Consider the following 57,671-nt stretch of genomic DNA (forward strand, 5'->3'; position numbering starts at 1 on the left):
AAAATGCAGCGATTCGGAAACCGCGTTTTCGAATCGCGTGCTGATTTTTGGCCAGGATGGCCAATAAATCAGCGTCTACATAGGGAAAAGAATATGGGCGAGCCGGCAGCGCACAAGGACACCAAACCGTCATCCGCCCCGGCTTGTGACCGCCCCGCGGACTCGGGTAGTCTGGCGTGTATCGCACAGCCGCCGCGGACCGACACCCCGTCCATTGGATAACGCACTCGCCAATGCCGACCACCTCGCCGCGGGGCTGTGGTCGCAGCTGCCGGCCTGGCCGGCCCACTGGCTGTCGGACCTGACGAGCTATCTCGCCTTCGACCCCGCCCTGCTGGCCACGCCGGACATGCTGGCCCGACTGTTGCTGCAATTCCTGCTGCTGCTGGGGTCTGCCTTCTTCTCCGGTTCCGAGACGGCCCTGTTCTCGCTGTCGCGGCTGGACCTGCAGCAACTGCGCCGGCGCCAGCACCGGCACATCGACACCCTGCAGGCACTGCTGGACCAGCCGCGACGCCTGATCATCTCGGTGCTGTGCGGCAACCAGCTGATCAACATCGCGGCGGTGGCCAACATGACCGGCATCCTGGTGATGCTCTACGGCGAGGAGCGGGCCGGCGTCATCAACGTGCTGGTCATGGTGCCGCTGCTGTTGCTGCTGGGCGAGGTCACGCCCAAGACCGTGGCCATCGCCAATCCGGTACGCGTCAGCGCCGACCTGGTGGCCGCCCCTATGGCTCACTGGGCACGCCTGGTCACGCCATTGCGGGTGCTGCTCAGGCTGGTGTCAGACCGGGTCACCACCTGGATCGTCGGCCATGAGAAGGCGCCGGAAAACATCCTGCAGATCGACGAGTTCCGCACCCTGGTGGACGAGGTGGCCAACGAGGGCCATCTGCAGGCCACCGAGCGCGCACTGATCTATCATCTGCTCGACGCTGGGGCCACCGAGATCGTCGAGATCATGACACCGCGCACACGCATGGCCTTCATCAGCGCCGACAGCGACCTGCCGCAGGCGCTGGAGCGCTTCCGCAGCCTGCGCCATTCGCGCGTGCCGGTCTACCGCGGCCATCGCGACAACCTGGTGGGCTTCCTGCACCTGGAAGACGTGCTGCCGCTGGTGCTCGACCAGCACGATCTCACGGACAAACGCCTGGACGACCTGCTGCGACCGCTGGTGGTGGCGCCGCCGACCAAACGCGTGGACGAAATGTTCGACTTCTTCCAGGGCAACCAGACCCGGGCAGCGCTGGTCATCGACGAGTTCGGCGGGGTTGCCGGCATCGTCACCATCCGCGACGTCCTGACCTTCATCTTCGGCCACCTGTCCGGCGAGGCCAAGGGCCAGGCGCACTACCACGAGCGTGACGAGAACGTGTATCAGGTGCCGGGCGACATGAAACTGACCGATTTCAACGACCTGACCAATTTCGGCATCTGGGACCCGCGCATGACCACCATCGGTGGCGTCGCCTTCCGCCACCTGGATCGCCTGCCGCGGATCGGCGACCGCGTCACCGTGGAAGACTGCGTGCTCGAGGTGCTGGAACTCGACGGCCTGCGCATCGCCACCGTCCGCGCCTCCCGCGGTCCCACGGCCACCGAACCACCGACCCCGGAAACGTCTCCGGAAACGCCCCCGAAGACGTCGCCGGAATCATCCCCCGAGCCACCCGCAGACCAGGATCAGCCCCCCGAGTCGGAACCGGAACCGGAACCGCAGCCGGAGCCAGATACCGAATCCGACACCAACCCCGAGCGACATCCCGGCTCCGGCCCCTGATCACAGCCCCCGAACACCGCCAGCCCCCAACGCCACCCGCCTTCAAACCTCAAACCTCAAACCTCAAACCTCAAACCTCAAACCTCAAACCTCAAACCTCAAACTTCAAACTTCAAACTTCAAAGAATGGACCCCACCCTGGCCATCCTGATCATGCTCCTGTTGCTGCTGCTGGAGGGCTTCTTCTCCGGCAGCGAGATCGCGCTGGTGCACGCAGACAAGTTGCGCCTGCGGGCCCGCGCCGGCAAGGGCGATCGCGGCGCCCAGGTGGCCCTGCGGCTGTTCGAGCGCCCGGAGGTGCTGCTGACCACGACCCTGGTGGGCACCAACATCGCCGTGGTCACCCTGACCACCCTCGGTACCCTGTTGCTGATCGATCGCTTCGGCCCGCTGGGGGAGCTGTACGCCTTTCTGCTGCTGACGCCGATCCTGCTGGTATTCGGTGAGATCGTGCCAAAGAGCGTCTATCAGCAGAAGGCCGATGCCCTGGCCCCCGTTGTGGTCTACCCCCTGCGCGCATTCTCGCTGGTACTGTATCCGGTGGTCTGGCTGTTCTCGCTGGTGGCACGAGCGGCCGCCCGCATCGCCGGCGGGCCGCGCTCGGCGAGCAGCCTGTTCATCACCCGCCAGCAGGTCGCCACCCTGGTAGACATGGCGGACCGGGGCGCCGACGTGGACGTCTTCGACCGCAAGCGCATCGAGCGCGCGATCCGGTTCGGCAGCACCACCGTGGGCGAGGCCATGGTACCGTTGGCGGAGATCACCGCGCTGAACCACCTGCGCAGCACCCGCGACGCGGCGGAGCTGGTGCGCCAGTCGGGGTTCAACCGACTGCCGGTCTACGAAGGCAACATCGGCAATGTCATCGGCATCGTCACCCTGACGGTGTGGGACCTGATGGACGAGAGCGTCCGCGCGCAGCCGCTGGGCGAGCTGCTGCGCCCGGCGCTGTATTGCTCGCCGCTGCAGCCCATCGACGATCTGCTGCCGCTGCTGCGCGAGCGCGATGACCACATGGCCGTGGTGGTGGACGAGTTCGGCTCGGCCATCGGCATGATCACCATGGAAGACATCCTGGAGGAGGTGGTCGGCGAGATCGAGGTGGGCTACGACTTCGACGTCTACCGCCCCAAGCGCAAGCGCCATTTCCAGCGCATGGACGACGGGCTGTACGTGTTCGACTCCCGCGTGCCCATCTCGGAACTCAACGCGCTGCTCGGCATCGACCTGCCGGCGACCGAGTTCCACACCGCCGGCGGCTTCATCGAGACCCGGCTGCGGCGGATCCCGCGGGTCGGCGACGGCGTGTCCGAGGCCGGCTGGCGCTTCACCGTCATCGAGGCGGATGAGCGCGCCGTGATCAAGCTGCGCATCGAGCGCGGCTGACCGCAACGACCATGGAACTGCTGTCCGCCGCCATCCTGCTGGCGATCATCATGGACCCTGTGGGCAACATCCCGTTGTTCCATGCCCTGCTCGGGCGCTATCCACGCCGGCGGCGCCTGGTCATCATCGCCCGGGAACTGGTCGTGGCCTATCTGGTGCTGCTGACCTTCCTGGTGGGCGGCAAGGCTATCCTGCAATGGCTGGGGCTGGAGCAGCCGGCGCTCAGCGTGGCCGGCGGCGTGGTGCTGTTCATCATCGCGCTGCGCATGGTGTTCCCTGAGGAGGCGCACCCGACGGTCGCCACGCCACAGGCGCCAGCCACGACCGGTCAGGAGGTCGTTCCGAACAGGCACGCACTCAATCCGAACAATGAGGAACCGCTGATCGTGCCCCTGGCGGTTCCGATGCTCGCCGGACCATCCGCGGTATCCGCCCTGCTGTTGCTGGTCAGCCGCGACCCGCAACTGCTGCCGACCTGGATCGGCGCCCTGACCCTGGCCTGGGGCTTCAGCGCGCTGATCCTGCTGGGCTCGGGACTGCTGATGGACATGCTCGGCGCCCGCACCCTGCGCGCCATCGTCCGCCTGAGCGGCATGCTGCTGATCATGATGGCCATACAGATGTTCCTCGACGGCATCACCGCCTACCTGGCTGCATTGCCTGCGCGCTGAGCCGACGCCCCGTTTTCCGGGCTTCGACAGATCTAGCCGCGCTGCAACAACACCCGCAGGTCGAGCACCGCGGCATTGGCACGGGCGATGTAGGAGGCCAACACCAGCGAGTGGTTGGCCAGCACGCCGAAGCCGTTGCCGTTGAGCACCACCGGGCTCCATTTGCGCATGCTGGCCTGCTCCAGGTCGCGGATGATCTGCTGCATGGACACCTCGGCGTTCTTGTCCTCAAGCACCTTGCGGAAGTCGACCGAGAGGGCCTTCATCATGTGCAGCAGGGCCCAGGTGTAGCCCCGCGCCTCGAAGAAGACATCATCCACCGCGTTCCAGGCGGTGCGCTCCAGCACCTGTGCCCCGGCCGCCGGTTCGAACCCGGCGCCGGTCAGTGCCCCGGTCAGTTCGGCATCGCCGACACTGGCCGTCAGCCGCTGGCCGTAGCTGCCGAGCCGTTTTTCCACCACCGCCAGATAGGCGCCTAGGTTGTCTGCCCGGGCATGGAAGCGGGCGGTGGAGTCGCGCCCCGAGACCAGCGCCTGCAGGTAACTGCGCAGGGCCGCGGTGCCCTGGCGGTACTCGTCCTCCGCCGATGGCAGGAACCAGGCATTCGGGTCAAAGCTCAGTTCGGCATCGGCGTTCTTCAGCGCCTCATGCTCGATGGACTGGGTCTGGGAGCGGCTGAAGTCATTGCGCATGGCGCGCACCGAGTCCCGCAGTTCCGTCAGGGCGCCGTATTCCCACGCCGGCATGTTATCCATCAAGACGCCGGGGGGCAGCCGGTCGTTGTGCAGCCAGCCACCCGGCTTGCGCAGCAGCGTCTCCGCCACCTGCACCGCCGCGGCCACAGTGGTCGCCCCCTGCACCGTATCGGCACGCTCCGCGCCGAGCATGGACTCGGCATTGGCCACCACATCGAACTTCGCCGGCTGCAGCGACCACCAGCCCCCCAGCGCAAACAGCAACGCCACCGGCAACAGCAGCGCCGCCGCGATCAGGCTGTACCGACTGGTCAGACCCCGGCCCAGCCGGGGCAACCAGTCAGCGCCGGCGGACGACCGCCGCTCGGCAGGCCCACCCGCCGCCGGCGACGGCACCGGCAACGGCGCTGATCCCGGCGTTGATCCGGCCGGCGACGCCGACGGTGCCCTTGGCACCCCGCGCCTGGGAAGCGGATTGGGATTTCTCAGCGTATTGCTCATTTCTGCCCCATCGATCGGTAGAGACTGCCCGGTCCACATCGCCGTGCGGCGAAAGACCGGATTTACGAATGGAGATGGGGATTGGCCGAGGAAATATCAGCGATGCGACCGCAGCACGCCGAACCCGGCGGTTTCTGAGCAACCTGATCCCCGACAGCCCGCCCCTGTGAGGGCGGGCGCTGGGGAAGAACGGCCGTCAGCCGACGATGTGATGCTTACCGACGCGATGCACGCTGGAGGCCTGGGGGCCTTCGGCACCGGCCTCCTCGGCAAAGCGGATCTCGGCGCCTGCTTCGAGCTGATCGAAGTCTGCGTCGACCAGGCTGTTGCGGTGGAAGTAGACCAGCCGGCCGTCCGGGGTCTCGATGCGGCCGTAGTCCATGGCGGGCACCAGTTCCACCACCCGACCGTGGCTCGGCGGACTGTGGGTCTTCACATTGCCGCGCAGTTTGCGCGCGTAGTTTTCCAGCTGGCGCCGAGCGGCGGCGAAGGCGTCGCGGATGGCCACATAGGCGTCTTCATGCGCCTGGTGATCCTTCGGGTCCCGGCTGACCACCAGTTCCTGCCCCGGCACGGTCAGATCGACGCGCACATGGTACAGATTGCCCTTGTGATGATGCTTGTGGTTGGCCTCGACCGTGACCCGGGCGCTCATGATGTCGGGGAAGAAGCGGTCGAGCTTCTCCAGCTTCTCCTGGATGTCGGCCTCGAGGGCGTCGGTGGCAGACATGCCGCGGAACGTGATTTCCGGTGCGATTTTCATACGTTTTCGAGCCTCCCACCTACAATCTAGACCCTCCACGGCCTTTCCGCCACTCGCCAGCTCCGTCAGTTGCCCGTCTGCACCGCGAAGACACGGAGAACGCGGAGAAAAACCAGGTCTTTCAAGCGACTATCTGCGTGTTCTTGGCGTCGTCTGCGATCAACTGATCGGAGCGGCTGGCGGCTGATCGCTGGCGCCTGGTGCCAGGCGGCTGGTGCCTGGTGCCTGGTGCCTGGTGCCTGGTGCCTGGTGCTTGGCGGCTCAGTCTGCTCCGGCTGCGGCCAGACTCTTGCGCAGTTCCGCCTCCATCTGCGACAGCTCCGCGGCGGCGGCGGCGCGGGCGCATCGGCCCTCTTCGGCGATACGCAGGCTCTCCTCGATGGTCTCGATCAGGGCCTGGTTGGCCTGCTTGACGGTCTCGATGTCGAACACGCCACGTTCGATCTGCTTGCGCGCCTCGAGATTGGCGGTCTTCAGGTTCTCGGCATTGGCCTGCAGCAGTTCGTTGGTGAGGTCGGTGGCGGCCTTGACCGTCTCGGCGGTGCGGCCGGAGCGATAGATGGTGATGGCCTGGGCCAGCTGCTGGCGCCACAGCGGCACGGTGTTGACCAGGGTGGAGTTGATCTTGTTGATCAGGCCCTTGTCGTTCTCCTGCACCAGCCGGATGCTGGGCAGGGCCTGCATGGCCACCTGCCGCGTCAGGCGCAGGTCGTGCACGCGCCGCTCCAGGTCGTCGCGGGCGCCGCGCAGGTCGCGCAGGTTCTGCGCCTGCACCATGTCCTGCTCCTGCTCCACCCTGGCCGCCAGTGCCGGAATGGTCTCGTCGTCGAGTTCGGCCAGCCGGGCGTCGCCGGCGGCGATGTAGTGCTCCAGTTCGCGGAAATAGGCCAGATTGGCATCATACAGACGGTCCAGCGCAGTCACGTCGGTGAGCAGCCGGGTCTTGTGCCGCTCAAGGTCGAGGGTGATGCGATCGATGTGATCGCGCACCAGCTCATACTGCTGCAGGAAACGCACAATGGGCTTGCCGCTGCCGAACAGGCGCGACAGCAGGCCACGCCGGGCATTGGGGTCCAGGCCCTCGACGTCGAAACCGCGCAGGGTGGTGACCATCAGGCTCAGGGAGTCGCCGGCGGAGCCGGAGTCCTTGCTGCGCACACCCTCGAGCATCTGGTCCGAGACCACGGTGAGCTGCTGCTGCGCCCGGGCGCCGAAGTGCATGATGGCGTTGCTGTCGGTCAGATCCAGCTCCGCCAGCAGGGCCTTGATCTCGGTCTGCTCCGCCGGCGGTGCCTCGGCCAGGGCAACGACCGGGGTGCCGACCGGAGCGAGGCTGTCGCCCGCGGACGCCTCCGGGCTCCGGCGCTGTGACTCGGTGTCTGCGGCTTGGGTGGTCATCGGATGCCCTCTTGCTCCAGTTGCTTCTTCAGGACCTCGATCTGCACATCCAGGTCCAGTACATCGGCCTCGCGCAAGCGCGCGCGCTGGCGGATGAGCTGATCCTCGATGCTGATCAGCACGGTGCGGAAATTCTGCTCCAGCTCGTCGGAGCCGGCGTGATGATGCGAGCGCACATAGCCGTCGGACACCTGCTCGGCCCCCTCCAGAAAGACGGTGAGGAAGCGTCGTGCCCGGCGCAGGTCCGACGGCCGCTCGGCGATCTGCTCCAGCATGCCGCGGCCCTCGTGGGCGATGCGGCTCAAACGCAGCCGCAGCTCCGGATTGCTCAGCGCGCCGGCGGCACGCTCCAGGTTGATGAGCCGCTTCTCGGCCTCGGCCAGGGCCTCCGCCACCTGGCGCGACAGCATGTCATCGCCGCCCAGGCGCGCCCCTGCCACCACCGGCTCCAGCCCATAGGCCAGGTGATACCCCAACACCGCCAGCGCGCCGAAGGCAATGCCGATGCCGAGACCGTGCCCGACGCCGAACAGGGCGACGGTCAGGGTGCCAAGGCCCAGGGCCACCGCGGCCAGATTGCGCAGGGGCAAGCGCCAGCGGCGCGAGAAGCGTCGCTCACGGCCGGACGCGGCATCGGCAAAACCGAGCCGGGTGAGCACGGCGGCCATCGCCACCAGCGCCCAGCCCAGGGCATCGCCCAGAAAGCCCTGCAGGTGCCCGCTGCCGAGGGCGAACACCGCCGCCGGAACCAACGGCGCCGACAGCACCCACAACAGCACCGGCCGGTAGCCCTTGCGCTGGTGCGCCGTCTGCCAGGGTGGCGGAACCAGCTGCCCGATCTGACCTTGGGGCCCGTTCGGGGCCGGATTGGCAGGCGCGTGCGGGTGCGCGTTTGGGGAAGCGTCCGGGGAGGTGTCCGGGGGCAGATCCAGCTTCAGGTCCATGCCGCGCACGCGCGCGAGCAGGGCCTGCAGGTTGGGCCGCCGGACGCCGGATGTACCGGGACGCTGGTCGTTCATCGGAAGAACAGCGACTGGCAGGAGACCAGCCCCAGGCTGAAGGTCAGGAACAGCCCGCCCAGAAAGCGTCCGCCCAGGGTGCCCCGCGGACGTGTCTCGGGTGGTGGCGGGTCAACGGCAGCACTGGTGAAGGAAGATTCTTGCATGGATGACGTTCGGCTCGGTATGGCGCCTGAGATTCGGGGCACCTGGATGAGTTGCCAGATCCTTCGAGGGCATCATATTAGTACAAATGACAGACGCAGGCCCGGAACAGGCCCCGTCACTCCTCATGCAGCGCCACCACCGGATCCAGCGCGGAGGCTCGCAGCGCCGGCAGGGCGCCCGCCAGCAGGCCGATGCCGCCGGCGGTAAGCTCGGCGACGAGCACGTACTGCCAGGCCGTCTGCGTCGGCAGCGCCGGCACCAGGACGCCGATCAGCCAGGCGCCGCCGGCGCCCAGCACGAAGCCGGCCAGGCCCCCGAGCAGGGCCAGCGTCACCGCCTCCAGCAGGAACAGCCCCAGGATCTGGCCACGACCGGCGCCCAGCGCCCGCAGCAGACCGATCTCGCGACGCCGCTCGCTGACCGCGATGGTCATGATGGTGAGGATGCCGATGCCCCCCACCGCCAGCGAGATGCCCCCCAGCGCCGCCACCACGGTGGTCAGCACCCCCAGCACCGAGCCCAGCACGTCCAGCATCTGGTCCTGGGTGGTGATGGTGAAGTCCTCCTGGCCGTGGCGCAGGATCAGCATCTCCTGCACCCGGGCGGCCACCGCATCGCTGTCGGCGGCGCGGTCGTAGAGCAGGTCGATCTCCATCAGGCTGTCACGGTTGAACATGGCCAGCGCCCGCTCCACCGGGATGTAGACGGTGTCGTCCAGATCGAACCCGAGCATTTGTCCCTTGCTCTCCATGACACCGATGACACGGAAGGATTCGCCGCCGATGCGAACGCGTTCCCCCAGCGGCGACGCGGTGCCGAACAGTTCGTCGCGCAGCTTCGACCCGAGCACCGCAAACGGGCGTCCGCCGCTGATCTCGTCCGGCAGAAAGCGGCCGATGGCCGGCCGCAACGCCCAGATGTCCGGCACCCGCGCACCCGCACCGAGCACCATGGTGCGCCGGCTGCGTCCGCCCCACTCCACCGCGGCATTGCCCTGCACCACCGGCACCACCCCCTCCACATCCGCCACCCGCTGCAGGGCGCGGGCATCGGTCAGGCTCAGCGGTCGCACATTCGACACCATGGCCCCGGACAGCCCCATGGTGCTGGTCTTACCGGGGGTCACGGAGATGAGATTGGTGCCGAACTGGGAGAACTCCGCCAGCACGAACCGATGAATGCCTTCGCCGATAGCCGTCAACAACACCACTGCGGCCACGCCGATGGCGATGCCCGTCACCGTCAGCAGACTGCGCCCCCGCTGGGCGGTCACGGCACCAAGGGTATAGACGACGAAATCACGCGGCCGCATCGGTTCAGTTTCCGATCAGCGCCCGGTCAGCGCCGTCACCGGATCGAGCCGCGAGGCCCGCCGCGCCGGCAGCAGACCGAACACCAGCCCCGCCGCCAGGGCCACCAGGGTGGCCGCGAGCGGCGCCCAGAGCGGGATGCTGAGGTGGAAGGCCTGCAGGTGCATGTTGACCAGCCATACCCCCAGATAGGCCAGCACCACCCCGGCCACGGTGCCGGCGCCGGCGAGCAGGAAGGCCTCGGTCAGGAACAGCGCCATCACGTCGCGCTGACGCGCGCCCAGGGCCTTCAGCAGGCCCACCTCGGCGGTGCGTTGCGATACCGATACCAGCATCACGTTCATGATCAGGATACCGGCGACCACCAGACTGATGGCGGCAATGCCCGCAACGGCCAGGGTCAGGGCGCCGAGGATGCGGTCGAAGGTGCCGAGGATGGCGTCCTGGGTGATCACCGTGACATCGTCCTCGCCCTCATGGCGTTCGCGCACGATGCGGCGCAGGTCCTCCGCCGCCCTGTCCAGGCCCTGCCGGCCGCGGGCCTGCACCAGCACCCGGAACAGCCCCGGATTGTCGAACAGGGCCTGGGCCGAGGCCACCGGCACGATGGCCAGATCGGCCAGGTTGTCGCCCATGGACACGCCGCTGCTGGAGAGCACGCCGATGATGCGAAAGCGCCGGTCGCCGATGCGCACCCGCCGACCCACCGGACTGGCATTGCCGAACAGCGCCTCTGCCAAGGTCTGGCCCACCACCGCGTAGGGCATCGCCCGCTCGGGATCACCCGACGGCAGAAAGCGACCGCTGGCCACGGACAGGTGCCGCACATCGAGAAAATCCGCCGTCGTGCCCAGGATGGTCACCTCGCGCTCCCGCCCTTCCGCCGATACCGGCGCCTGGCCGACAGCGATGGGCGCCACCTGCTGCACATGCACCGAGCGCAGCATCGCCAGGGCGTCCTGCAGGGTCAGATCCCGGGGCGTCTCACCGAGCAGGGGCGGTGCGCCGCCGGCGGTCTCGTTGCGACCGGGCAACACGATCAGCAGGTGCGTGCCAAGCTGGGTGAACTCCTCCAGCACATAGCGCCGCGCCCCCTCCCCCAGCGACGACAGCAACACCACGGCGGCGCTGCCGAAGGCCACCGCCAACAGGGTCAGCCAGCTACGCGCACCATGGGCCGTCAGGGCACGCAGGGCGCCGCCGATGACATCGCCGCTACGCATGGGACGCTCGCCGGGTCCGCCGGTCCATTCAGTCCGCCAGCACCGCGCCGTCGTCCATCTGCACCCGACGCCGGGCGCGGTCGCCCAGCGCCGGATCATGGGTCACCACGACCAGGGTCATGCCCTGACGGTTGAGCGCCTCCAGCGCCTCGACCACCTCCTCGCCGGAGGCCCGATCGAGATTGCCGGTGGGCTCGTCGGCCAGGATAAGCCCCGGCGCCATCACCGTCGCCCGGGCGATGGCCACGCGCTGGCGCTGGCCGCCGGAGAGCTGGTCGGGCCGGTGCGCCGCCCGCGGCGTCAGCCCCACCGACGCCAGCGACTGCCGCACACGCTCGCGCCGGACCCGCGGTGCCACGCCCGCCAGCACCAGCGGCAACTCCACGTTCTCGAACGCACTCAGGCGCGGGATCAGGTGAAAGGCCTGGAACACGAAGCCGATGCGCTCACGCCGCAAGCGGGCGCGCCGCTCCTCGGGCAGCGTCGTGGTCTCGATGCCGTCGAGCCGGTAGCTGCCCGCATCCGGGCGATCCAGCAGGCCGAGGATGTTCAGCAGCGTGCTCTTGCCCGACCCCGACGGCCCCATCACGGCGGCGTATTCGCCGTCGGCCAGGCTCAGGTCCACCGCGCGCAGCGCGTGCACCACCTCGTCGCCCACGCGAAAGGTGCGCTCGATGCCGGCGAGCTCGATCATGCCCGGTACCGCCGCCCCCGGCGGGTCATGGCTCCGCCTCCGCCATGGCGGCGACACCGGCCTGCACGCCCTCGCGGTCCAGGGACAGCACCACCGCGTCCCCCGCCACCAGGCCGGCGGTGACCTGGGTGCGATCCCAGTTGGCCAGCCCGGTGGCGATCTCCCGCTCCAGCAGTCGGCCATCGGCGGCGTCCAGTAGCAGCACCCGTGGCGGGTCGCCGGGGCGGATGGCAGCGGTGGGCACATGCAGCGCATCGTCGGCAACGTCGATGACGATCTCCACATCCGCGCTGTAGCCTGCCAGCAGCGGGGTGTCCGCCGGCGGCGCGGTGATGACCACCTCCACCTCGACGGTGCGCGCCTGCTTCTCCTGATCCAGCACATAGGGCGCGATCCGCCTGACGGTGCCATCGAAGGTGCGATCACCAAAGGCGTCCAGCGCCACCCGGGCGGGCTGACCCAGGCGGATCGCTGCCGCGTCCACCTCGTCGATGGGGGCAGAGATGTAGAAACAGGCATCGTCGATGAGGTCCACCGCCGGCGGCGTCGGGATGCCGGGCGGCGACGGCGTGACATATTCGTTCAGTTCGCCGGAGACCTCGGCGACGATGCCCGCAAAGGGCGCCGTGAGCCGGGTGCGCTCCAGCTCCGCCTGCGCCACGCCCACCCGCGCCGCGCTGACCCGGGCCGTGGCCCGGGCCGCCTCGCAATCGGCGCGGCCGGCCTGGGCCGCGGTGATGGCCCGGTCCAGCGCCTCTTCCGAGGCCATGCGGCGCTCCTGCAGCTTGACCTGGCGCGCGGCCTCACGCTCCGCCTGGTCCGCGTTCAGGCAGGCAGCCCGGGCTCGGGCCTCCGCCGCATCAGCCTCGCGCTCGGCCAGGGTCACGCCGGCCTTCAGGTCCTGGTTCCAGAGTTCCAGCAACAGCTGGCCGGCCTCGACCCGATCGCCCTCGTGCACGCTCAGGGTCGCGATCTGCCCGCCTGTGCCCGGCGCCAGCCGCGCCCGCCGGCAGGCCATGACGGTGCCGGCGCGCGTGTTGGCCACCACCTCTTCCACGGTGCCCCGCTCCACCGCCGCCACCCGCACCGCCACCGGCTCGGGGCGCGTCAGCCACCAGGCGCCGAGCCCGACAACGGCGACCAGCCCGGTCGCCAGCAGCAGCCGGCCGGTCAGGCGCATACGTCGGATACCGGTCTTGATGCCGGCGGGCGGCGGCTAACCGGTGCGTCCATAGAGCGCAACCAGGTGACGCAGCCGCGTCGGCAGTTCGGGGTCCAGCTGCGCCCAGTCGAAGCGCCAGCGCCAGTTGCCCTCGGCCTTGCCGGGGACATTCATGCGATGCGTGCCGTCCAGCCCCAGCAGGTCCTGCATCGGCAGCACCGCCAGATTGGCCGACGAGCCCAGGGCGCACCGTACCAGCGGCCAGGGCATGGGCTCCTGCGGGTGTCCGAGGTAGTCGTCTAAATGGGCCCGCTCCGCCTCGCCCAGCGACTGGTACCAGCCAAGCGTGGTGTCGTTGTCGTGGGTGCCGGTGTAGACCACGGCGTCACGACCATGACGGAACGGCAGGTACGGGTTGTCGGCACCGCCGTCGAAGGCGAACTGCAGGATCTTCATGCCCGGCATGCGGTATTTGCGACGCAGCGCCGTGACCGCGTCGGTGATGACGCCCAGGTCTTCCGCCACCAGCGGCAGGCGGCCGAAGGCCTCCTCCAGGCGCTGGAACAGCGCATCACCGCCGGCGGGCACCCAGGTGCCGTTGATGGCCGTGGGCTCATCCGCCGGGATCTCCCAGTAGGCCTCGAAGCCGCGGAAGTGGTCGATGCGGATGATATCGAACAGCTGCAGTTGGGTGCGGATGCGGTCGATCCAGAAGCGATAGTCATTGGCCGCCAGGCGGTCCCAGCGGTACAGCGGGTTGCCCCAGCGCTGGCCGGTGTCGGAGAAGTAGTCCGGCGGCACCCCGGCGACCACCCGCGCGGTGCCGTCGGCATTGAGATCGAAGTCATGCGGATTGGCCCAGACCTCGGCGCTGTCGTGGGCGACGAAGATGGGCATGTCGCCGAACAGCAGGACACCGCGCTCGGCGGCATGGGCATGCAGCGCCTCCCATTGCCGAAAGAACACGAACTGCTCCCAGCGGATGTAGTCCAGCGCGCTGGCCAGCCGCTTACGCGCCTGGGACATGGCCCGGGATTCGCGGATCCGCAGACCCTTCGGCCAGTCCCACCAGGGCGCGTCGCGCTCCTCGCGCAGGGCCCGGTACAGGGCATAGTCATCCAGCCAGTAGCCCTGCTCGGCGATGAAGGCCTCCAGGGCGCTGTGATCGGCGTCGCCGGCCCTGCGGTGAAAGCCCTGGTGGGCCTCCGCCAGCGCCTGCAGTCGGGCCTGCGCGTGCACCTCCGCGCCTGCCGTGTCGGTGCCTGAACGGTCGCCGGACGCCGCATCGAGCCAGCCCGCCTGCACCAGCGGCTCCAGGCCGATCAGCAGTGGGCTGCCGGCGTGGGCGGAACTGCATTGGTAGGGGGAGTCGTTGGCCTGGGGTGGCCCCACCGGTAACATCTGCCAGACGCTGACGCCACAGTCGGCGAGGAAATTGACGAAATTGAACGCCTCCCAGCCCAGGTCGCCATTGGGGCCCGCCCCGGGCAGCGAGGTCAGGTGCAGCAGGACACCCGCGCGACGCCGGTCCAGCCTGTCATTGGGGTTGATGGGATCCATGAGCAATTTGCGAGCCTCGGGTCGTGGGTGTTACCTGAACCATGGGCGCTGTCGAAAACGCTGCGGACACGCGCCGGCCCGATGGCCGGTCAGCGTACGCGACCGACCTGCTGCCCCAGCATGTCGGGTGTGACCAGCGTGATGCCGGATGCCGTGACCCGGTAGCCCGCCGCCCGATCAGCGTCGGGATCATACCCGATCCGGGCGCCCTCCTCGAGCGTACACCAACGGTCGACGATGGCGCGGCGGACGCGGCAGTGGCGGCCGATCTGCACATTGGGCAGCAGTACGGAATCGGTCACCGAGGCATAGGAATTCACCCGCACGCTGGAGAACACCAGCGAGTGGCGGACCATCGCCCCGGACACGATGCAGCCGCCGGAGACCATGGAATCCACCGCCATGCCGCGGCGATCGTCCTCGTCGAACACGAACTTCGCCGGCGGCAGCTGTTCCTGGTAGGTCCAGATCGGCCAGCTGTTGTCATACAGATTGAGCGGCGGGGTGACGCCGATCAGTTCCAGATTGGCCTCCCAGAACGCGTCGAGGGTGCCGACGTCGCGCCAGTAGCTCTGCTCGCCGGTCAGGGGATCGCGAAACGGATAGGCCATGACGCGACTGCCCGCGACCAGCAACGGGATCAGATCCTTACCGAAGTCGTGGGCGGAGCCCTCGGTGTCGGCATCGCGCACCAGCGCGTCGAACAGCAGGTCGCGATTGAAGACGTAGATCCCCATGGACGCCAGCGCCAGGTCGTCGCGCCCCGGGATGGTCGGCGGTTGCGCCGGCTTCTCGACGAAGGCGCACACCCGCCCGGCAGCGTCCACGCGCATGACGCCGAAGTCCCGCGCCCGCGCCGCATCAACCTCGATACAGCCCACGGTCATGTCGGCGCCGCTTTCCACGTGGTGCGCGATCATTGCGCCGTAGTCCATCTTGTAGACGTGATCACCGGCCAGGACCAGGATGTAGGCCGGATCGTGATTGCTGATGATGTCCAGGTTCTGGAATACCGCATCCGCGGTGCCGGTGTACCAGGCGGTCTCGGTGACCCGCTGCTGGGCCGGCCACAATTCGACGAACTCGCCGAACTCACCGCGCAGGAAGCCCCAGCCCTTCTGGATGTGCAGGATGAGCGAGTGCGCCTTGTACTGCGTCAGCACGCCGATGCGCCGGATGCCGGAATTGACGCAGTTGGACAGCGGAAAGTCGACGATGCGGAACTTCCCGCCGAACGGCACCGCCGGCTTGGTGCGTCGCTGGGTGAGCTCGTGCAGGCGCGCGCCGCGACCGCCGGCCAGGATCAGGGCCAGGGTGTCACGGGTAAGACGACTGACGAACCGCGGGCTGGTCTCGGACATCTGTCACCTGCGTTGGTTCGGTCCGCATCCACGCGCAAAACCCGCCCCCGGCCGCCGGACAGTCCAAGGTTGCGGGTCGGGCTTGCCAGAATCACTCCATGGTATACTTTGGGCCTGTCGGCCAGTGGCGCCAGCTCCAGCCGGCCTCGCCGGTACACATCAGAAAACCCGGCGTTAGCATAACCATAACACGAGCACGCCCACTTTGCCGCCGTGGCCATGTGCCTGCAGATACTGGCCGCCCGTCCTGCGCCGCGCCGTTGCGGCAGCGCGCGCAGACGCGCCCGGCCCGACATCCGCCATCGATGCCGGCACCAAAGACTCATTCCAGCCACCGGACACTCCTGATCATGCAAACCGGACCCACGCCAACCGGACGCCCGCATCCCGCCACCCTCGAAGAGCCCCTGCAGCGCCTGATCGAGGCCCGGCATCACGCGCCGTTCGAGGTGCTCGGCCGCCACGAGACCACTACGGGTCGGGCCGTCGTGCGCGCCTTCCTGCCCGCCGCCGAGTCCGTGCGTATCCAGGGCACCGAGCATGCGCTGAAGCGCGTGCCGGGCACCGACCTGTTCGTCTGGGAGGGACCGGCGGAGGCCGTCCAGGGCCACTATCAGCTGGCCTGGGAGGACCGCCGGGGCGAGACGCATGTCCGGACCGACCCCTATACCTTCGCGCCACAGCTCGGCGATTTCGACCTGCATCTCTTCGGTGAGGGCCGGCATTGGCATGCCTACCGCTTCATGGGCGCCCATGAGCGCACCTTCGACGGCGTGCGCGGCTTTCATTTTGCGGTCTGGGCACCCAGCGCCAGCCGCGTCAGCGTGGTTGGCGACTTCAACGACTGGGACGGACGCACACACCCGATGCGCGTGCGCGGCAGCTCCGGCGTCTGGGAGCTGTTCATCCCCGAACTGGAGCCCGGCGCGTTCTACAAGTTCGAGCTGCGCGACCAGTCCGGCAACGTCCACGTCAAGATCGACCCCTACGCCAACGCCTACCAGCAGCGCCCGGACACCGCCGGCATCCTGCTCGCGCCCAGCGACTTCGCCTGGAACGACGCGTCCTGGATCAGCCGGCGGGAGCAGCAGAACTGGCAGCAGAGCCCGCTTTCAGTGTACGAGGTGCACCTGGGCTCCTGGCAGCGCGACGCCGACGGCGGCTTCCTCAACTACCGCGACCTGGCCCGGCGCCTGGCGGACTACTGCCTCGAACTCGGCTTCAGCCATGTGGAACTGCTGCCGATCACCGAACATCCGCTGGACGCCTCCTGGGGCTACCAGACCACCGGCTATTTCGCGCCCACGGCGCGCTTCGGCAGCCCGGACGACTTTCGCTGGTTCGTCGACCACCTGCACCAGCGCGGCATCGGCGTACTGCTGGACTGGGTGCCGGCGCACTTCCCCCGCGATGCCACCGCGCTGGCCCGCTACGACGGCACGGCGCTGTACGAACACGCCGACCCGCGCCAGGGCGAGCACAAGGACTGGGGCACCCTGATCTTCAACTATGGCCGGCGCGAGGTGAAGAACTTCCTGCTGTCCAGCGCGCTGTACTGGCTGAACGAATTCCACATCGACGGCCTGCGGGTGGATGCCGTCGCCTCCATGCTCTACCTGGACTATTCGCGCGCCGACGGCGAGTGGATCCCGAACAAGTACGGCGGCAACGAGAACCTGGACGCGGTGGATTTCCTGCGCCAGCTCAACACCGTGACCCACGAGCAACACCCCGGCACCCTGATGATCGCCGAGGAGTCCACCGCCTGGCCGCAGGTCTCGCGCCCCACCTACCTGGGCGGGCTGGGCTTCAGCATGAAATGGAACATGGGCTGGATGCACGACACCCTGGCCTACCTGGAAAAGGACCCGATCTACCGGCACTTCCATCACGACCTGCTGACCTTCGGCCTGCTGTACGCCTTCACCGAGAATTTCGTGCTGCCGTTCTCCCACGACGAGGTGGTGCACGGCAAGCGCTCCATGCTGGACAAGATGCCCGGCGACGCCTGGCAGAAGTTCGCCTCCCTGCGCCTGCTGTACAGCTTCATGTTCACCTATCCGGGCAAGAAGCTGTTGTTCCAGGGCTGCGAGTTCGCCCAGGGCCGGGAGTGGGACTTCGACGCCGACGCCGAGTGGGAGCTGCTGGAACGCGCGCAGCACCGGGGCGTGCAACAGATCGTCGCCGACCTGAACCAGCTGTACCGCAGGCTGCCGGCGCTGCACGAGGTGGACTTCGACAGCAGCGGCTTCGAATGGATCGACTGTCACGACAGCAGCCAGTCCGTGCTGAGCTACCTGCGCAAGTCAGCCGACGGCCGGGAAATCGTTGCCTGCGCCTTCAACTTCACGCCGGTGCCGCGGGAGAACTACCGCATCGGCGTGCCCCGGGCCGGCTTCTACCGCGAGGCGGTCAACTCCGACGCCGGCCTGTACGGCGGCAGCAATATCGGCAACCAGGGCGGCGTCCATTCCGAGCCCCTGGCCTGGATGGGCCGGCCCCATTCCATCCCCATGGCGCTACCGCCCCTGGCCGGGGTGATCATGGTGCTGGAGCCGGACACCGAGACCGCAGCCGGGAACAGGGCCGAAGCGGCAGACGGGACCGACGCCTCTGCAAGCCCCGCCGACAGCGCCTCGCCCGCCGGCAGCGACGCCCCCGAGGCCGGCGAGGGCTGACCGGAGCACCGCCGTGAACCTGCGCGACATCAAGTACATCCTGGCCGTGTCCGAGACGCGCCACTTCGGCCGCGCCGCCGAGCGCTGTTTCGTCAGCCAGCCCACGCTCAGCGGCCAGATCAAGAAGCTGGAAGACGAGCTGGGCGTGACCATCTTCGAGCGCACCAACCGCTCGGTGGAGGTCACCCCCATCGGCAGCAAGATCCTGGAACACGCCCGCCTGCTGATGGAACAGGCCGACGCCATCGAACAGGTCGCCCGGGCGCACCAGGATCCGCTGGCCGGCCCCCTGCGCATCGGCGCCATCCCCACCCTCAGCCCCTACCTGATGCCGCTGATCCTGCTGCCGCTGAAGCGCGACTACCCGCAGCTGAAGCTGGTGCTGTTCGAGGAGATCACCGACGCGCTGCTGACCCGGCTGGCGCGGCACGAGCTGGACGCCGCACTGCTGGCCACGCCAGTGTCGGATCCGGACCTGGCCATGACACCTCTGTTCGACGAGCCCTTCTGGCTGGCGCACCCCACCCAGCACCCGCTGAGCCGGAAGGATGCGATCACCGAGACGGACCTGGAAAGCATCGAGCTTTTGCTGCTGTCCGAAGGGCACTGTCTCACGCATCAGGTCATGGAGGTCTGCCATCTGGCGGACCGCCCGCGCGAGGGCGAGATGGCGGACCTGCGCGCCGCCAGCCTGGAGACCCTGCTGCAACTGGTGGGCGCCGGATTCGGCTGCACCCTGGTGCCGGCGCTGGCGATCCGCGGCGGCTGGATGAGCGACACCGGCATCATCGCCCGCCGGCTGGATCTGCCGGACACCTACCGCCGCGTGTCGCTGGTGTACCGGCGCAGCTTTCCGCGCCCCGAGGCCCTGCAGGCCTTCGCCCGCACCGTACGTGCCCAGTTGCCGGACAGCGTGCGGCCCATCGCCGACGCCGCCTGAGAGCAGCACGTGGAATTCTTCGCCACCTCCGCCCGTCATCTGGAAGGCCTGCTGGCAGAGGAACTGGGCCGGCTCGGCCTGGACACGGCCCGCGAGACCCGCGCCGGTGCCCGCTTCAGCGGCGGCCTGCGAGAGGCCTACACCGTCTGCCTGTGGTCGCGCCTGGCCAACCGGGTGCTGCTGCCGCTGGCCAGTTTCCCGGCCGCGGATCCGCAGGCCCTGTACGCCGGCGTGCAGGCCATCGACTGGGCCGAGCACCTGACGCCACGCCAGACGCTGGTGGTGCATGCCGACAGTGCCCGCTCCGGCATCACCCACGGCCATTTCGCCGCCCTCAAGGTCAAGGACGCCATCGTCGACCAGTTCCGCCAGCGCACCGGTGACCGGCCCAGCATCGACACCGAGCGGCCCGACATCGCGCTGCACTGCCACCTGTTTCGCGACCAGGCCACCCTGTCGCTAAATCTGTCCGGCGACTCGCTGCACCGCCGGGGCTACCGTCTGGAGGCCGGCGCGGCGCCGCTGAAGGAGACCCTGGCCGCCGCCCTGTTGCTGCGGGCGGACTGGCCGGAGATCGCCGCCGGCGGCGGCAGCCTGATCGATCCCCTGTGCGGCTCCGGCACCCTCCCCATCGAGGCCGCGCTGCTGGCTGCGGACATCGCCCCCGGCCTGCTGCGGCAGCAGTCCAGCGGCTACTGGGGGTTCAATGCCTGGCGCCAGCACGATGCCGCCCTCTGGGATGAACTGCTGCAGCAGGCCGGCGCGCGTCGCGATGCCGGCCTGCGCCGTCTGCGGCAGCATGGGATCCGTATCCAGGGCTTCGACCAGGATCCGCGGGTGATCCGCACCGCCCGCGACAATGCCGCGCGGGCCGGCCTGTCGGGCGTGGTCACCTTCGAGCAACGCGCACTCGCGGACTGCCGCCCGCCGGACCGGGGGCCACCGCCGGAACCGGTACCGGAATCGGCACCGGAACCGGCGCCACCCGGCCTGATCATCACCAACCCGCCCTACGGACTGCGCCTCGGCGCCGGCGATGCCCTGCCGCTGCTCTATGCGCAGCTCGGTGAGGTGCTGAAGCACCGCTTCGACGGCTGGCGCGCGGCGGTGCTTACCGGCGATGCGGACCTGGGCAAGCGCATGGGGCTGCGGGCCACACGCTTGCATGTCCTGTACAACGGCCCGGTGGAATGCCGGCTGCTGCACTTCGACATCCGGCCGACGGCCCATGTGTCCGACACGCCGCGCCCGCTACCGCCACGGGAGCGCGGCCCCGGCGCCGAGATGCTCGCCAACCGGCTGCGCAAGAACCAGAAGGCCCTGTCCCGCTGGCTGCGCGACCAGGGCATCTCCTGCTACCGGCTGTACGATGCCGATCTGCCGGAATACGCGTTGGCGCTGGATATCTACACCCTCGCCCCCGGCGCCCGCTCTGGGAAGGGTTCCGGCTTGGATGGCGACTCCGATTCCGGCTCCGGCAGCGGCCCACGACGCGTCGCCCACCTGCAGGAATACGCCCCCCCGGCCAGCATCGATGCCCGTGCCGCCCGACGCCGTCTGCGCGAGGCCATCGGCGTCATCGCCGAGGTCCTCGAACTGTCGGAACGGGACCTCTTCTTCAAGGTGCGGCAGAAACAGAAGGGCACCGACCAGTACCAGCGCCTGGCCGACCGCGGCCGCTTCCACCAGGTGCAGGAGGACGGCCTGCGCCTGCTGGTCAACTTCGAGGACTATCTGGACACCGGCCTGTTCCTGGACCACCGCGACACCCGGCGGCTGCTGCGACGGCTGGCCACCGGGCGCCACTTCCTGAATCTGTTCGGCTACACCGGCACCGCCAGCGTGCATGCCGCAAGCGGCGGGGCCCGCTCCACCTGCACCCTGGACATGTCACGCACCTATCTGGACTGGGCGCGGCGCAACCTGGCGCTGAACGGTTTCAGCGGCCGGGATCATCAGCTCATCCAGGCGGACTGCATCGAGTGGCTGCGCAATGCGCGGGCCTATCGCGGCCATTTCGGGCTGATCTTCCTGGATCCGCCTACCTTCTCCAGCTCGAAACGCATGCAGGGCACCTTCGACGTGCAGCGCGATCACGTCGAACTCATCCTGGGTGCCGCGGATCTGCTCGCGCCGGACGGTACCCTGATCTTCTCCAACAACCGGCGCCGCTTCCAGCTCGACAGCGCCGCGCTGGCGGGGCTGCAGGTGCAGGACATCAGCACGCAGACCATCCCCCGAGACTTCGCCCGCAACCCCCACATCCACCGCTGCTGGCGGATCACCCGGGAAACGGCAGCTCCTTGACCACACTTTCGGCCCCCGCTAGGCTCGGTGGTGGCGGCCGCAGTCACCGGACTGCCACACCGCCGGGAATCCATGTCCCCGGCACACCAGGCAGGCTCTGAAGGCGGACATCCCACAGTGGATCAAGCGGCTGACCCACTATCCGACTGCACCGCGGAGATCGTCCGACTCACCGGTCTACGCGTACAGTCCGGCAACCGCGCCCGGCTGGAGAGCCATGTACATGCCCGCCTGCAGCGGCTGGGGCTGCACCGCCCCGAAGAGCTGCTGCAACGCCTGCGACCCGGCAGCGACAGCGCTGCCGAGGAACGCCGTCTGCTCGCCGAACTGCTCACCACCGGCGAGACCTTCTTCATGCGCGATCGGGGCCAAATGCAGTTGCTGCAGGGGCACCTGCTGCCGCGGCTGATCGAGGAGCGCCGGGGCGAGCGCCGGCTCGCCATCTGGAGCAGCGCCTGCTCCACTGGCGAGGAGACCTATTCCCTCGCCATCCTGCTGCACGCGCTGTTGCCCGACCGGCACGACTGGGACCTGCGACTCATCGGCAGCGACGTCAACGCCAGCGCCCTGGAACGCGCGCGGGCCGGAGTCTATGGGGAATGGTCCCTGCGCGGTAGCGACGCGGCCTTTCGCCAGCGCCATTTCACCCGGCACGGCTGGCAGTGGCGGCTGCGGGAGCCGATCCGCCGCATGGCCCGCTTCACCCGCCAGGACTTGCTGCAGGCAGACCTTGTCGCTGCTGATCCGAATCTGAGTGGACTGGACCTGATCCTGTGCCGCAACTTTCTCATCTATCTGGCGCCGCCGGCCGTCGCGGCGGTGGTCGAGCGACTGACCGCCTGTCTGCGCGACGGTGGCCTGCTGCTGTTCGGCCATGCGGAACTGGGTGCCCACCGCCCCGCTGGCCTCCGGGCCGAGATGTATCCGCAGTCGGTGGTCTATCGCAAGGCGCCTCCGTTGCCGAGCCACCCTGCGAGCCTTGCGCCGAGCCCGTCTTCAGGCCGGTCTTCCGGCCCGCGTTCTGGCCGCTCTCCTGGCCAGTCTTCGAGCCGGCACCCGATGCATGCCCCCACCGGCACACGGGATCAGTCCCGCAGCCGGCCCGCATCGGCGGCGCCATCGCGCCTGCCGCCATCCGGACCTCTGCAACCGGTGTCCGGGCGCACCCGGACCGCACAGCCGCGGGAGCCGCTGCAGAGCGCCTGGGTCGATGCCAATGCCGGTCGCCATGCCCGGGCCCTGCAGACCTGCCGCCGGCTGGTGGAGCGCGAACCGACGCAGGCAGAGGCCCATCTGCTGATCGGGCTGGTAGCCCTGGAACTGGGGCGGAACCACGAGGCGCGCGCGGCCTTGCGCAAGGCCATCTACCTGGAGCCGGACAGCATCGCGGCTCATGTCCACCTGGAAGCCCTGCAGCGGCAGAGCGCGGAACCGCTGGCGGCGCGCCGGACCCGCGCCCGCCTCCGTCAGTTGCTATCACACCTGCCACCGGACAGCCCGGTGCCGCTCCTGGGCGACACCCGCGTGCTTGACCTGCAGGCCCGCCTGTCGCAGTTCGACGCCGAACCATGTCCCACCACCTGATCTTCGAACTGGACGGGGTCCGCTATGCCATTGCCGCCGACGCGGTGCGGACGCTGTTCTGGCTGCCGCAGCTCTCGCCCATGGAAGACGTGCCGGACTACTTTGCCGGCATGGTCAATCTGCACGGACGTGCCCTACCGGTGATCGATCTCGGCCGGCGCTTCGGCCATGCCGGGCGCACGTGGTCCCTGCATCAGGTGGTGGTGCTGCTGGAGATCGACGATCGCCGCTTCGGCCTGCTGGCCGATGCCGTGCATGACCTGGCGCCAATCGCCGAGGACGGCATCGAGCCCTACCCGGACCTGGGAGCCGCCCGGGGCGTCGGCAAGATTCCGGTCATCGCCGGGGCGGTGAAGCTCGACGACGCCGTGCTGATCCTGCTCGACCTGCGCACCCTGCTGACGGAGCTCAGCGCCTTTGCCGACCAGCCGCCAGACCTGCTACCAGACCTGCTACCGGACCTGCCACCGGCGCTGCCGCCGGCGCAGGAAGACGCACCCATCGGCTTCGGTCCGCTGGACGCGGAGGCCAGTGCACGCCTGCGCCAGCGCACGCATCGACTGGCGCAGCCCGAGGCCACGCCGCAGAGCGCCAGCGCGCTGTATGCACTGGTGCAGATCGGCGGCGAACGCTACGCCATCGAGATCGATCAGGTGCTCGAATGCGCCCATCTCGCCAACCTGACCCCCATCCCCTGCTGTCCCGACCTGATCCTCGGCTGCATCAACCTGCGCGGCGCCATCCTCACCGTGCTCGATCTGGCGCCGCTGGTCCAGGGCATCGCCCGCCAGGACTACCGTGCGGTGGTGGTGCTGCAGGTGGACGGTTGGCGCTTCGGACTGGCGGTGCACGAGATCGACGACATCCGGGCGGTCTCGCCACGGGCCCTGAGCCCCCTCGGGAGCGATGGCTCCGCGCAGCGACACTGCCGGCGGCTGCTGCATGACGAACAAGGCGTGGCCGGGGTACTGGATCTGCAGGGCATGCTGCGGCAGGGGCTGCTCGACGTCAACGACCCGACCGTCTGACACATCAAACACCTGCTTCTCCCGGAACACAGAAAGGCGCACGACACATGGCCAAGAAACTCAAGCTCTCCAGACGCATCGTGCTCGGCTACATGGTGCCCTGCATCGTCTTCACCATCGCGGTGGTGGCGATCTACCTGGAGGCGCTGAACCTGGAGCGGACCCAAGCGGAAATCGGGCGGGCGAGTGCCATTGTCGATCACGGCCTGAAACTGCAGCTGGATGCGCTGGAGCTGCAACGGGCCGCCCGCGGCATGCTGCTGGCGCCGGACGCCGCGCTGCAAGCGGCTTACGAGCAGAGCCGGCAACGGGCCGACGCCGAGCTGGGGGTGCTGCAGACGCTGGTCAAGGACGCGGCCCAGGGTGAGACCCTGCAGCAGATCGGCGAGCTGACCCGCACCATCGCAGAGACCACCCGGCGACAGATGGAACTGGTGCAGGCGGGGCAGGTGCAGGAGGCGCGGGATCTGTTCCAGCGCGGCCGCAGCGAGGAGATCTTCCAGTCCTTGAAGGACCTGCACCAGCAGTTCAACCAGCGCGAGCAGGAGATCCTGGCGACCCTGGAGGCCCGGGGCGCCGCGCAACTGGAGCACCTGATCCTCAGCGCCTGGTACGGCCTGGGCATCGCCCTGATGATCTCCATCGGCGCCGCGCTGGTGATCGCACGGCGGGTCACCGCGGACCTGAGTCAGCTGGTCGCCGTGGTCGCCTCGTCCTCCGCCGAGATCGCCGCCACCACCGAGCAGCACGAGGGCGCGATGACGCAGCAGGCCAGCGCCGTCACCGAGACCACCGCCACGGTGGAGGAGATGGTCAGCTCGGCGCGCATCAATGCAGAGCATGCGGAGTCCGCCACCGAGTCCGCCGGCCAGGTGCAGGGCACCACCAACGAGGGCCTCGCCCTGGTCACGCAGAACGAACACGACATGGGGGTGATGGAAGAGACCATGACGCGGATCGCCCAGCAGATCATCGGCCTGTCGGAGCAGGCCGGGCAGATCGGCGAGATCGCCCGGGTTGTCGGCGAGCTGGCGGCGGAGACCAACATGCTGGCGCTGAACGCCGCGGTGGAGGCGGCCCGGGCCGGCGAGCAGGGACGCGGCTTCGCCGTGGTGGCAAGCGAGATCCGCAAGCTCGCGGACCAGAGCAAGAAGTCCGTGGAGCGGGCCAACCAGATCGTCAGCGACATCCAGAATGCCACCAACGGCATCGTCATGGCCGTGGAAGAAGGCAGCAAGACCACCCATGCCACCGCCGAGAGTGCACGCCAGGCCAGCGACGCCTTCGAGAAGGTCAGCCAGCTGGCGGATGCGGTGCACCAGAATGCCCAGCAGGTGCTGCTCAACAGCAAGCAGCAGGCGGTGGCCCTGGCGCAGATCGACATCGCCATGAAGAACATCAGCAATGGTGCGCGGGAGATGTCCGCGGGTACGCTGCAGGTCCGCGAGGGCATGGCCCGGCTCTCGGGCGTGGCCGATGAACTCAGAGGGCTGTTGTGAGCCTGATCGAGGACAAGGATCTGCGCGACCTGTTCCGCGCCGAGAGCGCCGAGCACATCCAGCAGATCGAGTCCGGGCTCATCACCCTGGAGCGCAGCCCTGAAGACGAGGCCCTGCTGACAGAGGTCTTCCGCGAGGCGCACAGCCTCAAGGGGGCCGCACGCATGCTGGGCCTCAACGCCATCCAAGGCCTGGCGCACGGCCTCGAGAGCCTGCTGGACGATGCCCGTCAGGGCAAGGCGCGTATCACGGCCGACCTGGTGGCGCCCCAGCTGGCGCAGCTCGACGAGATCCGCCGTCTGGTGGCTCAGGCAGTGGGCGAGGTGCCGGAGACGGCACCAGAGGCACCGGAACCAGCCGCGCGGCCGGCGCCAGAACCCGCAGCAACATCGGCAGCGGCAGCGACACCCCCGGTCCGGTCGCCACCAGCCGCCGGCGTCGCCGATCTCCAGATCGACACCCTGCGGATCGATGCCGCCCGGCTCGACACCATGGTCCAGCTCGGCGGGGAGCTCATCGTCGCCAACGGACGCATCGCCTGCTGGCAGGCCGATCTGGAACGGCTGCTGCATGGCTGCGAGGCCCGCCTGCGCGCGCTGGCCGCCCTGCCCGCGGACGAGCGCACGCCCTGGGCGGACCTGTGCGCCGAGCTGCACGGCCTGCGTGGCCGCGTGGTGGCCGATGCGGCGCGGCTACACTCCGTCGCAGCCGCACTGGAGGGCGACATCCGCGACCTGCGCCTGCTGCCCATGTCCACACTGCTGGAGCTGTTCCCGCGGATGGTGCGTGACCTCGCCGCAGAGCTTGGCAAACAGGTCGCCTTCGAGGTGAAGGGAGGCTCGGTGGTGGCGGACAAGCGCGTCATCGAGGAGATGAAGCCGCCGCTGATGCACCTGCTGCGTAACGCCATCGACCACGGCATCGAATCACCGCAGGAGCGGCGGTGCGCCGGCAAGGCCGAGCAGGGCGTGATACGTGTCCACGTGACCCAGGATGCCGACGCCGTGCGCATCCGGCTCAGCGACGACGGCCGCGGACTGGACCCGGAGGCCATCCGCCGTCAGGCGCTGAAGCAGGGCCTGCTGTCGGCCGAGGCGCTGGACGGCCTGAGCATGGAACGGCTGCAGGCGCTGATCCTGCAGCCGGGCTTTTCCACCTCGAGCATGGTCACCGACATCTCCGGCCGGGGCGTCGGGCTGGACGTGGTGCGTACCGCCGTGGAGCGGCTGCGCGGCTCCCTGCGCATCGTTTCCACGCTCGGGCAGGGACTGACGCTGGAACTGCGGCTGCCGGTCTCGCTCACCGCGACCCGCGCCCTGTTGCTGCATGAGTGGGGCGTGACCTACGCGCTGCCGTTCGATGAGGTGCGCCTGGTGCGCCGGCTGCAGCCAACGGATCTGCACTGGGTCGAGGGCCGGCAATGCCTCTATCAGGGCGAGCACGCCGTCCCGGTGGAGCGCCTCGGGCGCCTGCTGCAGCGAGCGCCACCCGCCGATGCCGATACCGCGGAGAGGGGGCTGCAATGCGTGCTGCTGGAGGTCGGCGGCGAGACCTTCGCGCTGACGCTGGACGCGGTGTCCGAGACCGAGGAGATCGTGGTCAAGCCGCTAGCGCCGCCGCTGCGGCGGGTGCGCACGGTCGCGGGGCTCGCCATCCTGGGCTCCGGAGCGGTCTGCGTGGTGCTGAGCGCCTATGACCTGCTGCGCAGCCAGCAGCGACTGACCCGGCAGCGGCCGCCGGACGACAGCGACGACGGTGCCGCGGAGACGGCAAGGCGCGTATTGCTGGTGGAGGACAGCATCACCACCCGGCTGCAGGAGCGGCGCATCCTTGAGGCCGCCGGGTATCAGGTGGTGACCGCAGCAGACGGGCTCGATGCCTGGGGCAAGCTTTCGTCGCAGCGCTTCGACGCCGTGGTGTCGGACATCGAGATGCCGCGGATGTCGGGGCTGGAACTGACGGGCCGTATCCGTGGTGACCGCCGGCTGGCGGAACTGCCGGTGATCCTGGTGACCTCGCTGGCCAAGGAGCAGGATCGCCGCCGGGGTCTGGAACTGGGCGCGGACGCCTACATCAGCAAGCCGGAGTTCGAGCAGGACCTGTTGCTGGATTGCCTGGCACGGTTCATCTGATCATCCACCGCCATGGCCACGCAAGCACCCCCGAACCCCGACCCGCCAACCCGACCGATCCGGGTCATGCTGGTGGATGACTCCGCCACCGAGCTCTACCTGCTGGAGCGGCTGATCGCAAGCGCCGCGGACCTGACCCTGGTCGGCACCGCCCGCGACGGCCGCGAGGCCCTGGCGCTGTTGCCGGTGCTGCAGCCGGAGGTGGTCTGCACCGATTACCACATGCCGGTGATGGACGGGCTGGAACTCATCGTGCGGGCCATGGACGCGCATCCCTGCGCCTTCCTGGTGCTGAGCGCCGCCGTGCAGGCGGACCAGAAGGACACCATCTTCAAGATGCTGGCGGCAGGCGCCGTCGATGTCATCGCCAAGCCCCAGGGACACACCGGCGGGCTCAGCCCGCTGGAGGCACGTGCGCTGCTCGAACGCATCCGCAGCATCGGCGGCGCCCAGCGGGCCCGGCCACGCAAGGCCGCGCGGGCACTGCCGCCGATAACGCGCGACAGCGGCCGTGCCAGACCCGGTCAGATCGCGCTGGTGGCGGTGGGCGCCTCCACCGGCGGTCCGCAGGCCCTGAGCGGCCTGCTGGCGCCATTGCCGCGCACCTTTGCGGCGCCCATCGTCTGCGTCCAGCACATCAGCCCGGGCTTTCTGGAAGGCCTGGTGCGCTGGCTGCAGTCCCATTGCAGGCTGAAGCTCGGCCTCGCCGAATCCGGACAGCGCCCCGAGCCGGGCCAGGTCTACTTTGCCCCCGACGGCTATCATCTGACCATCAACCCCGATGGACGCCTGGGCTTTGCCCCCTGCGTCGACGGCGACCTGCACTGCCCGCGGGTGGACCGGTTGCTGCAGTCGGTGGCCTCGGTGCATGGGGCGCGGGGGCTGGGCATCCTGCTCAGCGGCATGGGGCGCGACGGCGCCGTCGGCCTGAAGCGCATGCGCGACGCCGGGTCGCCGACCATCGTGCAGGACGAGGCGACCAGCGTGATCTACGGCATGCCGCGGGCGGCGGTGGACCTGGGGGCAGCCGAACATGTGTTGCCGGTGGACGCGATTGCGCCCATGCTGCTGCGGCTGGTCAACCGGAGTCCTGCGACCCGATCACTGTGAGATGAGAAGCACATCATGAACCAAGACGGGGCATATGTCCTGGTGGTGGAGGACAGCAGCATCCAGGCCGAGATGCTGCGTCGCATCCTGGTCGACGACGGCCATCAGGTCACCCTGGCCCACGATGGCCGCGAGGGTCTGCAGATGGCCCGCGCCGAGCGCCCGGACCTGATCATCAGCGACATCACCATGCCGGTGATGGACGGCTTCGCGCTCTGTCGCGCGATCCGCGACGATGCGGCTCTGTGCCAGACCCCGGTGATCCTGCTAACCGCCATGAGCGATGTGCGCGACATCCTGCGTGGCCTGAACGCCGGCGCCGACACCTATCTGACCAAGCCCTACGACCGGGACGCCCTGCGGGGCCGGGTGCGCTCGGCACTGGACCGCAGCGCGCCGCGGGCCGCCGGGCCGGCGCTGGATCTCACGGCCTGGATCGGCGACGAGGCGTTCGAGGTGCGCGCCGGCGCCCAGCAGATCCTGGACCTGCTGCTGTCGACCTACTGCAACGCCATGGAGCAGAACCGGCTGTTGCAGTCGACCCAGGACCAGCTGACCCTGCTCAACAGTCAGTTGCAGGCGGAGGTGGAGCGCAAGTCCGCGGCGTTGCTGGAGCACGAGCGCAAGCTCGGCGCCGAGCGGGAGAAACTGCTGCGCAAGGAGGCGGACCATTTTCGGCGACTGCACAACACGCTGATCGAATCCGTCACCGCCCTCGCATCGACGGTGGAGCGGCGCGACCCCTACACCTCGGGCCATCAGCAACGGGTCGCCACGCTGGCGGTACTCATCGGCAAGGAGCTGGCCCTGTCAGAGTTTGAGCTGGAGGGCCTGCAACTCGCCGGCGTGGTGCACGATGTGGGCAAGATCCGGATTCCGGCGGAGATCCTGGCCAAGCCGGGCCGGCTGGACGAATTCGAATACGGCTTCATCAAGACCCATGCCCAGGTGGGCTACGAGATCCTGAAGAACATCAATTTCCCCTGGCCCATCGCCGAAATCGTCGGCCAGCACCACGAACGCCTGGACGGCTCCGGCTATCCCAAGGGCCTGCGCGGCGACGACATCCTGCTGCAGGCGCGCATCCTGGCCGTGGCGGACGTGGTGGAATCCATGTCCACCACGCGGCCCTACCGCAGGGCACTGGGGGTGGAGGTCGCCATCGAGGAGATCCAGCGCGGCGCCGGCGTGAAATTTGACCCCGAGGTGGTCGCCGCCTTCCTGCGCATCCATCAGAACGGGCTCTGGGCGCCCGAGGTGGCCTGATGCCCGGCCCACTGCGCGGCCGCCATGGCATTGCCCTGGCGCAGGCCGTCGGCCTGACGCTGCTGGCGGTGGGTCTGAATCTGCTGCCTATCACCATCTTCTTCGACATCCAGCTGCTGCTGGGCGGCAGCCTGGCGGTCTTTGCGCTGCTGCGCCTGGGCTGGTGGGGCCTGCCGGTGGGCATTGGCGCCGCGCTGGTGACCTGGCAGCTGTGGGGACATCCCTGGGCGGCGCTCAACATCGCCTTGGAGCTGATCTGGCTGAAGCTGTTCCTGGACCATTTCAACGGCGGTGCCGGTCGACGGGACAACGGCCGCGTCGTGCTGGCGGACCTGGGGTACTGGGTGCTGTTCGGCTGTGCCTTCGAGACCCTGCTCTACGTGGCCTTTCTCGGCGCGGATCCCGCCAATGCCTGGTTTGTCGCCACCAAGCAGGGGGTCAACGGCGTCCTCAACGCCCTGCTCGGCTTCATGCTCTACCTGCTGAGCCGGCTGTGGGACACGTGCCGGTCCGACACCGCGGGCAGGGCCGGGCTCGCCGCCGGTCCGGAGCCGCTGCCAGGGCCGCTGCCGGAGCCCCGGCTGGCGCGCCTGCCGGAACAGGCAGCGGAGCAAGCGCCCCGGGGTATCGCCATTCGCGGCGCGGGCTTCGGCCTGGTGCTGATGTCCATGGTGCTGCCCGGCATCCTGATCATCGACGGCCTCTCCAGCCGGCTCAACACGGCCATGCTGGAAGCCCTGCGCACCGAGATGGATGAGATCGGCACCGCTGTCGCCACCCTGGCGCGCAACGGCCCGGAAAAGACCCTGTCGGTGTTCTCCGGCAACGGCCATTCCATGGACTTCGAGGTGCGCCGGGGGAACGGCCCGGTGTTCAGCTCCGATCCGGCCCTGTTCGGCCGACTGGCCAGGGGCTATGTCCCCCGTGTGCCCAGCCCCACCGGCATACCGGGGCTGGAACTGCATGTGAAGCGGGTCCAGGGCGCGATGCTGGAACTGTCCCTCGGCGGGTACTGGGTGTACGAATTCACGCTGCCGCCCGCCGCCGGCGAGCCGGCGATACAGGGTCGGCCCGTCGCCCGCGCGCCCGCGCCACAGGTTCGGGTAGTCAAGCCCGCCCGCGAGTTCATCACCGCCATCAATGACCACATGGTCGCCTCGCTGAACCTGCTCGCCCTGCTGCTGCTATTCGGCGCCCTGGCCAGCGAACTCATCGGCGGGCTGCTGGAGGGACAGTTCCGCAGGGTGATGGCCCCGCTGGTGCAATCGCCCCGATCACCCCGGGCGCGCCCCCTGGAGCCGGGCGCCGGCGTTGACGCCAGCACGGACATCGCACCTGACGTCGATCCGGATGTCGATCCAGATCGGGCCATGCCCGATCTGGCCGGTTCCAGCCTGCGGGAGCTCAATGCCCTGGTGGACATCGTCAACGCGCGCAGCCACAAGGTGAGCCAGCTCACTCACTCCCTACGTGTCGCCAGCCAGGCCAAGAGCGCCTTTCTGGCCAACATGAGCCACGAGATCCGCACGCCCATGACCGGCATCATCGGCATGGCACAGCTGGCCCTGGGCAGCGGGCTGAATCCGGAACAGCACGCCTATGTGCAGAAGATCCTGACCTCCGGCAACTCCCTGCTGGGCATCCTCAACGACATCCTGGATCTGTCCAAGATCGAGGCGGGCAAACTGCGCATCGACCGGGCGCCCTTCGATCTGCACCGTCTGATCGAGAACGTGGTCCAGTTGCTGGATGTGGCGGCGCAGGAGAAAGGGCTTGCGCTGGTGGTGGACTGCCCGGCGTCGCTGGGTCCGGAGTTCCTCGGCGACGGCCTGCGCATCACCCAGGTGCTGACCAATCTGCTGGGCAACGCCGTCAAGTTCACCAGCGCCGGCGAGGTGCGTCTGCGCGTGCGCCCAGCCGGCTCCGGACCCAACCGCTTGCGTTTCGAGATCCACGATACCGGCATCGGCATGAGCGCCGAGGAGCAGGCGCGGCTGTTCGAGGCGTTTTCCCAGGCGGATGCCAGCATCACGCGGCGCTATGGCGGCACCGGCCTGGGGCTGGCCATCAGCCAGCACTTGGTGGAACTGATGGGCGGCAGCATCGAGGTTGCCAGCGTCGCCGGCGAGGGCAGTTGCTTCAGCTTCGAGATCGACGCCATGGCGTGCTCAACAGCCGATGCACGTCAGGCCACACCCGAGGCGGATGTGCAGCCGCCCGCGTCCCTGGCCGGCGACATCCTGCCGGCGGACTGCGCCGGCCGTCGGCTGCTGCTGGTGGAGGACACGCCCATCAACCGCGAGATCGTCATCGGTTTCCTGCAGGGCAGCGGGCTGGCCATAGAGACCGCCGAGAACGGCCAGCAGGCGGTGGAGAAGGCCCAGGCATCGGACTTCGACCTGATCCTGATGGACGTGCAGATGCCGGTGATGGACGGCTACGAGGCAACACGGCGCATCCGGCGCACCCACCCGGACGTGCCCATCGTCGCCCTGACCGCCAACGCCTTCCCGGAGGATGTCGCCCGATCCCGGGCCGCCGGGATGAACACCCATCTCAGCAAGCCCATCTCCGCCCGGCAGCTGTTGTCGGTACTGGCCAGCTACCTGAGGAAGCGCTGATTTATTCGGCGCTCCCCGTGCGGGGCAGGAAGCCCCGCGTGCTGATTTTTGGCCTGGATCGGATCAGGGAGGCCAATAAATCAGCGTCTCCCCGAAGGCCGAGGCAACGGCCGATTAGCGTTCCCCCGGCGCCGCTTCCGGTACCGGCTCAGGAACCAGCTCCGCCGCCCCACCGTCTCCGGATCCAGCCGCTCGCCGGCCGAACAGCCGCCGCAGGCCGTCGTGGGCGCTCTCGTGCAGCGACAGCAGCGCCGGAATGACCAGCAGCACCAGCACGGTGGCGAAGGCGAGGCCGAAGGCGATGGAGGTGGCCATCGGGATCAGGAACTGCGCCTGGTAGGACTTCTCGAACAGCAGCGGCATCAGGCCGGCGACAGTGGTCAGGGAGGTCAGCAGCACCGCCCGCAGGCGCTGGCAGGAGGCCTCGATCAGGGCATCCTGCACCGCCAGGCCGCTCTCGCGCAGCTGCTTGTAGAAGGACACCAGGATGATGGAGTCGTTGACGACGATGCCGGACAGCCCGAACATGCCGAACAGCGACAGGATGGTCAAATCGATGCCCGTCAGCCAGTGGCCGAACAGCGCCCCGGTGAGCCCGAACGGGATCACCGCCATGACCACGAAGGGCCAGCCGTAAGACGCGAACACCCAGGCCAGGATGAGGTAGATCAGCACCAGCCCCAGCAGCAGCCCCTTGCGCATGTCCGACAGGGTGTCGCGCTGGTCGGCGGAGCGGCCCTCGAAGGACGACTCGATGCCGTAGTCGCTGCGCAGCCGTTCCAGTGGCCCCGCTTCCAGCGCCGCGATGATCCGGTCGGCGTTGTTCACCGCGGTGTCCACATCCGCGGTCACCTCCACCGCCAGCCGACCGTCGGCATGGCGCAGCACTTCGAAGCCACGGCGCGAATCCCACCGCGCCACCGCGGTCAGGGGCACCGAGCTGCCGTCCGGCAGGCGCACGTTGAGCCGGTACAGGCTGCCCAGGGAGTCGCGCTCGGCGCGTGGCAGGCGCACCCGCACCTCCACCTCATCGGGGCCGTCCTGGAAGATCTGCACCAGCTGGCCGTCGAAGGCGGCCCGCAACTGGCTGCCCAGGTTCGCCACGGTAAGCCCCAGGGCCTCGCCCGCCGGCGTCAGGGTGTAGATCAGCTGCTCCCGGCCGTAGGCCATGTCGTCTTCCACCTCGAGCACGCCGTCGATGCCCGACAGGGTCTCCGCCAGGTCCGTGGCCGCCAGCTTGAGCCGCTCGGCATCGCGGCCGGTGAGGCGGATGGTCAGGTCGCGCCCCGGCGGCCCCACGCGCCGCGAGGTGATGCTCAGGGTCTCCAGCCCGGCGGGCATGTGGATGCGCTCGCGCCAGGCCTCGATGAACTGGTGATTGCGCACCGAGCGGGCATCCGGCGGCGTCATTTCCAGCTGCAGCGAGCCGAACTGGTCCGACGCCGTGCCGCTGCCGCCGCTCTTGGAGCCATGGAAGGCCACCACGACGTTCACCAGCTGGCCCTGGTCCAGGGCCTCCTCGGTCTCCTGCAGCGTGGCCTCCAGATGATCCAGGAACCGGTCCACCGTCGTCCGCGGGGTGCCGGCGACGAAGGTGACATTGGCGTTGATGATCTGCGACTCCGGCGTCGGGAAGAAGACGAAACTGAGCCGTCCCCCGGCGATGAGTCCGATACCGACGATGAGCAGGGCCAGGGCCGCCGCCAGGGTGACGAAACGGTTGTGGATGGCGGCGGCGGCAAAGGGGCGGAACAACTGGTCGCGAAAGCGATTGAAACCGCCATCCAGCCGTGCCCGCAGGGAGTTCGGCCGGACCTTGTGCGAGTGCACGAAGGCGTTGCGCAGGTGCCCGGGCAAGACCAGGAAGCTCTCCACCACCGAGGCCAGGATGGCACAGATGATCACCAGCGGGATGGCCACCAGGATATTGCCGACGCGCCCGCCCACCAGCATCAGCGGCAGGAAGGCGGCGATGGTGGTCAGCGACGAGGCGATCACCGGCGCCAGCATGCGCCGGGCCCCGCCCTCCGCCGCCCGCAGCGGATCCTCGCCCATCTGGTAGTGGGCCATGGCATCCTCGCCGACGACGATGGCATCGTCGACGATGATGCCAAGGGCCATGATCAGCGCGAACAGCGTCATCATGTTGATGCTGCCGCCGGTGAGGTAGAGGATGAACAGGGTGGTGGCAAAGGACACCGGGATGCCCCAGGCGACCCAGAAGGCGACCCGTCCGGTGAGGAACAGGTACAGGATCAGCACCACCAGGATCAGGCCGCCCAGGCCGTTGCCCACCAGCAGCATGATGCGGTCGCGCACCAGTTCCCAGGAGGCGTCGTAGAGGGTCAGTTCGATGCCCGCCGGCAGCGTCGGCCGGGTGTCTGCCAGCCATTGCTCCAGGACCCGGGCGGCATCCAGGGTGTTGCCGGTCTCCGCGCGGCGCAGCACCATCTCCACCGCCGGCCGGCCGTCGGCGCTCAGGCGCACGCCGTTGTCGCTGGCCACGCGTTCGATCTCGGCGATGTCGCCGAGGTTGACGCGCAGGGCGTCGTCGGTGCGCACCGGCAGGTCGGCGAACTCCAGCGCATCGCGGCGCTTGTCCAGGCTGCGCAGTTCGCGGGTGGCCTCGCCACGGCCGATGGAGCCGGCGGGCAGATCGCGGCTGAAGTCCCCTACCCGCTGACCGATGTCCAGCAACCCGAGGTCCAGCTGCTCCAGCTGCTCGGTGTCCACCTCGATGGCGATCTCTTCGTCGGGCAGACCGTTGATGTCCACCTTGTCGATGCCGCGATCCAGCAGTTCGGTCTCGAAGCGACGGGCCAGGCGCCGCATCTCCGCCGGGTCGTCCAGCCCGGTGATGAGCAGCCGTGCCACCTGCTCGTAGCGCGTGAGCAGCGAGACCTCCGGCTTCTCCGCATCCTGCGGCAGGTTGCGGAACTCGTCGACGAACCGGCGCACCTGATCCAGTGCCAGCAGCGCGTCCGTGCCCTCGTCGAACTCCAGTGTGATGGCGGAGATGCCCTGGCTCGACGTGGAGGTCATCTTGCTCAGATTGTCAGCGGTGCGCAGCCGCTGCTCCAGCGGCTCGGTGATGCCCTCCTCGATGTCCTCGGCGCTGGCCCCGGACCAGACCACGCGCACCTGCACCACATCCAGCTCGAAGGTGGGAAAGAACTGCACATTGAGCCGGTCCAGCGCGAACAGGCCGCTCAGCAGCAGCATCGCCATCAGCAGATTGGCGGCGACCTTGTGATGGGCAAAGAACCCGATCAGGTCACTGCGGTGCTTCATCGGCGGGGTAACGGGTGAACTCCGGGGCGGATCCTGGTGCGCACTCATGGGCGAGACGCCTCAAGCGGCGCCGGTGCATCGACCGGCTCCACGCGCAGCCCGTCCATGGCGTTCGGCAGATGGGTGACGACCAGCGGGTCGCCCGCCTGCAATGCCTCGGCGCGCACCAGCAACTGCTCCCGGCCATCGGCACCGATGCGGCTGCCCAGGGTCTCCACATTCACCCCCTGCAGCCGGCCCTGCTGCAGCTTGTACAGTCGGTCACCGCCATAGACGGCGCCGAAGGGCACCGCCACCGCATCCTCCCGGGCCGGGCGTTTCAGCCGCAGGGACAGGATCTGGCCCAGGCGCAGGGTGTCGGCGCCATCCAGGACCCGGAACAGCCCGTCCACGCCGCTGGGGTCCGCCTCGCCGGCCAGACGGTCCAGTTCCAGCCGCAGGCTCTCGTCGCCAACGCTGGCAACGGCCTGCAGACCCCCGTTCTCTGCGCCGCCGCGGATGAGCTCGCCCTGGTAGGGCGCCGGGATGCGGGCGCGCACCTGCAGGCTGTCCAGCGCGAACATCCGCGCCAGCACCGCCCCCTGGCTCACCTGATCGCCGACGGTGACCGCCACGCCGGTGACGATGCCGTCGTAGGGCGCGCGCACCGTACTGCGCTCATATTCCAGCCGCAGTGCATCCAGCCGCGCCCGGGCACTGCTCAGGCGCGCCTCCAGCGCCCGCAGGCGGCTCGGATGGTCCGCCATGTCCATCTCGCGGTTGCTCACCGCCAGTGCCTGCAAGGCCTCGGCCTGCTCCGCCTCGTCCAGGGCCTGCTCGGCGCCGACATTCTGTGTCTTCAGCCGCTGCTGCCGCGCCACCGCGTCCCGGGCGATCTGCAGCAGCACCTGCTCCTGCTCCAGCGCGCGCCGGTCGGCCTCCTGGCGATGCTGCTCGCTGGCGATCTGGGCCTGCAGATCCTCCACCTCCGCCTCCACCTGGGCGATGCGCGGCAGGAAGTCCCGCGGGTCCAGCCGCACCAGCACCTGGCCGGCGTCGACCCGATCGCCCTCGCGCACGGCCACCTCGGCAACGAAGGCATTGGCCGCCGCCGTGGCCTTGAGCAGGTCCGGTGTCTCGACCCGGCCATACAGCTCCAGCTCGGGGGACAGACGCCGGGGCTCGGCGGCCATCACGGCCACACGCCAGACGCGCTCCTGTACCGCCGGCGGCTCCTGCTCTGGCCGGGTGGACTTGAGCACGCGAAACACGCCGACGGCAACGGCGATCATCAGGACCGGAAGCAGAATCTTGAACGCAACGCGCACGCAGTACACCTTAACTCGTGGAGAAAGTCGTTATGTCCGCGCGGGGCAGGAGGCCCCGCCATTTTTAGCGGCGCAGGCCGCTGAACATGCAGCGATTCGGCAACCGCGTTTTCGAATCGCGTGCTGATTGTTGACCGGGATCGGATCAGGGATGCCCATCAATCAGCGTCTTCTCAGGTATCGATCCGCCAGTGTCGTGCACGACGCCCCAGCAGACAACGACAACCGTCAGCGCTCCGCCAGCAGGATCGCCCGCGTCGGGGCAGGATGACCCTCGACGGTCCGGCACGCATCCGCGGGATCGAGAAAATCCGCCAGGGACTGAAAGCGCATCCAGGCCGTCGCGCGCTGCTCCTCGCCGGTGGTGCGGGTGACATCGACACACCGGACCCGACGCAGCCCAGTCTCTGACAACCATCCGGTCAGACGGTTCAGGGTGGGGATGGCATGCACATTGCGCATCTTCGCATAGCGGCCCGGCGGCCGAAACAGCCCGTCGCCCGGGGCATCCAGGATCAGGGTCTCCAGCACGAGTTCGCCGCCCGGCCGCAACAGCCGGCGCAGACCCGCCAGGTGCTGGGCGGCATCGCGCCGGTGATAGAGCACACCCATGGAGAACACCGTGTCGAACCCCCCGATCGGCGCCCCCGGACCGACAGCCGCTCGGTCAGCCCTGCCCCTGACCAGATCGGTGACCTGATCCGTGACGAGCGGCGGGGCGCCGAACAGGTCCGTATCCGCAAGCGGCAGTACCGCGACCCGCGCATCGCGGATGAAATGGTCCAGGGCGAGAAACTGCAGCACGAAACGCAACGTGGGATCGACACCCAGCACCAGCGCCGCACCGGCGCCGAGGGCGCGGTAGGCGTAGTAGCCGTTGCCGCAGCCCAGGTCCAGCACCAGGCGCCCGTGCAGGGGCGCAATGGCCCGCTGCAGCCTGGTCCATTTCCAGTCCGAGCGCCATTCGCTGTCGATGTGCACGCCGTGCAGGCAGAACGGCCCCTTGCGCCAGGGGTGGAAGGCGTCCAGCCGTTGCGCCAGACGCGCACGCGCCGCCGCATCGAGCGCGGGTTTGCCCGTCCCGCATATGCCGACACCAACACAGGCCCGATCCAGCACGACCTCTGCCGGCGCGATCCACGGCAGGGCCTCGAGGGCGGCGATCCAGTGCGCAAGATCCCCGTGCGCCCCGGGCGACAGCCGCTCGCGCGTCAACCGTTGCAGCCACGGGCGCCAGGGGGCGAGCCGGGTCGCGTCCAGGCGCTGGAAAAAGGGCGCGAAAAGCTGCTCGAGCATGCCGCCGTCAGGCCCAGGCCAGCCAGCCGACGAAGTTCAGGCATTGAAAGAACGGCACCACCCGCTGAAAGCCGGCGGCGCGCAGTCGGTCTTCGTGGGTCTCACGGTCGTCCGGCACCAGCACCCGTTCCAGTGCCGCGCGCTTGCGGCTGACCTCCAGCGCGCTGTAGCCCTGGGTGCGCTTGAACCGTGCATGCAGCGCCGCCATCACCGCATCGGTGGCCTGGTCCGGCCAGACGACCTTCTCCGCAAGAATCAGCACGCCGCCGGGCTCCAGCCCCCGGCGGATGCGCCGCAACAGCGCCAGGCGCTGCGCCCGGGGCAGGAACTGCAGCGTCAGGTTGAGCACGACCACATGCGCGCCGGCGATGGGCAGCTCGAGCACATCGCAGCAGCGGGGCTGCACGCGGCCGTCGGCCACGGCATCGCCCAGGCGCTCGCGCAGGCCGTCGATCATGGCCGGTGCATTGTCCACCGCGATGATGTGCACCGGGGCACCCGGCGGCAGATGGGCCAGGATGCTGGCGCTGCTCGCCCCCAGCGAACAGCCCAGGTCGTAGACCCGCAACGGCCGGATCGGAGACTGGATCGGCGACTCCATCCGCGACCGGATCGGCGGCTGGCTCTGCGGCTGGCTCTTCAGCTGGGTCGTCGCAACATGGGCCGCGACCAGGCCGGTCAGGCGGACCAGTTCCGTGGCGCCGGGCACCGAGCGTCGCAACATGTCGGCAAACACGCGTGCCACGCGGGCATCGAAGACGAAGCCGTCTGCGGGCGCGTCCAGGCCGGCATACAGGGTGTCGCGGGTATCTTGGGTCATGCGCAAATTCCCGTGGCGCAATCCGCCCTTCGCCTTGCTAGGATAGTGGGTTGTGAGATAGGGCAGAACATCAGATCGGCAATCAAGCGTGCAAGGGGGAGTCCGGATGAATGACAACAACCTGTCGGCCCTGGAAGACCAGGCTGAACCGCAGCGGCTGCTAGCCGCCGCCAAGGGCACGATAACGCCCCCGGCGCCGGAAATCGATCTGGATGATCCCTCCCTCTACCTGAACCGTGAACTCACCTGGCTGTCGTTCAACCAGCGCGTGCTGCACGAGGCCGCCGATCCGCGCAATCCGCTGCTGGAGCGGGTCAAGTTCCTGGCCATCGTCAGCAACAACCTGGACGAATTCTTCATGAAGCGCATCGGCGGACTCAAGCAGCAGATTGCCGCCGGCGTGCACACCCTGACTGTCGACGGCCGCACCCCGGCGCAGCAGGTAGCGGAATGCCGCGTCGTGCTGGCCGAGATGCAGCAGGAACAGGAGCGCATCTACGACGAACTGATGCACGCGCTGGAGGAGCACGACATCCGGCTGGTGCGCATCGACGCCCTGGCCGAGGACGCCCGCGGCCGGCTGCGGGAACACTTCCGCACCAACATCTTCCCGATGATCACGCCGCTGGCGATGGACCCGGCGCATCCGTTCCCGTTCATCTCCAACCTCGCGCTCAACCTGCTGGTGACCCTGCGCTACCCCGGCGGCGGCGAGACCTACAAGGCCCGCGTCAAGGTGCCGGTGAGCAAGGATGTGTCCCGGCGCCTGATCCAGGTGGATGACGTCAACACCTTCGTCACCCTCGATGACCTCATCATCAACAACCTGGACATGCTGTTCCCCGGCATGGAGATCGACAGCTGCGCCCTGTTCCGGGTCACCCGCAACGCCATCGTCGAGCCCGAGGAAGAGGCCGCCAACGACCTGCTTGAGCTGATCGAGACCGAACTGCGGGAGCGCCATTTTGCGCCCATCGTGCGCCTGGAGGTGCAGGCCGGCATGATCCCGGTGCACCGCGGCATGCTCGCCGCCGAACTCGGCCTGAACGAGGTCGAGGACGTCGACGAGGTCACCGGCATGATGGCCAAGCGCGACCTGTTCGAGCTGGCCGGGCTGGATTTTCCGGACCTGCACGACAAGCCCCATCGCCCCGGCGACCACCCGTTGCTGGGCAACGACCGGCGCAATATCTTCCACATCATCCGCGAAAACGGCCCGCTGCTGCTGCAGCACCCCTACGAGTCCTTCGCCACCACCGTCGAGCGCTTCCTCGCCACCGCCGCCAAGGACCCCAAGGTGCTGGCCATCAAGATGACGCTGTACCGTACCTCCGGCGGCGCCATACTCGACGCCCTGATCAAGGCCGCCCAGAACGGCAAGCAGGTGGCGGTGCTGGTGGAACTGAAGGCCCGCTTCGACGAGGCGGCCAACATCGGCTGGGCAAGGCGCCTGGAGGCCGAAGGCATCCACGTGACCTACGGCGTGCTGGGGCTCAAGACCCACAGCAAGCTGATCTTCGTGGTGCGCCGCGACTACGCCCAGCTGCGCCGCTACTACCACATCGGCACCGGCAACTACCACGGCGGCACCGCCAAGCTCTACACCGATCTCGGCATGCTCGGCTGCGACGAAGACATCGGCCAGGACCTGACGGAGCTGTTCAATTACCTCACTGGCTATTCACCGCCGCCGAGCTACCGCAAGATCCTGACCGCGCCCTACACGCTGAAGCGGGGCATCCTGGGCAAGATCGAACGCGAGATCGAGATCCATCACGAAGAAGGCGGCGGCCACATCCAGATGAAGATGAACGCACTGGAGGACCCGGACATCACCCGCGCCCTCTACCGCGCCAGCCGCGCCGGGGTGAAGGTGGATCTGCTGGTGCGCGACACCTGCCGCTTCCGTCCCGGTATCCCGGGCCTGTCCGAGGGCGCGCGCGTGGTCAGCATCGTCGGCCGCTTCCTGGAGCATGCGCGGATCCTGTACTTCCGCAACGGCGGCGACGAGGAATACTACATCGGCTCGGCGGACATGATGCGCCGTAATCTCGAGAGCCGGGTCGAGGTCCATGCACCGGTCGAGAATGCGGAACTGCGCCAGGAACTGCGCCTGATCCTGGACGTGCAACTGGCCGACCAGCGCTCCGCCTGGGACATGCAGCCCGACGGCAGCTATGTGCAGCGCATGCCCGCCGACGAAACCGCCAAGGGTGCTCAGGAGACGCTCATCGGCGTTGCCGACAAGCGCCTGGCCGCTGCGGCCAAACACAAGGAGAAGACGCTGCGATCGCGGCTGGTCAGCCACTTCGAGCACCGGTTGGCCAGCACCGGTTGATGACGCCGGGCAACAGCCCGTCAGGGACATGCTGACCGATTCAGCATGGCCCTTGCGGCGCAGGATGCCTCGCCTTTTTTAGTGGCGCAAGCCACTGACAATACAGCGATTCGGAAACCACGTTTTCGAATCGCGTGCTATTTTTTTGGCCTGGCTCGGATTAGTGAGGCCAATAAACCAGCGTCTCCTCAGGGAATGACCAGTTTCATCCCCAGGGAAAGGTCGTCGGGGCTGTCGAGCAGATCCCGGTTGGCCTCGAAGATCCGCCGCCAGGCGTTGGCATCGCCATAGACCTTGGCGCTGATGCGCGACAGCGTGTCGTCGGCCAGCACCTCATAGATGACCGGCACCGGAATCATGGCTGAATCCTGAGCAGCTCTCTGGGCAGCACCCTGATCCGGAACCTGATCCGTCATGGCCCCCTCGCCGTCCGGCTCTGCGCCTTGGCGATCCGTGACCTTGGGGTAAGCCGCACCCGGCTCCGCGGGACTCGCTGAGCCGGCGGCCTGCGCGCCAGCCACTGCAGTCGAGGATGGCGTGGGTTCCGCCACTGTCTGGCGCCCGCTCCCCGCCGTTCCCGCGGCAGCCCGGGCCTCGCTGGTGGCCAGCCGCGCGTTCAATTCCACCACCCGCTGCAGGGCCTCGGCCAGCCGCGTCTTGGCCGTGGCCAGTTCCAGCGCCAGACGTTCGTTCTCGGTCACCATCCGCGCCTGTGCCTCTTCCAGGCCTGCCGCGCGCTTTTCCGCCTTTTCCGCCCGCAACTGGGCCTCCGATGCGGCCTGTTGCTGCTGCTGCAGCCGGGCGCCGAGTTCCGCCAGCTTGTCTTCGGCAACGTCGGCATCCGGCGACCCTTGCGGCAACCCGTCCGCATCGGACAGGGCATCGAGCTGGACCTGCAGCTGCTGCAACAACACCGTCTGGGCATCCAGGCGCTCCAGCACCGCCTGGGGCCAGTCGCCTGATACCAGATCCAAGCCTGCCGGATCAAAGGAAGCCGGTTCAGAGGCTATCCGATCAGCAGCCTGTTCAGCGCGCGACGGCGGGCCGGCGGACGATGGCGTGCCGGATGGCTGAATGCTGGCCGCTTCCGGCTGCCCGGTCTGCTGCCCGTCCGGCTGCAGCCCCGGCGGCGCATCCGCCGCGGTCGCAACCGCCGTGCCCAGCAGCAGTGCCGACAGCACCACTGCCGGGACGGCCGTCCGGCCCCGGGAACAGGATCCGCTGCGGGCCGCCATCATCCGACCCCCCGCGAGACTGCCAGCGGCAGGCGGCTGGCCAGCGCAGACATCCCCAGACGGATGGCGCCGAGCAGGCGATCTAGCGGCCGCTTGTGGGCCTTGTAGCTCAGCCGGTACAGGTCCGCATCGGCGCGCGCAGCCAGCAGATAGTCGTCGCTGGTCTTCAGCGCGTCCACTAGACCCAGGGCCAGAGCCTGCTCGCCGTGCCAGTATTCACCGGTGGCCACCCGCGCCAGGTCCAGGTCCGGCCGATAGGTCTGAATGAAGGACTTGAACAGCTGATGGGTCTCCTCCAGCTGCTCGCGTAGTTTTGCCCGACCCTCGTCGGTATTCTCGCCAAACAGGGTCAGGGTGCGCTTGTACTCGCCAGCGGTGTGCAGTTCGAAATCGACGCCGTTGCGCTCCAGCCAGCGATGGAAGTTGGGCATCTCCGCCAGCACGCCGATCGAGCCCACCACGGCAAAGGGGGCAGCGACGATACGGTTGGCGACACAGGCCATCAGATAGCCGCCACTGGCGGCCACCTTGTCCACCGCCACCGTCAGCGACAGCCCGTGCTCGCGAATGCGCAGCAACTGCGACGCTGCCAGGCCGTGCTCGTGCACGGCGCCACCGGCGTTGTCCAGCCGGACCAGCACCTCGTCCTCGGCATCGGCCTCCATCAGCAAGGCCGACACCACCTCGCGCAGGCCAGCCACCTCCGTGGCCATGATGTCGCCATGAAAATCGATCACGAACACTCGGCGACGGTCGCGCGCCACCGCCTTTGCGCGCTGCTTCTCCTGCTTGCGCTCCTGCTTCATGGCCTGCTTGAAGGCCTTTGGTGGCAGCGTGTTGCGCTTGATCTCGTCGGCCATGTCGGCGAAGCGATGGGTCAGGTTCTGCACCAGCAGTTCACCGTCGTCGTTCTGTCCCAGGTCGCCGACGCGCAGCCGAAGTCGCATCAGCAGCAGGCCGAGCAGCCCGAGGGCGAAGACGAGGGTGAGGGCTTTCGCCAGGAACAGGCCATAGTCGAACAGGGCTTGGATCAGGGCTTCGGTCAAACGCTTGACTCCTGGAACTTTGAGTGAGGGCTAAAGTGGGCGGAAGGCCGGCGAGACTCAGACGGCAATGGGGGCGCGAATGCCCGGGTGCGGCTGATAGCCGACGAAGTCGAAATCCTCAGGCCGGTAGTCGAACAGGCTCCCCGGTCGCCGGGCGATGGCCAGCCGTGGCAGCGGCCGGGGCTCCCTGCGCAGTTGCTCGAACACGATGGCGTCCGTCAGATGGTTGCGGTACAGGTGCAGGTCACCGAAGGTATGCACGAACTCGCCCACGGCCAGATCGGTCTGCTGCGCCACCATGTGCGTCAGCAGCGCATAGCTGGCGATGTTGAACGGCACGCCCAGAAAGAGGTCGGCGCTGCGCTGGTAGAGCTGGCACGACAGGCGCCCTTGCTGCACATAGAACTGGAACAGGCAATGGCAGGGCGCCAGCGCCATGCGCCCGGCAGCGGCGTTATCTGCCGGCGACAGCGCGGGCTGCGGCAGGTCCGCCGGATTCCAGGCCGACACCAGCAGCCGACGCGAGTCGGGGTCCGTGCGGACGGCCTCCACCACCTCGGCGATCTGGTCGATCACGCCCCCGTCCGGCGAGCGCCAGCGACGCCACTGGGCACCGTAGATCGGCCCGAGATCGCCGTCTGCAGCGGCCCATTCGTCCCAGATGGTCACGCCGAGGGCATTCAGCCAGCGGTTGTCGGTGCTACCGGACAGGAACCACAGCAGCTCCGCCACCACGCTTCTGGTATGAATGCGCTTGGTGGTCAGCAGCGGGAAACCGTCCGCCAGGTCGAAGCGGATCTGCCGACCAAACACAGAGCGGGTGCCGACGCCGGTGCGGTCGTCCTTGTCGCAGCCGTTGTCGACGACGTCGCGCAGCAGGTCCAGGTACGACTGCATCAGCGGCGACGGGCCCAGGTGTGCGGCATCCGACCCGACCAACGATGCGCAGGACGGCCCGTCATTCCAGGGGCTCCAGCAGCAGCGACTGGCCGTGCATGCCCTCGGGCTTGGGCAGGCCCATCAGGTGCAGCACAGTGGGGGCGATATCCTCGATGCCGCGGCCGATGGACAGGGCCCATGGGGTCTCGTCCACCACCAGACAGGGTACGGGATAGACCGTGTGGCGCGTGTGCGGCTCGCCGGAGACCGGGTCGATCATCTCGTCGCAGTTGCCGTGATCCGCCGTCAGCAGCACCGAGTAGCCGTGGGCCACGGCGCTGTCGATGACGCGCCCGGCCTCGCGATCGAGTGTGCGCACCGCCTCGATGACGGCCTCGCGCACCGCGGTGTGGCCCACCATGTCGCCGTTGGCAAAGTTGACCACGATGAAGGCGTAGCTCTGGCTCTCGATGGCCTCGATCACTGCATCGGCCACCGCCGCGGCGCTCATCTCGGGCTGCAGGTCATAGGTGGCCACCTTGGGCGACGGGATCAGCCGCCGCTCCTCGCCGGGATAGGGGTCGCTGCGGCCGCCGTTGAAGAAGAAGGTGACATGGGCGTATTTCTCGGTCTCGGCACAGTGGAACTGCGCCAGGCCCGCGTCGCTCAGGACCTGGCCCAGGGTCAGCGGCGGCATCTCGTGATCGAACGCGACGGGCAGCCCGTAGCTGTGGTCGTATTCCATCATGCAGGTGACCCGGGCGGCGCGGAACCCGCCCCGGTCGAAGGCGTCGAATGCCGGCTGGAACAGCGCCGACACCGTCTGCCGCGGCCGGTCCTTGCGAAAGTTGAAGAACACCACCGCATCGTCGTCGCGGATCGGCTCGCCGCCGTGGATCACCGTCGGCACGATGAACTCGTCGTCCTCGCCGGCGGCATAGGCCTGCTCGATGGCCTCGCGGGCGCTGCCGGCGCGACGCCCGGCGGCATGCACCAGGGCATCGAACGCCTGCCGGGTCCGCTCCCAGCGGTGATCCCGGTCCATGGCGTAGTAGCGACCCGAGACCGTGGCGATGCGGCCGCCGACGGCCTCCAGGGCCTTGTTCACCGCTTCCAGATAGGTGATGGCGGAGCGTGGCGCCGTGTCGCGGCCGTCGGTGATCATGTGCACCACCGGGCGCGCGCCGTTGCGCCCGGCGAGATCGATCAGCGCCAGCAGGTGGCGCAGATGACTGTGCACGCCGCCGTCCGACACCAGCCCCATCAGGTGCAGCGGCCGGCCCTGCTCCGCGGCCTGGCGCGCCGCCTTGATCAGCGTCTCGTTGACAAAGAAACTGCCGTCGGCAATGGCGTCATCGATCAGAACCAGGTCCTGGCGCACGATGCAGCCTGAGCCCAGGGTCATGTGGCCGACCTCGGAGTTGCCCATCTGTCCGTCCGGCAGCCCGACGGCGCGCGCGGAGGCCTGCAGCACGGTATGCGGGTTCTGTCCGAACAGGCGGTCGAAATTCGGCGTCTCGGCGATGGCAATGGCATTGTTTGCCTTGCCGGGGTTGGCGCCGAACCCGTCGAGAATGATCAGCACCGTCGGCCGGCGCGGCACGTCGAAGCCCTTGTGCATGGTGGATACCCCAGAATGAAGATGTCAGTGCGATGTCGCATTCGGTGCCCCGCGCGGGCGTACACTTGCGTTGCTGCGCGCAGGTCGGTCGCGCGATTCGGGCTGTGCCGGCCTCCGCCGGCGGATGGCTGACAGTTTACCGGTCCGGGCGGTGGCGAACCACCGACAGTACCGTCACGGAGTCCAGCACGAGACGCTGCCGCCGGTTTATCATAGGCCGACGGCTCCCGGATTCCGACCGCGCCAGAGGCAGGAAACACGCGCAGCGCGTTTCGGTCCGTTCGGAAGACCAACTTAGGACGATCAATTCGGACGATCAATTCGGACGACCAGTTCTGACGAACAGTTCGGACGACCAAATCGGACGACCCGTTCGTGACGCTCCATCCGTGAACATCCAGCAGTTTCGGTTCGACAGCTAGACCATTCGACAGCGGCGTCCGCAGTCCGGCGCCCGGAGGACCTCATGCCCGACAGAGTTATTGCATTCGTCATGGCCGGCGGCCAAGGCTCACGGCTACAGCCGCTGACGGCGGCCCGCTCCAAGCCCTCGGTGCCGTTCGGTTCCCGCTATCGCATCGTCGACTTCGTGCTCAGCAACCTGGTCAACTCGCAGATCCGCACCATCTACCTGCTGGTGCAGTACAAGTCGCAGTCGCTGATCGAGCATGTACGCAAGGCCTGGACCATCTCGCCGCTGCTGAACGACCAGTTCGTCACCGTGGTGCCGCCGCAGATGCGTGCCGGCCAGTCCTGGTTCCAGGGCACGGCGGACGCGGTGCATCAGAACATCAATCTGATCGAGGAACACGCCCCGGATTACGTGGTGGTGTTCGGCGCCGATCACATCTACCGCATGGACATCCGCCAGATGCTGGACTTCCACAAGGAGCGGGAGGCAGACGTCAGCATCGCCGCACTGCCGGTGCCCATCGAGGACGCCCGCAGCTTCGGCGTCATCGCAGCCGATGCCGACGGGCGGATCGAGGCCTTCCAGGAGAAGCCCGCCAACCCCACGCCGCTGGCGGATGATCCGTCCAGCGCCTATGCCTCCATGGGCAACTACGTGTTCAGCGCCCGGGTGCTGATGGAGGCCTTGCAGGCGGCCCAGCAGGCCGGCGAGACCGACTTCGGCCAGCATGTGCTGCCGCGGCTGCTGGCCAGCGGCCACCGCCTGTTCGCTTACGACTTCGCCAGTAACCAGATCCCTGGCATCAAGCCCTACGAAAGCCAGGTGTATTGGCGGGATGTAGGCAACATCGATGCCTATTTCAATACCCACAAGGATGTGCTGGGGGCGGAGCCGGTGTTCGACGCCTTCAATCCGGAATGGCCGATCTACTCCAGCAACTACCAGGGGCCAGTGGCCCGGGTGCTCGGCGGCCAGTTGCGCAACACGCTGCTGGGGGCGGCGACGATCATTCACGACAACAGCCGGATCAGCAACTCCATCATCCGCCGCGAGGCGGTCATCGAAGAGGACGTGGTGCTGGAGGACTGCATCGTCATGGACTATGTCCGTGTCTGCAAGGGCGCCCGCCTGCGCAAGGTGATCATCGATCGGCACAACATCATCGAGCCGGGCACTGTCATCGGCTACGACGCCGAGGCCGACAGCAAGCTCTACACCGTCACGCCCGGTGGCGTCACCGTGGTGCCGTCCGGCCAGATCGGCTTCTATGCCCGCAGCGCCGGCTACGGCGGCGGCTATTCCGAGTAGTCTGGCCCGGCAATCCACGTCAGCACAGGCCGCCGCCATGACCTTCGATCCTTCCAGGCCGCCCGTCATCTTCGGCGAGGCGCTGTTCGACTGCTTCCCCGACGGCGCCGAGGTGCTCGGGGGCGCGCCATTCAACGTCGCCTGGCACCTCAGCGCATTCGCCGCCGACCCGCTGTTCATCAGCCGGGTCGGCCGTGACGCCCTGGGCGACCGGATCGCGGATGCCATGGCCGCGCACGGCATGGCCACCCGCGGCCTGCAACGCGATCCGGCACATGCCACCGGCACCGTCCAGGTGACCCTGGCCGACGGCGAGCCCTGCTATGACATCGTGCCCGGACGCGCCTACGACTGCATCGACGCCGACGCCCTGCCCGACGACCTGCCGGCCCAGGGCCTGCTCTATCACGGCACCCTGGCCCTGCGGGCGCCGGCATCCGTCGATGCCCTCGGGGCACTGCGCCGGCGCATGCGGCCGGCGGTGTTTCTGGATGTGAACCTGCGCGACCCCTGGTGGGGCGCAGACCAGGTGCATGGGCTGCTTGCTGCGGCCCGCTGGGTCAAGCTCAATGCCGACGAGCTGGCCATACTGGCACCGCCCCCCGATCGGCCGGAGTCCGGACGGCCGGAGGGCTCGCCTGAGGCACAGGAAAACGCCCAGGATCCGGTGCTGCAACAGGCCCGCGCCCTGCTGCGACAGCACGGCCTGGAACTGGTGTTCGCGACCCTGGGCGCCGCCGGTGCCCTGGCCGTACGGGCGGATGGTAGCTGCCTGCGGGTGGCACCGGCAGAGCGCGTGGACGTGGTGGACGCCGTCGGCGCCGGCGATGGTTTTGCCTCGGTGCTCATCCTGGGGCTGTTGCAGGACTGGCCCCTGCAACAGACCCTGGAGCGCGCCCAGGCCTTCGCCTCGGCCATGGTCGGCCAGCGGGGGGCCACGGTCAGCGATGCCGCGTTCTACCACCGCTTCGCACGCGCCTGGGGCCTGCGCTGACGGGCCATGACAGACCCCGATGAAGGGCATCGCCGATACCCGACGCCTCGGCGTCGAGCCGAAGACTGATGGCAATTGACCACGACGCGCCAGATCCTCGGTCGGGTGTCGGCACCGGTATCGGTGACGGGTCTGGCCCGGACCGCGAACTGACGCAGCTGATCGCCGCCCTGCGCGACTCCATGCGCGCCGAGCCGGGGGTGACCCACCGCATCCTGCACCGCATCCTCGGCCTGCGCCGGGCGTTCCTGCTGCAGAGCGACCTGCAGGATGCGGTGGCCCGGCTGCTGGCAGAGGAGCCGGCGCTGGACGCCAGCCCGCTGACCCGCACCCTGCGGCAGTGCCAGGAGGCGGTCATCGATGACACCTGGATCTATCTTGCACTGCGCCGACGCATCGCCTGCTGGGACTATCTGCGCCTGCACCTGGACACCCTGGACCTGCATTGGGTGAGCGCGGCGGCCTTCCTCGGCTTCAAGGAGCATCTGGCTACCGGCCGCCCGGAAGACCCGTTCATGCTCGAGGTCGACATGACCCCCTTCGACCGGGAACGCGACAGGCTGCGCGAAGAGGGCTCCATCGGCCGCGGCGGCGAATTCCTCAACCGCAGCCTGTCCAGCCGGCTGTTCGCGGACATCGGCAAGGGCGCCGAACCGCTGCTGCGCTTCCTGCGCATGCATCGCTGCCGCGACCAGCAACTGATGCTCGACGGCAGCATCAGCACCCTGGGCGACCTGCGCAATGCCCTGCGCCAGGCGCTGATCCCGCTGCGCCGACGACCGGCGCAAACCCCCTGGGCGGAACTGGCAGCCGAACTGCGCAACCACGGCTTCGAGCCCGGCTGGGGCAAGGAGGCGGCCCGCATCCGCGACACCATGGGCCTGCTGCTGGACATCCTGGAGGCACCCTCGCCCCAGGCGCTGGAGGACTTCCTCGGCCGCGTGCCCATGATCTTCTCCATCGCCATCCTGTCCCCGCACGGCTGGTTCGGCCAGTCCAATGTGCTCGGGCGGCCGGACACCGGCGGTCAGGTGGTCTACATCCTGGACCAGGTGCGGGCGCTGGAGCAGGAGATGCGCCAGCGCCTGCAGGAGCAGGGCATCGACATCGAGCCGCGAGTGCTGGTGCTGACGCGCCTGATCCCGGAGGCCGAGGGCAGCCTGTGCAACCAGCGCCTGGAGCCCATCGCCGGCACCCGAAACGCGGCCATTCTGCGGGTGCCCTTCCGTACCAGCAGCGGCGAGGAACTGCGGCCCTGGATCTCGCGCTTTCGGGTCTGGCCCTACCTGGAACGCTTCGCCCTGGATGCCGAGCGCGAACTGCTGGCGGAACTGGGCGGACGCCCGGACCTGATCATCGGCAACTATTCCGACGGCAACCTGTTGGCGTCGCTGATGGCAGACCGGCTCGGTGTCAGCCAGTGCAACATCGCCCACGCGCTGGAAAAGCCCAAGTACCTGTTCTCCGACCTCTACTGGGGCGACAACGAGCAGCGCTACCACTTCTCGGTGCAGTTCACGGCAGACCTCATTGCCATGAACGCGGCCGACTTCATCGTCACCAGCACCTACCAGGAGATCGCCGGCACCGACCACAGCGTCGGCCAGTACGAGAGCTACACCCACTTCACCCTGCCGGGACTGTATCGGGTCACCGCCGGCATCGATGTCTACGACCCCAAGTTCAACATCGTCTCACCCGGTGCGAATGCCGACGTCTATTTTCCGTTCAGCGAGCAGGAGCGCCGGCTGTCTCACCTGCAGCCGGACATCGACGACCTGCTGTACGGCGACGCGCGCCCCGGCCAGATCCGCGGCGTGCTGGCGCGACGCGACAGGCCGCTGCTGTTCACCATGGCGCGGCTGGACCGCATCAAGAACATCAGCGGCCTGCTGGACTGGTACGGCCAGTGCGCCGCGCTGCGCGAGCAGGCGGACCTGGTGGTGGTGGCCGGCCATGTGGATGCCGAGGCCTCCGCCGACGACGAGGAGCGGGAACAGATCACCGAAATGCACCGGCTGTTCGATCGGCACGGGCTGGACACCCAGGTGCGGTGGATCGGCATGCATCTGGACAAGCCCCTGACCGGGGAACTGTATCGCTGCATCGCCGACGGCCGTGGCGCCTTCGTGCAGCCGGCCCTGTTCGAGGCCTTCGGCCTCACCGTCATCGAGGCCATGAGCTGCGGTCTGCCCTGCTTCGCCACCTGCTACGGCGGCCCGCTGGAGATCATCCAGGACGGCGTCTCCGGCTACCACATCGACCCCAACCACGGGGCCAAGGCGGCCCGGCGCATGGCCGAGGTGCTGCAGCACTGCGCCGAAGACAGCAGTCACTGGACGCAGCTCTCTACCGCCGGGCTGGCGCGGATCGAGGCGCAATACACCTGGCGCCACCATGCCCGGCGCCTGATGACCCTGGCGCGCATCTATGGTTTCTGGCGCCACGTCACCGACCTGGACCGGGCGCAGACCCGGCGCTATCTGCAACTGCTATACGGGCTGCAATACCGGCCGCTGGCAGCGACGCTGGAATGACGCCGGGGTGTCTCGCCGGGGGAGCGCCGGGGTTCGACAGCCGGGTTTCAGCAGGCGCCGTCGCCGGCCCGGGCACCGCGCAACAGGGCATCGGCGCGATACAGCCCGATCAGGGTCTTGGCATCGGTGATGGTGTCGTCCGCACACCAGGCAAGCGCATCGCTCAGGGCCACCCAGTGCACCTCGATCACCTCGTCCGCCTCATGGCCCAGATCCACCTCGCTCAGCCCCCGCGCCAGATACAGATGGATCACCTCGCCGTAGACGCCGGGAGAACTGTGCAGCCGACCGAGGGAATCCCAGCGCGCCGCCATCAGCCCCGCCTCCTCCGCCAGCTCCCGCTCCGCCGTCACCGCCGGCCCCTCGCCCGGGTCCAGCTTGCCCGCCGGCAGCTCCCACAGCCAGCCGCCGGCCACATGCCGGTACTGGCGCAACAGGCAGACCCGCCGGCGCTCGTCGATGGCCACCGCAGCGGCGCCGCCGGGGTGATGGATCACCTCCAGTTCCACATCCCGCCCGGTGGGCAGACGGACCCGCTCCAGCCCCACATCGACAATCTTGCCGCGAAAGACGGTCCTGCGTCCCGTCTCGGACTCCAACTCGTTGCCCGCGTCCGGGATCGATACCGGGATCGACATCGGCCTTCCCCCCCCTGCTCAGTGACTGATCCGTCAGGGACATGCTAGTCAAACCAGCCCCTTCCAAAGGACTGTCTGCAAGGATAAAACACCCCGCCCCTGGTGTGGGAAGGATTTCCACCTCAGGACACGGCGATGACACCCGGGCGCCGGCGTCGTAACCTTACCGTAACCCCATGTCCATATCATGCGGTCCATCGAGAAACCGAGGCGCCGACACCCGATGGCAACCGTACTCATCGTCGATGACGAACCCGACATCCGCGACGTGATCCGCTTCACGCTGGAAGAATCCGGCTTCCGCGTGCTCGAGGCCAGCCATGCCGACGAGGCACGCCGGCTGCTGCCGGAGCAACCGGACATCCTGCTGCTTGACTGGATGCTGCCGGGCCGTTCCGGCCTGGAACTGGCGCGGCAGCTCAAGCAGAATCCCAAGACCCGCAGCATCCCCATCATCATGATCAGCGCCCGCGGCGAGGAAGACGACCGCATCAAGGGCCTGGACACCGGCGCCGACGACTACATCACCAAGCCGTTCTCGCCGCGGGAGATGGTGGCCCGGGTCAACGCCGTGCTGCGACGCAGTCGGGCAGAAGAGGTGTCGGCGCAGATCGAGATCGGCGGCCTGATCATCGACAACGTCAGCCATCGGGTCAGCGCCGGCGACCGCGCCATCGACATCGCCCCCACAGAATACCGCCTGCTGCACTTCTTCATGACCCACGCCGACCGCGCCTTCAGCCGCTCCCAGCTCCTCGACCAGGTGTGGGGCAACCATGTCTACGTCGAAGAGCGCACCGTCGACGTCCATGTACGGCGCCTGCGCAAGGCCCTGGAGGCCACCGGCCACGAGCACCTGCTGCAGACGGTGCGCGGCGTCGGCTACCGCTTCTCGGACAAGTGACCCACACGACATGCACCCGACCCTGCATGAGCTGACCCTGGCCCTGGCCGCCGCCTGGCTGGCGGCCGGCCTCGCGCTACTGGGTGCAGACTGGCATCTGGCCCTGCTCATCGCGCTGGGCACCTATCTGGGCCGACACCTGTTCTGGCTCTGGCGGCTGGCGCGCATGATCCGGCGCCACCACCGGCTGGTGCCGCCGTTTCCGGAAGGCGTCTGGGGCGAGATCTACCGCGCCATCGGCCAGTATCAGCAACGCAGCCGCAAGAGTCGCAAGCGCCAGGTGCGGTTTCAGCGGCGCTTTCGCGAAGCCGCCAATTCCGTACCGGACGCCCTGGTGGTGCTGGGCAAGACCAAACGGATCGAATGGGCCAACCCCGCCGCCGCCGCCCTGCTGGATGTGCAGTGGCCCCGAGACGACGGCAAACGGCTGGCCGACATCTGCCAGCAGCCCGGACTCGGCGACTACATCGACGGCGCCGACCTGGGCAAACCCCTCGAGATGACCCCGCAGCACAACCAGGCCATCACCCTGTCGCTGCGCGTGGCGCCATTCGGCGAGCGCAAGAGACAGCGCCTGGTGATGGGACGCGATATCACCAAGATCCAGCGCATCAACGCCATCCGGCGCGACTTCGTCGCCAACGTCTCCCACGAACTGCGCACGCCGCTGACCGTCATCGCCGGCTTTCTGGAAACCCTGGCCGACTCCGCGGCCACACCAGAGGGCCACCGCCGGCCATTGGAAAAGATGCAGAACCAGACCCGGCGTATGCGCTCCATCATCGAAGACCTGCTCACCCTGTCGCGCCTTGAGATGGAAGACCGGGCCGACCACCTCGCGCCAGTGGACATCTCCCGGCTGCTGCAAGGTATCGTCACCGACGCCGGCACCCTCAGCGGCGAGGCTCACCACATCCTGCTCGATGCCGACCCCGACCTGTGGCTGCTGGGCAACGAGGCCGAACTGCACAGCGCCCTGTCCAACCTGGTCTTCAACGCCGTCAAGCACACACCGGAAGAGACCAAGATCCGCGTCTCCTGGCACAACGACCCGACAGGACCGGTATTCACCGTTGAAGACAACGGCCCCGGCATCGCCGCCGAGCACATCCCCCGCCTGACCGAACGCTTCTACCGCGTGGACCGGGCACGCTCGCGCGAATCCGGTGGCACCGGCCTGGGACTGGCCATCGTCAAGCACGTGCTGACGCGGCATGACGCCGAGCTCACCGTCGCCAGCGACCCAGGCCGCGGCACCACCTTCTCCTGCCGATTCAGCGCCGCTCAGCGTCGGAGCCCAAGCCCGGAGCCCCCACCGGAGGACGTCGAGTCACTGCAACCGGCCCCCGTCACCTCAACCGAGGCATGGCCCACCCGGGAACCCGAGCGCCGCCGCGCCTGACGGCCCCAGCCGGTTGTAGGCAAAACCAGGAACGCCAACTCAGCCCTGAGCAGACGCTTCCTGCCCCGCGCGGGAAGCGCCGAATAAATCAGCGTTTCCGTAGGGGGACGGGGCTTCCTGCCCCGTGCGGGAAATGCTGAATAAATCAGCCTATCCCTAGGCCCTCTGCCCAGGCGTCAGGGTCTTGATCGACAGCGCATGCAGTTCACCACTCGCAATCTGCGCCTTCACCGTATCCATCACCAACCGCTGTTTCTTGATCGGCGGCAGGCCCTCGAAGGCCGCGCTGACCACCACCGCCTCGAAATGGCTGCCATCGCCGGACACCTCCACCTCCGCTCCGGGCAAGCCATCGCGGATAAGCTGTGCTACTGCTTCTGTCTGCATCGATCTCTCGCTCTGTTATCGGGCACACCATGCCCTGACTGATCCCCCGCACGCCGCAAAAACGGCGTTCCACGCGGGTTCGCTACTGGTGCCCCGAGATGTCGGGGCCACACCCCCCAAGGCCAAGTGCCGACTCGCAGAACGGTCTTCCCACAACGCGTGGGAACGCCATAACAAACTGTTTGAAAACACTTTTTTCAAAAACAGACCTTGCCAGACAGCCCCCCGTGCACTATGTTTTAAATGTAAGGGAACACCGAAAAGGGAGGACATCACAATGAAGATCAAAAGCAAAGACACAGGCAAGACACTGCAGCGGCACGAACCCGGCCTCCTCGACGAGATGGACCGGGCATTCGACACCATGCTCAGCCGCGGCCTCATGAACCCGAACTGGCTGCGTCCGTTCCGCGACCTCTGGCCGGACTGGACCGCGCTGCAGACTGAAGCCGAGGTGCGCCTGCCGCGAGTGGACCTGGTCGACCATGAAACCGAACTGCTGGTACGAGCCGAACTGCCAGGCATCGACAAGAAGGACCTGCACATCGACCTGAGCGGCGACATGCTCACCATCCGCGGTGAACGCCGGCATGAAGAAAAGACAGAGGAAGAGAACTACTATCATGCCGAGATCGCACGCGGCAGCTTCTGCCGGACCATGCGGTTGCCGGTGGAGGTGGCGGGAGACAAGGTCGAGGCGACCTTCGACAAGGGGCTGCTGGAGATCCGCCTGCCGAAACGCGAGACGACACCGCGGCAGAAGATCGAGGTCAAGTGATGACCCCAGTCGTTCGCTGATTGATCGTCCGCAACGCGAGGCCCGGCAGCCATGCCGGGTCTCTTCGAATATCCAAGGAAATGCTGACTTTTGGCCTGGAATCGGATCCGGGAGGCCGATAAATCAGCGTCTCATGCAAACACAGTCACGACGCAAGCCGCTGCCGCACCGCCTCGTACAGACAGATGCCGGCCGCCACCGAGACATTCAGGCTCTCCACCGTGCCGAGCATCGGTAGACGCACCAGCAGATCGCAACGCTCGCGGGTCAGGCGTCGCAACCCCTTGCCCTCGCTGCCCAGCACCAAGGCCGTCGGCCCGCGCAAATCGCTCTGGAACAGCGTCGACTCCGCCTCACCCGCTGCCCCGATGACCCACACCCCCTGCTCCTTCAGCCATTCCAGCGTGCGCGCCAGATTCGTCACCTGGACAAAGGGCACCGTCTCCGCCGCCCCGCAGGCCACCTTGGCCACCACCGGCGTCAACCCCACCGACTGATCCCGCGGGGCGATCACCGCCTGGGCGCCCGCGGCATCCGCGCTGCGCAGACAGGCACCAAGGTTATGCGGATCCGTCACCCCGTCCAGCACCAGCAACAGCGGGGCGCCTTCACTGCTTGCGAGCAGGTCCGCCAGATCCGCCGCGCCGCGGGCCGAGGGCACCCGCACCCAGGCCACCGCACCCTGGTGATTCGCGCCGTCCACCGCTTGATCCAGCGCCGTGCGGTCCAGTTGTCGCAACCCGATGCCCGCCTCGCGGGCCAGGTCCGCAAGCTCCGATAGACGCCGATCGCGGCGCCGGCGGTCGAGCCACAGCTCCGCAACGCCCTCGGCGCCGAACTTCAGCGCGCTGCGAACGCTGTTGATGCCAGCGACCGGCGTCCCGTCAGGCACGCTCAGTCCTTGCGCTTGCGCCGGGAGCGTGAACGCTTCTTCGGCGCCTGCTGCTGAGCCGGCTCGGACAACACAAAATCGATCTTGCGGTCGTCCAGATTCACCGCCGCCACCTTCACCCGCAACCGGTCGCCCAGGCGGTAGACCTGGCCGGTGCGCTCACCGGTGAGCCGGTGTCCCACCGGATCGAAATGGTAGTAGTCATTGTCCAGGGCGGTGATGTGCACCAGCCCGTCTACATAGACATTGTCCAGTTCGACAAAGATGCCGAAGCCCTGCACGCTGGTGATGGTGCCGTCGAAGTCCTCGCCCAGCTTGTCCTGCATGTACTCGCACTTGAGCCAGTCCTCGGCATCGCGGGTCGCCTCGTCGGCGCGACGCTCGGTGCCCGAGCAGATCTCGCCGACCTGCTGCAGATCCGGCTTGGAATAGTCCAGATCCGCCGCCGTGCCACCGGCCAGAATATGCTTGATGATGCGGTGGACGATCAGGTCCGGATAGCGGCGGATGGGCGAGGTGAAATGTGTATAGGCCTCGTAGGCCAGGCCGAAGTGCCCGACATTGTCGGAGCTGTACATGGCCTGCTGCATCGAGCGCAGCAAGACCGTCTGGATCAGATGGGCGTCCGGCCGGCCCTTGACAGAGCGCAGCAGGGTGCCGTAGTCCTTGGCCGACGGCTTGCTCCCGCCGGGCAGGTTCAGCCCCAGCTCTGCCAGGAACTCTCGCAGGTCCGACAGCTTTTCTT

At 68.2% G+C, this 57,671-nt stretch carries 43 protein-coding genes (1 of these 43 running past the window's edge); 20 read left to right on the top strand and 23 right to left on the bottom strand.

Annotated features, from left to right (window positions below; genetic code table 11):
• Nucleotides 1–214: 214 nt before the first annotated feature.
• From F2Q65_RS11520 to F2Q65_RS11530, 3 genes are all read left to right on the top strand, one after another.
• On the top strand, nt 215–1,786 hold the full coding sequence (locus F2Q65_RS11520; protein ID WP_150093516.1) for a CNNM domain-containing protein: 1,572 nt from the start codon (nt 215–217) through the stop codon (nt 1,784–1,786).
• A gap of 126 nt (nt 1,787–1,912) precedes the next feature.
• Complete coding sequence (locus F2Q65_RS11525; protein ID WP_150093518.1) at nt 1,913–3,172, top strand: hemolysin family protein; 1,260 nt, start codon at nt 1,913–1,915, stop codon at nt 3,170–3,172.
• Nucleotides 3,173–3,183: 11 nt separating this feature from the next.
• Complete coding sequence (locus tag F2Q65_RS11530; protein WP_150093520.1) at nt 3,184–3,843, top strand: MarC family protein; 660 nt, start codon at nt 3,184–3,186, stop codon at nt 3,841–3,843.
• 32 nt (nt 3,844–3,875) lie between these two features.
• On the opposite strand, the gene F2Q65_RS11535 is transcribed toward F2Q65_RS11530, so the two are convergent.
• From F2Q65_RS11535 to glgC, 11 genes are all read right to left on the bottom strand, one after another.
• Nucleotides 3,876–4,934, bottom strand: a complete 1,059-nt coding sequence (locus F2Q65_RS11535; RefSeq protein ID WP_246156172.1) for a DUF2333 family protein — start codon at nt 4,932–4,934, stop codon at nt 3,876–3,878.
• A 301-nt stretch (nt 4,935–5,235) separates the two neighbouring features.
• Nucleotides 5,236–5,802: an HPF/RaiA family ribosome-associated protein gene (locus F2Q65_RS11540; protein ID WP_150093524.1), complete on the bottom strand. Its 567-nt coding sequence runs from the start codon at nt 5,800–5,802 to the stop codon at nt 5,236–5,238.
• Nucleotides 5,803–6,063: 261 nt separating this feature from the next.
• Complete coding sequence (locus tag F2Q65_RS11545; RefSeq protein WP_150093526.1) at nt 6,064–7,200, bottom strand: toxic anion resistance protein; 1,137 nt, start codon at nt 7,198–7,200, stop codon at nt 6,064–6,066.
• Nucleotides 7,197–8,219, bottom strand: coding sequence for a 5-bromo-4-chloroindolyl phosphate hydrolysis family protein (locus F2Q65_RS11550; protein WP_246156165.1), 1,023 nt, complete (start codon nt 8,217–8,219; stop codon nt 7,197–7,199). Before F2Q65_RS11550 ends, F2Q65_RS11545 begins: the two co-directional genes overlap by 4 nt.
• Nucleotides 8,216–8,365, bottom strand: coding sequence for a hypothetical protein (locus F2Q65_RS19475; RefSeq protein WP_170265660.1), 150 nt, complete (start codon nt 8,363–8,365; stop codon nt 8,216–8,218). The genes F2Q65_RS11550 and F2Q65_RS19475 overlap by 4 nt, the downstream gene beginning before the upstream one ends.
• A 116-nt stretch (nt 8,366–8,481) precedes the next feature.
• Entirely contained in the window at nt 8,482–9,678 is a 1,197-nt protein-coding gene (locus F2Q65_RS11555; protein ID WP_150093528.1) for an ABC transporter permease, read from the bottom strand.
• Between the two features lie 15 nt (nt 9,679–9,693).
• Complete coding sequence (locus F2Q65_RS11560; protein ID WP_150093530.1) at nt 9,694–10,899, bottom strand: ABC transporter permease; 1,206 nt, start codon at nt 10,897–10,899, stop codon at nt 9,694–9,696.
• Between the two features lie 28 nt (nt 10,900–10,927).
• Nucleotides 10,928–11,593: an ABC transporter ATP-binding protein gene (locus F2Q65_RS11565; RefSeq protein WP_150093532.1), complete on the bottom strand. Its 666-nt coding sequence runs from the start codon at nt 11,591–11,593 to the stop codon at nt 10,928–10,930.
• Nucleotides 11,594–11,618: 25 nt separating this feature from the next.
• Complete coding sequence (locus F2Q65_RS11570) at nt 11,619–12,773, bottom strand: efflux RND transporter periplasmic adaptor subunit (protein WP_150093534.1); 1,155 nt, start codon at nt 12,771–12,773, stop codon at nt 11,619–11,621.
• Nucleotides 12,774–12,809: 36 nt separating this feature from the next.
• Nucleotides 12,810–14,315: a 4-alpha-glucanotransferase gene (gene malQ, locus F2Q65_RS11575; RefSeq protein ID WP_150093536.1), complete on the bottom strand. Its 1,506-nt coding sequence runs from the start codon at nt 14,313–14,315 to the stop codon at nt 12,810–12,812.
• Nucleotides 14,316–14,404: 89 nt separating this feature from the next.
• Nucleotides 14,405–15,676, bottom strand: coding sequence for a glucose-1-phosphate adenylyltransferase (glgC, locus tag F2Q65_RS11580; protein ID WP_150093538.1), 1,272 nt, complete (start codon nt 15,674–15,676; stop codon nt 14,405–14,407).
• A gap of 350 nt (nt 15,677–16,026) precedes the next feature.
• On the opposite strand from glgC, the gene glgB reads away from it, so the two are divergent.
• The 10 genes from glgB (at nt 16,027) to F2Q65_RS11630 (ending at nt 32,841) form a co-directional block, all read left to right on the top strand.
• The gene (gene glgB, locus F2Q65_RS11585) at nt 16,027–18,354 is read left to right on the top strand and encodes a 1,4-alpha-glucan branching protein GlgB (RefSeq protein ID WP_150093540.1); all 2,328 of its coding nucleotides are present in this window, start codon (nt 16,027–16,029) and stop codon (nt 18,352–18,354) included.
• Between the two features lie 13 nt (nt 18,355–18,367).
• Complete coding sequence (locus F2Q65_RS11590) at nt 18,368–19,294, top strand: LysR substrate-binding domain-containing protein (RefSeq protein ID WP_150093542.1); 927 nt, start codon at nt 18,368–18,370, stop codon at nt 19,292–19,294.
• Between the two features lie 9 nt (nt 19,295–19,303).
• Nucleotides 19,304–21,601 (top strand): bifunctional 23S rRNA (guanine(2069)-N(7))-methyltransferase RlmK/23S rRNA (guanine(2445)-N(2))-methyltransferase RlmL, encoded by a 2,298-nt coding sequence (gene rlmKL / locus F2Q65_RS11595; protein ID WP_150093544.1) that lies wholly within the window; start codon nt 19,304–19,306, stop codon nt 21,599–21,601.
• Nucleotides 21,602–21,718: 117 nt separating this feature from the next.
• On the top strand, nt 21,719–23,185 hold the full coding sequence (locus tag F2Q65_RS11600; protein ID WP_170265662.1) for a CheR family methyltransferase: 1,467 nt from the start codon (nt 21,719–21,721) through the stop codon (nt 23,183–23,185).
• Nucleotides 23,170–24,213, top strand: coding sequence for a chemotaxis protein CheW (locus F2Q65_RS11605; RefSeq protein WP_150093548.1), 1,044 nt, complete (start codon nt 23,170–23,172; stop codon nt 24,211–24,213). Before F2Q65_RS11600 ends, F2Q65_RS11605 begins: the two co-directional genes overlap by 16 nt.
• Nucleotides 24,214–24,260: 47 nt before the next feature.
• Complete coding sequence (locus F2Q65_RS11610; RefSeq protein ID WP_150093550.1) at nt 24,261–25,712, top strand: methyl-accepting chemotaxis protein; 1,452 nt, start codon at nt 24,261–24,263, stop codon at nt 25,710–25,712.
• Nucleotides 25,709–27,844, top strand: coding sequence for a hybrid sensor histidine kinase/response regulator (locus F2Q65_RS11615; protein ID WP_150093551.1), 2,136 nt, complete (start codon nt 25,709–25,711; stop codon nt 27,842–27,844). Before F2Q65_RS11610 ends, F2Q65_RS11615 begins: the two co-directional genes overlap by 4 nt.
• A gap of 12 nt (nt 27,845–27,856) precedes the next feature.
• Nucleotides 27,857–28,954 (top strand): chemotaxis protein CheB, encoded by a 1,098-nt coding sequence (locus tag F2Q65_RS11620; RefSeq protein WP_150093553.1) that lies wholly within the window; start codon nt 27,857–27,859, stop codon nt 28,952–28,954.
• 15 nt (nt 28,955–28,969) lie between these two features.
• Entirely contained in the window at nt 28,970–30,220 is a 1,251-nt protein-coding gene (locus F2Q65_RS11625) for an HD domain-containing phosphohydrolase (protein ID WP_150093555.1), read from the top strand.
• Nucleotides 30,220–32,841 carry an ATP-binding protein gene (locus F2Q65_RS11630; RefSeq protein ID WP_150093557.1) on the top strand — a complete coding sequence of 874 codons (2,622 nt, stop codon included), beginning with the start codon at nt 30,220–30,222 and terminating at the stop codon, nt 32,839–32,841. Before F2Q65_RS11625 ends, F2Q65_RS11630 begins: the two co-directional genes overlap by 1 nt.
• 114 nt (nt 32,842–32,955) lie before the next feature.
• Here F2Q65_RS11630 and F2Q65_RS11635 read toward each other — a convergent pair whose 3' ends face one another.
• The 4 genes from F2Q65_RS11635 to F2Q65_RS11650 form a co-directional block, all read right to left on the bottom strand.
• The gene (locus F2Q65_RS11635) at nt 32,956–36,132 is read right to left on the bottom strand and encodes an efflux RND transporter permease subunit (RefSeq protein ID WP_150093559.1); all 3,177 of its coding nucleotides are present in this window, start codon (nt 36,130–36,132) and stop codon (nt 32,956–32,958) included.
• 44 nt (nt 36,133–36,176) lie between these two features.
• Nucleotides 36,177–37,439 carry an efflux RND transporter periplasmic adaptor subunit gene (locus F2Q65_RS11640; protein ID WP_150093561.1) on the bottom strand — a complete coding sequence of 421 codons (1,263 nt, stop codon included), beginning with the start codon at nt 37,437–37,439 and terminating at the stop codon, nt 36,177–36,179.
• A 228-nt stretch (nt 37,440–37,667) separates the two neighbouring features.
• Nucleotides 37,668–38,735 carry a DUF1698 domain-containing protein gene (locus F2Q65_RS11645; RefSeq protein WP_150093563.1) on the bottom strand — a complete coding sequence of 356 codons (1,068 nt, stop codon included), beginning with the start codon at nt 38,733–38,735 and terminating at the stop codon, nt 37,668–37,670.
• Nucleotides 38,736–38,742: 7 nt separating this feature from the next.
• The gene (locus tag F2Q65_RS11650; protein WP_150093565.1) at nt 38,743–39,555 is read right to left on the bottom strand and encodes a methyltransferase domain-containing protein; all 813 of its coding nucleotides are present in this window, start codon (nt 39,553–39,555) and stop codon (nt 38,743–38,745) included.
• 106 nt (nt 39,556–39,661) lie between these two features.
• On the opposite strand from F2Q65_RS11650, the gene ppk1 reads away from it, so the two are divergent.
• Nucleotides 39,662–41,893, top strand: coding sequence for a polyphosphate kinase 1 (gene ppk1, locus F2Q65_RS11655; protein WP_150093567.1), 2,232 nt, complete (start codon nt 39,662–39,664; stop codon nt 41,891–41,893).
• A gap of 188 nt (nt 41,894–42,081) precedes the next feature.
• Here the strand turns inward: ppk1 and F2Q65_RS19690 are convergent, their stop codons facing one another.
• The 4 genes from F2Q65_RS19690 to gpmI form a co-directional block, all read right to left on the bottom strand.
• Nucleotides 42,082–42,867: a LysM peptidoglycan-binding domain-containing protein gene (locus tag F2Q65_RS19690; RefSeq protein ID WP_211354023.1), complete on the bottom strand. Its 786-nt coding sequence runs from the start codon at nt 42,865–42,867 to the stop codon at nt 42,082–42,084.
• Between the two features lie 260 nt (nt 42,868–43,127).
• The gene (gene sohB / locus F2Q65_RS11665; RefSeq protein WP_246156166.1) at nt 43,128–44,174 is read right to left on the bottom strand and encodes a protease SohB; all 1,047 of its coding nucleotides are present in this window, start codon (nt 44,172–44,174) and stop codon (nt 43,128–43,130) included.
• Between the two features lie 57 nt (nt 44,175–44,231).
• On the bottom strand, nt 44,232–45,071 hold the full coding sequence (locus F2Q65_RS11670) for a thymidylate synthase (protein WP_150093569.1): 840 nt from the start codon (nt 45,069–45,071) through the stop codon (nt 44,232–44,234).
• Between the two features lie 61 nt (nt 45,072–45,132).
• Nucleotides 45,133–46,674 (bottom strand): 2,3-bisphosphoglycerate-independent phosphoglycerate mutase, encoded by a 1,542-nt coding sequence (gene gpmI, locus F2Q65_RS11675; RefSeq protein WP_150093571.1) that lies wholly within the window; start codon nt 46,672–46,674, stop codon nt 45,133–45,135.
• Between the two features lie 466 nt (nt 46,675–47,140).
• Between gpmI and F2Q65_RS11680 the strand changes: the two genes are divergently transcribed.
• The 3 genes from F2Q65_RS11680 to F2Q65_RS11690 all read left to right on the top strand — a co-directional run bounded on the left by F2Q65_RS11680 (nt 47,141) and on the right by F2Q65_RS11690 (nt 51,925).
• On the top strand, nt 47,141–48,394 hold the full coding sequence (locus F2Q65_RS11680; protein WP_150093573.1) for a glucose-1-phosphate adenylyltransferase: 1,254 nt from the start codon (nt 47,141–47,143) through the stop codon (nt 48,392–48,394).
• Nucleotides 48,395–48,431: 37 nt separating this feature from the next.
• Nucleotides 48,432–49,388, top strand: a complete 957-nt coding sequence (locus F2Q65_RS11685; protein ID WP_150093575.1) for a PfkB family carbohydrate kinase — start codon at nt 48,432–48,434, stop codon at nt 49,386–49,388.
• 68 nt (nt 49,389–49,456) lie between these two features.
• Complete coding sequence (locus tag F2Q65_RS11690) at nt 49,457–51,925, top strand: sucrose synthase (protein ID WP_150093577.1); 2,469 nt, start codon at nt 49,457–49,459, stop codon at nt 51,923–51,925.
• Between the two features lie 47 nt (nt 51,926–51,972).
• Here the strand turns inward: F2Q65_RS11690 and F2Q65_RS11695 are convergent, their stop codons facing one another.
• On the bottom strand, nt 51,973–52,563 hold the full coding sequence (locus tag F2Q65_RS11695) for an NUDIX domain-containing protein (RefSeq protein WP_150093579.1): 591 nt from the start codon (nt 52,561–52,563) through the stop codon (nt 51,973–51,975).
• Nucleotides 52,564–52,786: 223 nt separating this feature from the next.
• On the opposite strand from F2Q65_RS11695, the gene phoB reads away from it, so the two are divergent.
• Entirely contained in the window at nt 52,787–53,467 is a 681-nt protein-coding gene (phoB, locus tag F2Q65_RS11700) for a phosphate regulon transcriptional regulator PhoB (protein ID WP_150093581.1), read from the top strand.
• A gap of 10 nt (nt 53,468–53,477) precedes the next feature.
• Nucleotides 53,478–54,869 carry a phosphate regulon sensor histidine kinase PhoR gene (phoR, locus tag F2Q65_RS11705; RefSeq protein WP_150093583.1) on the top strand — a complete coding sequence of 464 codons (1,392 nt, stop codon included), beginning with the start codon at nt 53,478–53,480 and terminating at the stop codon, nt 54,867–54,869.
• A 156-nt stretch (nt 54,870–55,025) separates the two neighbouring features.
• Here phoR and F2Q65_RS11710 read toward each other — a convergent pair whose 3' ends face one another.
• Nucleotides 55,026–55,256, bottom strand: coding sequence for a BolA family protein (locus tag F2Q65_RS11710; protein WP_150093585.1), 231 nt, complete (start codon nt 55,254–55,256; stop codon nt 55,026–55,028).
• Nucleotides 55,257–55,533: 277 nt separating this feature from the next.
• Between F2Q65_RS11710 and F2Q65_RS11715 the strand changes: the two genes are divergently transcribed.
• Nucleotides 55,534–56,034 carry an Hsp20/alpha crystallin family protein gene (locus F2Q65_RS11715; RefSeq protein ID WP_150093587.1) on the top strand — a complete coding sequence of 167 codons (501 nt, stop codon included), beginning with the start codon at nt 55,534–55,536 and terminating at the stop codon, nt 56,032–56,034.
• 145 nt (nt 56,035–56,179) lie between these two features.
• Here F2Q65_RS11715 and rlmB read toward each other — a convergent pair whose 3' ends face one another.
• Nucleotides 56,180–56,926 carry a 23S rRNA (guanosine(2251)-2'-O)-methyltransferase RlmB gene (gene rlmB / locus F2Q65_RS11720; RefSeq protein WP_150093589.1) on the bottom strand — a complete coding sequence of 249 codons (747 nt, stop codon included), beginning with the start codon at nt 56,924–56,926 and terminating at the stop codon, nt 56,180–56,182.
• Nucleotides 56,927–56,928: 2 nt separating this feature from the next.
• Nucleotides 56,929–57,671 carry the 3' end of a ribonuclease R gene (rnr, locus tag F2Q65_RS11725; protein ID WP_150093591.1) on the bottom strand. 1,501 nt of this gene lie beyond the right edge of the window, so only the last 743 of its 2,244 coding nucleotides appear in the window; the start codon falls outside the window, past its right edge; the stop codon is at nt 56,929–56,931.

It is taken from the genome of Thiohalocapsa marina (genome assembly GCF_008632335.1).
Classification (GTDB): Bacteria; Pseudomonadota; Gammaproteobacteria; order Chromatiales; family Chromatiaceae; genus Thiohalocapsa; species Thiohalocapsa marina.

Coding starts and splice junctions, on each gene's coding strand:
- F2Q65_RS11525 (WP_150093518.1), top strand. CDS start 1,913: ATGGACCCCACCCTGGCCATCCTGATCATGCTCCTGTTGCTGCTGCTG.
- F2Q65_RS11530 (WP_150093520.1), top strand. CDS start 3,184: ATGGAACTGCTGTCCGCCGCCATCCTGCTGGCGATCATCATGGACCCT.
- F2Q65_RS11540 (WP_150093524.1), bottom strand. CDS start 5,802: ATGAAAATCGCACCGGAAATCACGTTCCGCGGCATGTCTGCCACCGAC.
- F2Q65_RS11545 (WP_150093526.1), bottom strand. CDS start 7,200: ATGACCACCCAAGCCGCAGACACCGAGTCACAGCGCCGGAGCCCGGAG.
- F2Q65_RS11550 (WP_246156165.1), bottom strand. CDS start 8,219: ATGAACGACCAGCGTCCCGGTACATCCGGCGTCCGGCGGCCCAACCTG.
- F2Q65_RS19475 (WP_170265660.1), bottom strand. CDS start 8,365: ATGCAAGAATCTTCCTTCACCAGTGCTGCCGTTGACCCGCCACCACCC.
- F2Q65_RS11555 (WP_150093528.1), bottom strand. CDS start 9,678: ATGCGGCCGCGTGATTTCGTCGTCTATACCCTTGGTGCCGTGACCGCC.
- F2Q65_RS11560 (WP_150093530.1), bottom strand. CDS start 10,899: ATGCGTAGCGGCGATGTCATCGGCGGCGCCCTGCGTGCCCTGACGGCC.
- F2Q65_RS11565 (WP_150093532.1), bottom strand. CDS start 11,593: ATGATCGAGCTCGCCGGCATCGAGCGCACCTTTCGCGTGGGCGACGAG.
- F2Q65_RS11570 (WP_150093534.1), bottom strand. CDS start 12,773: ATGCGCCTGACCGGCCGGCTGCTGCTGGCGACCGGGCTGGTCGCCGTT.
- malQ (WP_150093536.1), bottom strand. CDS start 14,315: ATGGATCCCATCAACCCCAATGACAGGCTGGACCGGCGTCGCGCGGGT.
- glgC (WP_150093538.1), bottom strand. CDS start 15,676: ATGTCCGAGACCAGCCCGCGGTTCGTCAGTCGTCTTACCCGTGACACC.
- glgB (WP_150093540.1), top strand. CDS start 16,027: ATGCAAACCGGACCCACGCCAACCGGACGCCCGCATCCCGCCACCCTC.
- F2Q65_RS11605 (WP_150093548.1), top strand. CDS start 23,170: ATGTCCCACCACCTGATCTTCGAACTGGACGGGGTCCGCTATGCCATT.
- F2Q65_RS11610 (WP_150093550.1), top strand. CDS start 24,261: ATGGCCAAGAAACTCAAGCTCTCCAGACGCATCGTGCTCGGCTACATG.
- F2Q65_RS11620 (WP_150093553.1), top strand. CDS start 27,857: ATGGCCACGCAAGCACCCCCGAACCCCGACCCGCCAACCCGACCGATC.
- F2Q65_RS11625 (WP_150093555.1), top strand. CDS start 28,970: ATGAACCAAGACGGGGCATATGTCCTGGTGGTGGAGGACAGCAGCATC.
- F2Q65_RS11630 (WP_150093557.1), top strand. CDS start 30,220: ATGCCCGGCCCACTGCGCGGCCGCCATGGCATTGCCCTGGCGCAGGCC.
- F2Q65_RS11635 (WP_150093559.1), bottom strand. CDS start 36,132: ATGAAGCACCGCAGTGACCTGATCGGGTTCTTTGCCCATCACAAGGTC.
- F2Q65_RS11645 (WP_150093563.1), bottom strand. CDS start 38,735: ATGCTCGAGCAGCTTTTCGCGCCCTTTTTCCAGCGCCTGGACGCGACC.
- F2Q65_RS11650 (WP_150093565.1), bottom strand. CDS start 39,555: ATGACCCAAGATACCCGCGACACCCTGTATGCCGGCCTGGACGCGCCC.
- ppk1 (WP_150093567.1), top strand. CDS start 39,662: ATGAATGACAACAACCTGTCGGCCCTGGAAGACCAGGCTGAACCGCAG.
- F2Q65_RS11670 (WP_150093569.1), bottom strand. CDS start 45,071: ATGCAGTCGTACCTGGACCTGCTGCGCGACGTCGTCGACAACGGCTGC.
- gpmI (WP_150093571.1), bottom strand. CDS start 46,674: ATGCACAAGGGCTTCGACGTGCCGCGCCGGCCGACGGTGCTGATCATT.
- F2Q65_RS11680 (WP_150093573.1), top strand. CDS start 47,141: ATGCCCGACAGAGTTATTGCATTCGTCATGGCCGGCGGCCAAGGCTCA.
- F2Q65_RS11685 (WP_150093575.1), top strand. CDS start 48,432: ATGACCTTCGATCCTTCCAGGCCGCCCGTCATCTTCGGCGAGGCGCTG.
- F2Q65_RS11690 (WP_150093577.1), top strand. CDS start 49,457: ATGGCAATTGACCACGACGCGCCAGATCCTCGGTCGGGTGTCGGCACC.
- F2Q65_RS11695 (WP_150093579.1), bottom strand. CDS start 52,563: ATGTCGATCCCGGTATCGATCCCGGACGCGGGCAACGAGTTGGAGTCC.
- phoB (WP_150093581.1), top strand. CDS start 52,787: ATGGCAACCGTACTCATCGTCGATGACGAACCCGACATCCGCGACGTG.
- phoR (WP_150093583.1), top strand. CDS start 53,478: ATGCACCCGACCCTGCATGAGCTGACCCTGGCCCTGGCCGCCGCCTGG.
- F2Q65_RS11710 (WP_150093585.1), bottom strand. CDS start 55,256: ATGCAGACAGAAGCAGTAGCACAGCTTATCCGCGATGGCTTGCCCGGA.
- F2Q65_RS11715 (WP_150093587.1), top strand. CDS start 55,534: ATGAAGATCAAAAGCAAAGACACAGGCAAGACACTGCAGCGGCACGAA.